This window comes from Pseudomonas sp. MYb60 (assembly GCF_002979555.1).
Taxonomy (GTDB): Bacteria; Pseudomonadota; Gammaproteobacteria; order Pseudomonadales; family Pseudomonadaceae; genus Aquipseudomonas.
In genome coordinates this window covers 1-55,301 of record NZ_PCOZ01000020.1, presented here as the reverse complement: position 1 = coordinate 55,301, position 55,301 = coordinate 1, and the positions used below count along the sequence as shown (strand labels likewise).

Sequence of the window (55,301 nt, the reverse complement as noted above, 5' to 3'; positions counted from 1 at the left end):
TGATCTCGTAGCGCACCGACAGCGCGCCCTTCTTTTCCGACAGGGCCAGGATCGTCACTTGGCCCAGTTCGCCCAAGGCTTGCACGTGGGTGCCGCCGCACGCGTAGGCGGGTAACTCGCCGAAGCCGACTGCTCGGCTGCCGTCTTCCAGGGCCAAGTGGCGTGGGTAATCGGCAGCGATCCATTGATCGATCTGCCGTTGAATCGCCTCGGCCTCCATGGCTTGTGCCGCTTCACCACGGATAAAAGTGATCTTGCCTTCGCCCGGCCAGTGGTGGGCCTTGATCGGCATCCAGCCCAGGGTTTCGCCGACATTGCCGATCAAGTGCCCGGCTGAATGCAAGCGGCTATTCAGGGTGCGCCGCTGTTCATCAATCTGTGCGATCACCGGGCCAGTTGCCACCGGTTGGTCGACGTAATGCACTACACAACCAGCTTCTTGCGTCACGCGCAGTACCTGGCTTTTTCCTAGCCAACCGGTGTCACACGGCTGCCCGCCGCCCTGGGGGTGGAAGATCGTGGATTGCAGGGTCACGGCGAATTGCGCTTCATGGGGTGTGCACGTGAGCACTTCCAGCTCAGCCGTCAGGTGGTCGTGGGTAAAAAACAGGCGCTCGGTCATCAGGCACATCCGCATCAGGGGTCTGCGGGCAGTATAAATAGTGCGTGAGTGGGTGATAATCCGTTCAACTATCAATGGACTTGTGCGTCATGAGCATCAATCTTCCCTTGCCGCTGCTGGGTGAAATGGCGATTTTCGTCAAGGTGGTGGAAACCGGCAGTTTCTCCGAGGCCGCTCGGCAGATGGGCGCTTCGCCGTCATCGGTGAGCCGCAGCATCTCGCGCCTGGAAAAGGCCCTGGCTACTCGTCTGCTGCAACGCACTACGCGCAAGTTGCGCTTGAGTGAAGGCGGCGAAGAAGTGTTCAAGCGTTGCCAGGAGATGGTCAACGCGGCGCGCTCGGTCATGGAGATCAGCGGCCAGTACACCCATGAAGCAGAAGGCCTGGTGCGGGTCAGCGTGCCCAAGGCGGTGGGGCGGTTCGTGGTGCACCCCCATATGCCGGCATTTTTGCGCCGTTATCCCAAGGTGGATGTGCAGTTGATCCTGGAAGACCGGCCGGTGGACCTGATCGATGACAACCTGGACCTGATCCTGCGCATCTCCGAAAGTCCCCCTCCCGGGCTGGTGGGGCGGCCGTTGTTTCCCATCGAGCATTTGTTGTGCGCCACGCCTGAGTACCTGGCCGAACACGGAACGCCCCAACATCCCCATGACCTGCTGGGACACAGCTGCATTTACCTGGGCGAGACCCCGGCGGACGCGCGCTGGAAATTCCGCCAGGCCGGCAAGACGGTGACGGTGGGCGTGCGTGGGCGTTATGCGGCGAACCATACCGGCGTGCGCCTGGATGCCGTGTTGCAGCATGTCGGGATTGGCAGCTTGCCGTATTTCACGGCGCGCCATGCGCTGGAGGCGGGGACGGTGGTGCAGGTGCTGGCGCAGTGGGATTTCATTGCGTCGTACCACGGCGAAGTGTGGCTGCTGCACTCGCCTACACGCTACTTGCCGCCGAAGTTGCGGGTGTTTATTGATTACTTGGTGGAGTGCATGGTCAAGGAGCCAACACTGCGCCAGCGGTAGGAATAGGGTGAAAATGTGGGAGGGGGCAAGCCCCCTCCTACATTTAGATCCACAGTGTCCGTCAGGATCAGTGCTTGCTTTGGTCGTCGGGCATGGCCAGCAGCTGCTTTTCCTGGTTCCAGTCGAACGGCTCGTCGTTCTGTTCGGCTTCATAGCGACGTTCTTCCAGCGCCTGGTACATGTCCAGTTCTTCGTCGGGCATGAAGTGCAGGCAATCGCCACCGAAGAACCACAGCAGGTCGCGGGGTACCAGGTGGGCAATTTGTGGGTAACGCAGGATGACCTGGCTCATCAGGTCCTGGCCCAGGTACTGACTTTCGATCGGGTCGATAGGCAGCAGGGCGCGCAATTCGTCGAAACGCTCCAGGAACAGCGAATGACTTTCCTCGGGCACCTGTTCGGCTTCGCCGACGGCAACCAGGATGCTGCGCAGGTGGTCGAGCAAGACGAGATGATCGGCAACGACGTTGGACACGAGATAAGTCCTCTAAAGCAAAAACGGGCGCGAGAGTATATAGCCCTCGCGCCCGTTTTTATATGACCGACAGGATCAGCGGACTTTCCCCTCGGTGTGCATCAACTCTTCCTTGCTGAAGTCATCCACGTCGATCACCTTGCGTCGCGCCGCTTCGGCATCACGCAGCGTTTGCGCTTCGGCCGGTTGCAGCACGCCAGCTTCCAGCGCAGCATCGATGGCGTGTTCGCCGGCAGCCGGTTTGACCTGGCCGCTCTTGAGCGCGCTGTGCAGCTTTTTCTGCAGCGGGTGGCTCGCGCCCAGCAAGTCGTAGGCATGTTGCAGGGCGCCCACCGGATCTTCCGCCGACTGCGGGCGGTAGCAGCCCGCCAGCAGTTCTTCCAGGGTCGGGTCGCCTTTCGCACGACCAATGACCGCAGCCACTTCGGCATCCAGCGCATCGGACGGCCCGGTATGCCGGCGACCGAAGGGGAACACGATCACCCGCAGCAGGCAACCCAGCACCTTGTTCGGGAAATTGCTCAGCAGTTCATCCAGCGCACGTTCCGACTCGCCGAGGCTTTCTTCCATGGCCCAGGCGAACAGCGGTTCGAGGTGGTCCGGCGAGTCCAGGTCGTGATAGCGCTTGAGGGCAGCCGAACCCAGGTACATGTGGCTCAGTACATCGCCCAGTCGCGCAGACAGGCGTTCGCGGCGCTTCAACTCGCCGCCCAGCAGCATCATGCTCAGGTCGGCGAGCAGCGCGAACGCGGCAGCCTGGCGGTTCAGCGCTCGGAAGTACCCCTGGCTCAAACGGTTGCCCGGGGCTTTCTCGAAGCGACCGACGCCGAGGTTCAGCATCAGGGTGCTGGCGGCATTGCTGACGGCGAAGCCGATATGCTGCATCAGCAGACCGTCGAACTCTTTCAGCGCCTGGTCATGATCCTCACGGCCAGCCAGCGCCATTTCCTTGAGCACGAACGGGTGGCAGCGGATCGCGCCCTGGCCGAAGATCATCAGGTTGCGCGAGAGGATATTCGCGCCTTCCACGGTGATGAAGATTGGCGCCCCTTGCCAGCTGCGGCCCAGGTAGTTGTTGGGGCCCATGATGATGCCCTTGCCACCGTGAACGTCCATGGCGTGGCCGATGCACTCGCGGCCGCGCTCGGTGAGGTGGTACTTGAGGATCGCCGACAGCACCGAGGGTTTTTCCCCGAGGTCGACGGCGTTGGCGGTGAGCATGCGCGCGCTGTCCATCAGCCAGGCGTTGCCGCCGATGCGCGCCAGGGCTTCCTGGATGCCTTCGAACGCCGACAGCGGCACGTTGAATTGCTCGCGCACCTGGGCGTATTGGCCGGTCACCAGGCTGGTGTACTTGGCGGCGCCGGTGCCGACTGCCGGCAGGGAGATCGAACGCCCGACCGACAGGCAGTTCATCAGCATCATCCAGCCCTTGCCGAGCATCTCCTGCCCGCCGATCAGGAATTCCAGCGGGATGAACACATCCTTGCCGGCGTTGGGGCCGTTCATGAAGGCGGCGCCGAGGGGGAGGTGGCGACGGCCGATTTCCACGCCGGGCGTATCGGTAGGAATCAACGCCAGGCTGATGCCCAGGTCTTCTTCGTCACCCAACAGGTGGTCCGGGTCATGGGCCTTGAAGGCCAACCCCAGCAAAGTCGCGACCGGGCCCAGGGTGATGTAGCGTTTTTCCCAGTTCAAGCGCAGGCCGAGGGTTTCCTTGCCTTCCCATTCACCTTTGCACACCACACCGGTGTCGGGCATCGCGCCGGCGTCGGAACCCGCCAACGGGCCGGTCAATGCAAAGCAGGGGATGTCATCACCACGGGCGAGGCGGGGCAGGTAATGGTTGCGTTGTTCGTCGGTGCCGTAGTGCAGCAGCAGCTCGGCGGGGCCGAGGGAGTTGGGCACCATCACGGTGGACGCCAGGTCGCCGCTGCGGGTGGCGAGTTTCATCGCGACCTGGGAGTGAGCGTAGGCGGAGAAACCTTTGCCGCCGTACTCCTTGGGGATGATCAGTGCGAAGAAACCGTGGGTCTTGATGTGTTCCCAGGCGGCGGGCGGCAGGTCCATGGCCTGGCCGATTTCCCAGTCGCTGACCATCGCGCAGAGTTCTTCGGTGGGGCCGTCGATAAAGGCCTGCTCTTCTTCGGTCAGTCGGACCTTCGGATAGGCCAGCAATTTGTCCCAATCCGGGCGACCGCTGAACAGTTCGCCGTCCCACCACACGGTGCCGGCGTCGATGGCATCACGCTCGGTTTCGGACATCGGCGGCAGGACTTTCTGGAACCAGCTGAACAGCGGTTTGGTGAAGTATTGGCGGCGCAGGTCAGGCAGCAGAAGGGGCGCTGCGACGGCGGCCAGCAGCACCCAGAAGATCAGCAGCAACCAGCCCGGCGCGTGACTCCACACGCCCATCGCCAACAGGTAGACCGCCACCACGCCCAACGCGGGCAGGGGGGCGGTGCGGCGGTGTGCCAGGTAGGCAATGCCAAGCACCAGAACCAGTATCCACAACAACAGCATATTCAATCCTCCGTGAAACCAGGGGCGAAACCACCGAGAAGCTTAGTCGGCATCCGAGCAAGTGCGGCGGTGAGGGTGTAACGAGTTGTACCTCAGGCGCTTCATCGGTAGTGACCTCTCGGCGCGGGGGGAGTTCGCCTGGAAACCGGCCGGTCACCGTGCGCCGCGATTCAAGCAGTGGAGGAACCGGCGTATGCTGGCGGGCTCACCAAACAATAAGGCACGGTCATGCTGAAGATCTGGGGTCGTAAAAATTCATCGAACGTGAGGAAAGCCCTGTGGTGCGCCGAAGAACTCGGCCTGGACTACGAGGCGATTGACGCGGGCGGGGCGTTTGGGGTGGTTGATACGCCGCAATACCGGGCGCTGAATCCCAACGGCCGGGTGCCGATGATCGAGGACGGTGATTTCGTGTTGTGGGAGTCCAATACCATCGTGCGCTACCTCTGCGCCAAGCAGGCCTCGAGCTGGTATCCGACTGACCTGCAAGCGCGAGCCAACGCCGAAAAGTGGATGGACTGGACCACCTCGACCTTCGCCGATCCTTTCAAGACCGTGTTCTGGGGCGTACTGCGCACCCCGGCGGAAAAACAGAACTGGGACGCCATCCACGCCGGTCGCCAGGCATGTATCAGCGTGCTCGAGACCGTCGAACAGCAACTCGCCACCCAGCCGTACCTGTCGGGCAACGCGATCGGCATGGGCGATATTCCCCTGGGCAGCTTTATCTACGCCTGGTTCGAAATGCCCATCGAACGCCCGGCCATGCCCCATCTGGAGGCGTGGTACCAGCGCTTGAAGGCGCGTCCGGCCTACCGCAAAGCCGTCATGACCGCGTTGACCTGATAAAGACTATTAACACGCGTGACTGTACTTGTGCGGCGCGGGCAGCCACCATGGTTGTCATGCGCCGCCGTTGAACCTTGCACGGTGTGCCCTCATCTATTCTTTCTGTTCCCTTCTTTGGTGCGTATTCCGATATGAGTTCCGCTCTGTCCATCCGGCAGCTAACCAAAACCTACGGCAACGGTTTCCAGGCCCTGAGTGGTATCGATCTGGACGTTGCCGAAGGTGATTTCTTCGCCTTGCTCGGCCCCAACGGGGCCGGCAAATCCACCACCATCGGTATCCTCTCGACCCTGGTCAACAAGACCAGCGGCACCGTGAATATCTTCGGGCATGACCTGGACAAATCCCCGGCGGCGCTCAAGCGTTCCATCGGCGTGGTGCCCCAGGAATTCAACTTCAACCAGTTCGAAAAGACCTTCGACATCGTCGTGACCCAGGCCGGTTACTACGGCATTCCGGCGAAGATCGCCAAGGAACGCGCCGAGCAGTACCTGACCCAACTGGGCCTGTGGGACAAGCGCGACGTGCCGTCACGTTCGTTGTCCGGCGGCATGAAGCGTCGCTTGATGATTGCCCGCGCGCTGGTGCACGAACCGCGCCTGCTGATCCTCGATGAACCCACCGCCGGCGTGGACATCGAGCTGCGCCGTTCGATGTGGACCTTCCTCACCGAGCTGAACGAGAAGGGCATCACCATCATCCTCACCACCCATTACCTGGAAGAGGCTGAGCAGCTGTGCCGCAACATCGGCATCATCGACCACGGCACCATCGTCGAGAACACCAGCATGCGTAATCTGCTGGGCCAACTGCACGTGGAAACGTTCCTGCTCGACCTGAAGAACAACCTGTCGGCACCGCCGCAACTGCTCGGCTACCCCAGCCGCCTGGTGGACAGCCACACCCTGGAAGTGCAGGTGGACAAAGCCATGGGTATCACCGCGTTGTTCACGCAGCTGGCGACCCAGAACATCGACGTGCTGAGCCTGCGCAATAAAACCAATCGCCTGGAGGAGTTGTTCGTGTCCCTGGTGGAGAAAAACCTGGCCAAGGTGGCGTTATGAGTTCCGAACTGCAACCCAACCTCGTCGCACTGCAGACCATCGTCTACCGCGAAGTGAAGCGCTTTACCCGCATCTGGCCGCAGACCCTGCTGCCGCCGGCGATCACCATGGTCTTGTACTTCGTGATCTTCGGTAACCTGATCGGTCGGCAGATCGGCGACATGGGTGGCTTCACCTACATGGAGTACATCGTGCCGGGGCTGATCATGATGTCGGTGATCACCAACTCCTACGGCAACGTGGTGTCGAGTTTCTTCGGCAGCAAGTTCCAGCGCTCCATCGAAGAGTTGATGGTGTCGCCGGTGTCACCGCACACCATCCTGATCGGTTACACCCTGGGCGGCGTGCTGCGCGGGTTGATGGTGGGGGTGATCGTGACCCTGCTGTCGCTGTTCTTCACGCACCTGCAAGTGCATCACTTGGGCGTCACCGTCCTGGTGGTGGTGCTGACGGCGACGATCTTCTCGCTGCTCGGTTTTATCAACGCCGTGTTTGCGCGCAACTTCGATGATATTTCGATCATCCCGACGTTTGTGCTGACGCCGTTGACCTACCTGGGCGGGGTGTTCTACTCCATCACCTTGCTGCCGCCGTTCTGGCAGACCGTGTCCCTGGCCAACCCGGTGCTGCACATGGTCAACGCGTTCCGCTACGGCATCCTCGGGGTGTCGGATATCAAGATCAGCGTGGCGATCACGTTCATGATCGTAGCGACCGTGGTGCTGTACATCGGCTGCGCGCGGTTGCTGGTGAGTGGGCGCGGGATGCGTACGTAACGTACTGAATGCATGCAGGTATAAATGTGGGAGGGGGCTTGCCCCCTCCCACATTTGGTTTTATGCAAGGCTTTATTACTTCAAGGCCAATTCGATCAGATCGTGAAGCGCTTCAAGCTGTAAGGGCTCACTTGCAAACAAAATCCTGAACACTGTCGGCGCTGCCAACAGGTTTATCAGCCGGTCCACACTGGGCGGCGTGTCGTCGGGGTAGCGCTCAACAATCGTCTGCAACTGCCCCCCAATCAACGCCACGCAATACCCCGGTGTCTGGCTGCATTGCACGTCGCGCATCATGTTGCGGCCCGGCTCGGAACTCATCTCATCCAGGTACTGCTCGGCCCAGGCTTGCAGGTCGCCGCGCAGGCTGCCGGTATCGGCGGGCTCGCTGTCTGGGCGCATGCGCGCCAGGGCCACGTCGGCGAGCAGGGCGGAAAGGTCGCCCCAGCGCCGGTAGATGGTGGACGGCGTGACGCCCGCCCGTGCGGCGATCATCGGCACGGTGACGCTGGAGCGCTCATGGGCTTCCAGTAAATCGCGCACCGCCGAATGGACGGATTCTTGTACCCGGGCACTGCGGCCCCCCGGGCGGAGGCCTTCTTTTATCGCCATGTCCGCGACCTTAACACAAAGAATTTGCTTTAAGCGCAAGCCGGTAGCACACTGCACAAAAGCAAAATATTAGCTTTAGCGGAGCGTGCCCATGTCCAGCAACACTTCCCAACGTTCCAGCCTGGTGTTCCTGGCGCTCACCTTGTTGACCTTCCTCGCCGCTTCCAGCGCGCCGACGCCGTTGTATCACCTGTATCAAGAAGGCCTGCATTTTTCCGCTGGCATGCTCACGCTGATCTTTGGCGTCTACGCCATCAGCCTGCTTGCAGCGCTGTTGACGGTAGGTTCGCTGTCCGACCATCTGGGGCGCAAGCCGGTGATTTTCGCCGCGCTGGTCCTGGATATGTTGGCGATGGTGCTGTTTATCAATGAAGGCAGCGTGGCCTGGTTGATCGCCGCGCGCACCCTGCAGGGGTTTGCGACCGGCATGGCCACTGCGGTGCTCGGTGCGGCGCTGCTCGACACCGATCGCCAGCACGGCCCGCTGGTCAACAGCCTGGCGCCGTTGCTCGGCATGGCCTGCGGTGCAATGGGCAGCAGTTTGCTGGTGGAATTCGCGCCACGGCCGACGCAGTTGATCTACTGGACGTTGTTTGTGCTGATGCTGTTACAGGCCGCGTACGTGTGGCGCCTGCCGGAAACCGTCAGCCGCATCCCCGGCGCGTTGGCGTCGCTGCGCCCGACCTTGCATGTGCCGCCCCAGGCGCGCAGGGCGTTGTGGGTGTCGTTGCCGGTGGATATCGCCGTGTGGGCGATGGGCGGTTTCTACCTGTCCCTCGCACCTTCATTGGTGCGCGCGGCCACCGGCTCTACCTCGAACCTGATCGGCGGTGCGCTGGTGGCGGTGTTGACCCTGAGCGGGGCGCTGATGATCTTCAGCCTGCGTCATCGTGCGGCGGATAAAGTCTTGCGGCTGGGCGCGAGCCTGTTGGCCATCGGTGTGGCGCTGATCCTCACCGCGGTGCACAGCGCCAGTCTGCCGCTGTTCTTTATCGCCACCTTGATCGCCGGCAGCGGTTTTGGCGCGGGGTTTCTCGGCGCGTTGCGCAGCGTAGTGCCCCTGGCGTTGCCCCATGAGCGTGCCGGGTTGATGTCGGCGTTCTATGTGTTGAGCTACCTGGCGTTCTGCCTGCCGTCGTTGCTGGCGGGCAATCTGATCCGCAGCTTCGGCCTGATCGCCACCACCGACGGCTATGGCGCAGTATTGATCCTGCTGTCCCTCGGCGCATTGGCCGGCTTGATCTGGCAAGACTCCGCACGGCGTGCATATAGGTAAAACAGATAACAGTTAGAGAAATTACCCGTTATATAGATATTCGATCAGGTTCTATGATGGTTTCAACCTCATGCGAGGAAGAGGATAACCATCATGACCTGCTTGCATACCATCAGTTACAAACCCTTCAGTCACCTGGCCCGTCCACGGGAAGTGATTCGCCAGTTCACCCCCAACTGGTTCGCCGCCACCATGGGCACCGGGGTGCTGGCGCTGGCGTTGGCCCAACTGCCGCTCGATCTGCCCGGCCTGCACGCCGTTGGCGAAGGGCTGTGGTGGGTCACCATCGGCCTGTTTGTGTTGTTCAGCGTGCTGTACGCGGCGCGTTGGGTGATGTTCTTTGACGAAGCGCGGCGGATCTTCGGGCATTCCACGGTTTCAATGTTCTTCGGCACCATCCCCATGGGGCTCGCGACCATTCTCAACGGCTTGCTGCTGTTCGGCCTGCCGCGCTGGGGCAACGAAGTGATCGCCTTGGCCCAGGCACTCTGGTGGCTGGACGTGGCGATGGCCCTGGCCTGTGGCGTGTTGATCCCGTTCATGATGTTCACTCGCCAGGAACACAGCATCGACCAGATGACCGCCGTGTGGCTGTTGCCCGTCGTTGCCGCCGAAGTCGCCGCGGCCAGTGGTGGGTTGTTGGCGCCGCATCTGGCAGACGCCCACTCGCAACTGGTGATGCTGGTGACCAGCTATGTGCTGTGGGCATTTTCCCTGCCGGTGGCGTTCAGCATCCTGACCATCCTGATGTTGCGCATGGCCCTGCATAAGCTGCCCCACGCCAATATGGCGGCGTCGAGCTGGCTGGCCCTTGGGCCCATCGGCACCGGCGCACTCGGCATGTTGCTGTTGGGGGCGGACGCGCCGGCAATCTTCGCCGCCAATGGCCTGCCCGGTGTCGGTGAGATGGCCAACGGTATCGGCCTGGTCGCGGGGATCACTCTCTGGGGCTTCGGTTTGTGGTGGATGCTGATCGCGGTGCTGATCACCCTGCGTTACCTGCGCGCCGGTATCCCGTTCAACCTCGGCTGGTGGGGCTTTACCTTTCCACTGGGGGTGTACGCCCTGGCGACCTTAAAGCTGGGAAGCCTGTTGCACCTGGGTTTCTTCAAGGTGTTCGGTTGCGTGCTGGTGGTGGCGTTGGCGCTGATGTGGCTGATCGTTGCCAAGCGCACGGTGCAGGGCGCTTATAAAGGTGAGCTTTTTGTTTCTCCCTGTATTGCAGGACTAGGGAATAAGTAAGCGGGATTAGGTAAAGTCGTGGCCTGACACCTATAACAGGCCACGCAGGAACACGGACGATGAGCCACCCCTCGCAATTCACCTTGCTGCGCACACGGCGTTTCCTGCCGTTTTTCATTACCCAACTGCTGGGTGCGTTCAACGACAACATCTTCAAGCAATCGCTGATCCTCGCCATTCTCTACAAGCTCAGTATCGAGGGTGATCGCTCCATCTGGGTCAACCTGTGTGCATTGCTGTTCATCTTGCCGTTCTTCCTGTTTTCGGCGCTGGCCGGGCAGTTTGGCGAGAAATTCAACAAGGACGCGTTGATCCGTGCGATCAAGATCGGCGAGATCGTGATCATGGCCGTGGGCGCAACAGGCTTCCTGACCAACCACCTGGAAATGATGCTGCTGGCGCTGTTTGCCATGGGCACCCATTCGGCGCTGTTCGGCCCGGTGAAGTATTCGATCATGCCCCAGGCGCTGCGCGATGATGAGCTGGTGGGCGGCAACGGCCTGGTGGAAATGGGCACGTTCCTGGCGATCCTGGCCGGCACCATCGGCGCCGGGATCATGATGTCGTCCACCCATTACGCACCGGTGGTTGCGGTGGCGATTGTCGGCGTGGCGGTGCTGGGTTACCTGGCCAGCCGCAGCATCCCGCGTGCGGCGGCGTCCACCCCGGCGTTGCGCCTGAACTGGAACATCTTCAGCGAGTCCTGGGCCACGCTGCGCCTGGGCCTGGGGCAGACGCCGGCCGTGTCGCGCTCCATCGTCGGCAACTCGTGGTTCTGGTTTGTCGGAGCGATCTACCTGACGCAGATCCCGGCCTACGCCAAGGAATGGTTGTACGGCGACGAAACCGTGGTGACGCTGATCCTCACGGTGTTCTCGGTGGGCATCGCCCTGGGCTCGATGCTCTGCGAAAAGCTCTCGGGGCGTAAGGTTGAGATCGGCCTGGTACCGTTTGGCTCGTTCGGGCTGACGGTGTTCGGCCTGCTGCTGTGGTGGCATTCCGGCGGTTTCCCGCAGAACGTGCAGGCCAACGATTGGCTCGCGGTGCTCGGCTATGGCCAGGCGTGGTGGGTGTTGCTGGACATCCTCGGCCTGGGCGTGTTCGGCGGCTTTTATATCGTGCCGCTGTATGCGCTGATTCAGTCGCGCACCGCCGAGAACGAACGTGCACGGGTGATTGCCGCCAACAATATTCTCAATGCGTTGTTCATGGTGGTCTCGGCCATCGTATCGATCCTGCTGCTCAGCGTGGCCAAGCTGTCGATCCCCGAACTGTTCCTGGTGGTGTCGCTGCTCAATATTGCGGTGAACACCTACATCTTCAAAATCGTTCCTGAGTTCACCATGCGCTTCATGATCTGGCTGCTCAGCCATTCCATGTACCGCGTGGAACATCGCAACCTCGAGGCGATTCCGGACGAAGGCGCGGCGCTGCTGGTGTGCAACCACGTGTCATTTGTCGATGCGCTGTTGATTGGCGGAGCGGTTCGTCGGCCGATTCGCTTTGTCATGTACTACAAGATCTACCGTCTGCCGGTGCTGAACTTCATCTTCCGCACCGCCGGTGCGATTCCGATCGCCGGGCGAAATGAAGACATTCAGATCTACGAACAGGCCTTCACGCGCATTGCGCATTACCTGAAGGAAGGCGAGTTGGTGTGCATCTTCCCGGAAGGCAAATTGACCGCCGATGGAGAGATGAACGACTTTCGGGGTGGCGTGACGCGGATTCTGGAGGAAACGCCAGTGCCGGTGATTCCGATGGCGTTGCAGGGGTTGTGGGGGAGCTTCTTCAGTCGCGATCCGAACAAGGGGTTCTTTCATCGCATCTGGTCGCGGGTGGTGCTGGTGGCGGGGGAGTCGGTGGAGGAGCCGACGCCTGCGAGGTTGCAGGAAGTGGTAGGCGGGTTGCGGGGGAGTGTCAGATAGTTTTGGTTCTGGCTGTACCGGCCTCATCCGGGGCAAACCCCCTCCCACATTTTGACTGTGTTCACAAATCAAAGGTGGGAGGGGGCTTGCCCCCGATGAGGATAGTGGCTCAGGTGCTGATCTTGAGGCCAATCAGCCCGCAGATGATCAACGCCACACTCGCCAAGCGAAACAGCGCCATGGATTCGCCGAACAGGATAATCCCGGCAATCACCGTACCCACGGCGCCCACTCCGGTCCAGACGGCGTAGGCGGTGCCCAGCGGCAGTTCCTTCACGGCCAGCCCCAGCAGACCCAGGCTGATGGCCATGGCGACAATCGTCAGGGCGGTGGGCAGTGGCTTGCTGAAACCGTCGGTGTACTTCAGGCCGACGGCCCAGCCGACCTCAAACAATCCGGCAAAAAACAGAATGATCCAGGACATGCTGACCTTCCTTTTCGAGGTGGGGTCGTCCCCGGATTAAACGCTTGAGTGCGTCACGGGGTCGTCCCCGTGATGCTCCGTAGAGTGCCGAAAATGCCTCAGGCGATCAAGGTTGCGTGGCGTCCTGAGCGGCGCGCAGGTCGTCTTTTTCGCTCATGCGGCGGAAGTAAGTCGACAGCAAGGCCCCCGAAATATTGTGCCAGACGCTGAACAGCGCACTCGGCACCGCCGCCAGTGGCGAGAAGTGCGCGCTGGCCAGTGCAGCCCCGAGCCCGGAGTTCTGCATGCCCACTTCCAGCGCCAGCGACTTGCGCTGCGCCAGCGGCAGCTTGAACACGCGGCCGGTGAAATAGCCCAGCAGGTAGCCAAAGCTGTTGTGCAGCATTACCACGGCCATGATCAACAGGCCCGACTCGGCAATCTTCGCCTGGCTGGCGGCAACCACTGCCGCGACGATGATCACGATGCTGACCACCGACACCAGCGGCAGCACATCCACCGCATGCCGAACCTTGTCGCCCAGCACCCGTTGCGCCAGCACGCCCAGCACGATGGGCAGCAGCACCACTTGCAGGATCGACCAGAACAGCTCCATGAACGACACCGGCAACCAGGCCGAGGCCAGCAGCCAGATCAGCGCCGGCGTGAGCAGCGGGGCGAGGAGGGTGGTGACCGCAGCGATGGCTACCGACAGCGCCAGGTCGCCACGGGCCAGCCAGGTCATGACGTTGGACGAGGTGCCGCTTGGGCAGCAACCGACCAGGATCACGCCGACGGCAATTTCCGGCGGCAGGTGAAACGCCTGGCACAGCAACCAGGCCACGCCTGGCATGATCACGAAGTGCGCGACCACGCCCAGTGCCACACGCCACGGATGGCGGGCGACTTCGGCGAAGTCATCCATCTTGAGGGTCAGCCCCATGCCGAACATCACCAGGCCCAGCAGCGGCACGATGGCGCTTTTCAGACCGATGAACCAGCCAGGTTCGAGGAACGCGAGGACCGCGAAAATCAGCACCCAGTAGGCGAAGGTATTGCCGACGAAGCGGCTGAGGGCGGCGAGAGCTCGCATGGGGGTGTCCTTGTTATTAGGCTTTCGAAGTGGCAATACAATCAAGTGTGGGAGGGGGGCTTGCCCCCTCCCACATTTTGATCTTCACATGGCTTAAATACCTTGCGGGGTCTCTTCACCGCCCAGTGCTTCAACCAGCGCCGGGATAAAGTCGCCAAACGTCAGCATCATCAATGTGAAGCTCGCATCCAGTTGGCCCAACGCTTCGTCGCCGCCGTCCTGTTCGGCCTGGTCTTGCAGCAGGTCTTCGAACTTCAGGCGCTTGACGGTCATCTTGTCGTCGAGCATGAAGGACAACTTGTCCTGCCAGGCCAGGGACAGTTGGGTCACGACCTTGCCGGTGGTGAGGTGCAGCTGGATCTCTTCGCCGGTCAGGTCCTGACGCTTGCAACGCACGATGCCGCCGTCTTCGTGGGTGTCGCGCAGTTCGCATTCGTCGAGGACGAAGAAGTCATCGGCCGGTTTCTGGGTGGTGACCCAGTCGGTCATGATCGCGGTTGGCGCGGTTTTCACGGTCAGCGGGCGAACGGGCAGGGTGCCGATTACTTCACGCAGGGTGGAGAGCAAATCTTCGGCGCGTTTCGGGCTGGCCGAGTTCACCAGGATCAGGCCCTGTTTCGGCGCGATGGCGGCGAAGGTCGACGAACGACGGATAAAGGCGCGCGGCAGGAAGGCCTGGATGATCTCATCCTTGATCTGGTCGCGTTCTTTCTTGTAGACCTTGCGCATTTGCTCGGCCTCGATCTCTTCGACTTTCTCCTTAAGTGCATCACGCACCACGCTGCCCGGCAGGATGCGTTCTTCCTTGCGTGCAGCGATCAACAGGAAGTCACCGCTGACGTGGACCAGGGGAGCGTCTTCACCTTTACCGAAAGGGGCGACGAAACCGTAAGTGGTCAACTCCTGGCTGGCGCAAGGGCGCGCCAGTTTGGTGGCCATGGCCGCTTCCAACGCCTCGGCATCAACAGGCAGATCTTGGGTCAGGCGATAGATAAGCAGGTTCTTGAACCACATGGGGGGAGTCTCTCCTTTATACAAAGGGGGGCATTATTCTCTTGATAGCGCCTGAGGCCAACCCTGCCTAAGCCATTGGAAGGGCTCAAAAAAAAGATTTAAGAAAGTGCTTGCCAGACCTTGGGTCGCTCCGTAGAATGCGCGCCACACCGAGACGAAGGGTGATTAGCTCAGCTGGGAGAGCATCTGCCTTACAAGCAGAGGGTCGGCGGTTCGATCCCGTCATCACCCACCATTCGCCTCATGTGTTACGCGCAGCGGTAGTTCAGTCGGTTAGAATACCGGCCTGTCACGCCGGGGGTCGCGGGTTCGAGTCCCGTCCGCTGCGCCATATTCGGTAACCTGGAACACTGAACGCCAGGTCACCACAGAAAGCCCGCTTAATCGCGGGCTTTTCTTTGTCCGAAATATGGCAAGAAATCGCGATTCAAACTTTTTTTAAATAAATTGCATTTAAATCAAGACATTACGATTTTTTGGTGTATGATGCGCCCACACCGAAACGAAGGGTGATTAGCTCAGCTGGGAGAGCATCTGCCTTACAAGCAGAGGGTCGGCGGTTCGATCCCGTCATCACCCACCATTCGCTTCAAGTGTTACGCGCAGCGGTAGTTCAGTCGGTTAGAATACCGGCCTGTCACGCCGGGGGTCGCGGGTTCGAGTCCCGTCCGCTGCGCCATATTCGGCAACCTGGAACACTGAACGCCAGGTCGCCACAAGAAGCCCGCTCAATTGAGCGGGCTTTTTTTATGGCTGCGATTTACCCGTCGAACGCCTCGCCGTTGTGCACCTGCTGTTTATCCTCTTCAGGAGGTGACGCACTCTTCGGGTACCGCGGGCGCGTTGACCTCGCGCCCGAGGAACAGGTACACGATCAACGCCGTCACCAGTGTGAACAATGCGAGTAGCTGCAGCAGGGTATTGAAGCCTGCAAGGTAAGCGCTGCGCAGTTCAGCCAAGGGGATATGGCCGGCGAACGGCAGGTCGCCCATGACCAGGTGTTGGGCGATACGCGACAGGTCGGCGGGGGCCAGCGCGAGGCTGCTGGTGACGCTCAGGTGGTGGGCGACCAATGCACCCAGCACCGCGAGGGTGATCGCCAGCGCCACGCCTTCGCTGGCCACGCGGGTGGTGTTGAAAATTCCCGCCGCCATGCCGGCCCGCTCACGAGGCACCACGCTGATCGACAGGCCATCCATCAAGCCCCACGGCACCGCCGTGCCCAGCCCGAGCACCAGCAGGGCGGCGATGATCGGCCCATGGGCATTGGCGTCCAGCGTGCTGAGCCCATACAGGCCCGCCGCCGCAATCAAGAAGCCCAGGGCGCACAACCGGCCTGCGGACACCCAGCGGGTTAGCGACGCGGCCAGCATCGGCACCACCAGCATCGGCGCGGACAAGGCCAGCATCTTGAGCCCTGCCTGGAACGCACTATCGCCTTCCACGCCGATAAAGCGGATCGGCAGCAACACCACCAGCACGATGAAGCAGTAGCAGGTGCCAATCGGCAGGATCTGCACGCCCACGAAACGCGCGAAACGAAACAGGCGCAGCTCCAGCATCGGCTGTTGGGTGTGGGTTTCCACGTAGATGAACACGCCTGCAAGCACGGCAGCCATGCCGAACAGCGTGTGAATCAGCGTCGAGTTCCAGCCCTGTTGCGGCGCCAGGATCACCGCGCTGGTGAAGGCGATCAACAGGCCGGAAAACGTCACTGCACCCAGGACGTCCAGGCGCTGGGCATCGGGATTGCGGCTTTCACGCAGGGTCGGCGCGGCGAAGATCAGGGACAGCAGCGCCAGCGCGGCGGTGAACAGAAAGATCCCGCGCCAACCCAGCCACTCGATCAATGCCCCCGCCAACAACGGCCCGAACGCCAGGCCCACGCCAAAGGTGGTGCCCAACACACTGAACGCCCGTGTGCGGGCGTGGCCTTCGAATTCCTGGGCCAGCGCCGCGCTGCCACCGGCCAGCGCAGCGGCGGCGGCTACGCCCTGGGCGCCGCGCAGCAAGTCCAGCCACAGCACATCCGGCGCCACTGCCAACAGCAGGGAGACCAGCGCAAACAGGCCCATGCCGCCGATGAACAAACGCTTGCGCCCATAGCGATCAGCCAGGGTGCCGGCCGCCATCAGCAGGCTGCCGAAGCTGAGCAGGAAGGCATTGGTGATCCAGGCCAACTCGGTCGGCGACGCGTCAAATGCCCGGCCAATGAACGGCGTAGCCACGGCCCCACCGGTGAAACTCATGGGCAGTGCCAGAGCGGCCAGGCAAATGGCGGCGAGAATGGTGTAGCGGTGTGTGTTCATCGCGGGGAGTCCTTGCTTGTCGTGTGGGTGCGCCGTTTAATCTATGCAGGATGCAATCGTAGATAAACAGGCTTTGCTTCCAGTGATAACGGACAAAAGGGCTCTAATGGACAATCTAAGCGGTGTCATCGCCTTCGTGAAAACGGCAGAAGCCCTGAGTTTTGTCACGGCGGCGCGCGGCTTGGGCATTTCCGCGTCGGCGGTGGGCAAGAATGTTGCCAAGCTGGAAGCGTCGCTGAATGTGCGCTTGCTGCATCGCAGTACGCGCAGGGTCAGCCTGACGGCCGAGGGCCAGTTGTTTTACGAACGCTGCCGCAAAATCCTCGATGACCTGCATGACGCACGGGCCATGCTGTCGCATGTGGCCCAGGCGCCCCGTGGCAAGTTGAGAGTGAGCCTGCCCACCATCGGTTATCGCTTCCTTATGCCGCATATGCTGGCGTTCCGCAGCGCCTACCCGGAGATCGAACTGGAACTGGATTTCAACGACCTGCTGGTGGATGTGATCGAAGAGGGCATCGACGTGGCGATTCGCAGTGGCGGCCTGGCCGACTCGAAATTGATGTCGCGCCGGTTGGGCCCGTTCAGGTTTTTGCTGTGCGCCGCGCCAGCGTATTTTCAGCGTCACGGGCGGCCGCTGGCGGTGCTGGACCTGGAGCAACACCAATGCCTGCGTTACCGCTTTGCGACCACCGGCAAGATCATGGACTGGACGTTGGCCGCCAACCCGGCGTTTACCCAGCTACGCCTGCCTACCGCAATGACGCTGAACAATATGGAGGCCATGCTTACCGCCGCCATCGACGGGCATGGCATCGCTTTTGTCCCGGACTTTCTCGCCCGCGAAGCGGTGGCCCAAGGGCGCCTGGAAACGGTGCTCGACGAGCACTGCAGCGACCAGGGCCAGTTCTGGGCGTTGTGGCCATCGAGCCGGCACTTGTCGCCGAAAATCCGCGTGTTCGTGGACTTCATTGCCGAGCATCTGTTTACCTGACCCTACGGCGCGTTTCGGCTGTGGCGGTAGTCGCTGACCGCTTCGTACACCGCCTTGCGCAAGCGGTTGATGCCGCCGATGGGGCGGTGTTCCGCCACGCCGAACCAGGGGTTGAACGACTGGTTGTCGCAGGCCAGATTCTGTTCAGGCGTGTCGAAATCCTGCGCAGGGATGCGTACCTTCGCCACGCTTTCGAAAGGCGCATCGCTTTCCTTCCATCCGATGCTGGTGTCTTCGATCGGCATGAACTTCTGCGGGTTCTGCCGCTGGATCTGCAACACGAAACACGCCGGCACGCGGTCGGTGGACAGCTGTTGGTTCAAGGCGCTGCGCAGAAAGTTGGGCAGGTCCTGATTCTGTTTGGGCAGGGTGTATTCCGGGCAGCTCTGCGGGTCCGGCGCGACGCGGAACTTGGCGTTGGCCGCACCAAACTTGTAGGGCGATACGGAAAAATACGTCGTCTGCGTCGGGCTGGCGGGTGCCGGTGCCAGGGTCGCCAGGGCGATAAACAGGTGGCGTATCTGCCAGCTGCGCGGGTCCACCTTGGGGAAGAACGCCAGCACTTTCTTGCCATCCGCCTGGGCGCCGATGTTCTGCGCGTATTCCGCCACATCGCTGACAAAAAAGTTCGGGTGGCTGAACATCACAAAGTCCTGTTCTCTGCGTGCCTGCTGGTCGGCCAACAGTTGCTTGCCTGGCACATCCAGCAACTTGATCGCCATGCCCCGGGCGTCGCGGATGCTGTCGAACTGCGGATACGCATTGCCGTTGGACAGGCGCATCACGGCCTGCCAGGTCTTGCCCGGCTCGGCAAACACGCCCTGGCGCAACGCCGGGTCGAGGTCCGCCAGCACGCTGACTTCGGCCTTCACGCAGCCGTGGGCCTTGGCATGGGCATCGCGCAGGTAGCGGGTGCCTTCGCGGTGTTGGTCGACGATGCGCACCGCTGTCTGGATGATGCCCTGGGTCATGGCCGCTTCACCCGCAGGAATCTGCTCTTGCGGGGACACCGGGCCGCTGTGGTGCCAGGCGAACCAGGCCGTTGCGATCAGCCAGCCGAGCAGGCCGAGACCGACCAGCCACAGCAGGGTTTTGCCGAGGAACGCTCCGATTCGCAGCCACAGGCGGGAGAGGAGGGAAGGTCGGTCGTAAGGGGATCGAATCATCATGGCAATTGTTGCTCCAGCGGGCCGCCCAGCACTTTGAGGTATTCCAGCAATGCCCAGCGCTCCTGGGGCAGCAAGCCACGGCCGATTACGCCATTGCCCTGCTTGCCGGCACGGAATTCGTGGCCGCTGTTGTGGTTGCCGGTGATGGTGGTATCGAACAGGAAGGCATTCTTGAACGCGCCCGTTTCATACCCGAGGTGACGCGGGTCGTAATTGAACGTGCCTTTATAGAAGGTGGTACTGCGCTCGTCCTGGGGCGAGAGCAGTTGGTAGATCGTCGGCACCGAGCCGTTGTGCAGGAACGGCGGCGTGGCCCACACGCCGGCCAGCGGGCGGGCCTTGTAGGCGCGCAACTCGCGCACGCCGATGGGCAGGCCAAAACCGTCCAGGCGCGGGCGTTCGGCCGGGGTGACGCCGGCAGCGCGGTAGGCGTGCTCTTCGACGAACGCGGTGACGTAGGCCAGGCCCTTGGCCACCGAGATTTTTTTCAGGTCCAGGGGCTCGGCGGGGGTGGGGTGCAACTGCACGTTGAGCTGGGCCAATTCGGCCAGGTCCCATTGCAAGGCGCTGAGGTCATAGCGCTGGTCAGCAATGTTGTTGGCCGTACCGGGGTCGGTGCCGATGTAATCCACCGGCAGCATCTTGAGAGGGTTTACCGGGCGCCCATTCTCCTGGGAGACGCTTGGCACATGGCAGCCGGCGCAGTTCTCGCTGAACAATGCGCGGCCCTGGGCGGCGAGGACTTTGTCCACTGGGCCGAACAGGTCTTCGGGCCAGGTCGGGGGCTTGAGGCGTTGCAGGGTTTCTTCGATCAGGTTGAGGTCGCGCACCCGCACGCTGGAGGGGTAGCGTGCATCGCCCTGCAGCGGTTGGCCGGCGCTGTCGAAGAAGGACAGCGTGGCCCCGACACCGAGGGCTTCGCCGATGTTGCGCGCCATCGGCTGTTGGGCCGAACCGTTCCATTGCACCCAGTCGAAGGTCCACATATCCCACAGTTGCGGGTAGTCCACGGGGGCGTTGGCAACGCGGTAGTTTTCCGGGGAAATCGCGTCGCCGAAGCTGGCGTTGGCGATGCGGCCGAAGGCGTCGGTGCGGCCCGGGCCCTCTTCGGTAGGGTAGAGACCGCGGTGGGTGTCGTTCCAGGCGACCTTGAGGAACCGGTTCAACGATTGCTTGAAATCCTGGCGCAGTTGGCTGTGCTCGGACTCGTAACGGTCGCCCAGCACCTTGTGGGCGAAGCGTTCGAATTTCCACGGGTTGTAGTAGGTGGCGGCGAGGCTGGCGACCAGGGCCTGGCCGAAGCTGCCGCCGCGCAGGGTGGGCACACTCGAGGGCAGCACGTGCTGAGCCGAACCGCCGTCGATGCGCAGGGCCTGGCCTTTGAAATGCAGCTCGCCGGTGTGGCAGGCGGCGCAGGTGATGTCCAGGTACTCGGCGTTGTCACCGGCGTTCTGGTGACGGGCGAAACCCACCGGCAGGTTGCCGGGGTTTTGCGCGCTGGGCACCTGTTTGGGATCGACCAGGAAACCAAAGCGCGCGAGGTATTCCGGCGTGGCAAAACGCTGCTCGAAGAACGGCAGCTCCAGGGCGGTGAACCAATCGTAGTGCAGGCCTTTTACCTGGGTGCCCTGGGGCGTGAAGTAGTAGGTCTGGCGGTCGGCGGCGCTCCATTGGTCTTGGTAGTGCACCTGCTGCACAGGCACATGATCCGGGAGCCTGGGGTTAACGGTGTAGTAGAGCACCACCGCCAGGATCAGGCCCAATGCGAGCAGTATCAGGAGTAACACACGGGAAAAAATGCGCAAGATAACTATCCTTGTCTAGTCGTAGCGCTGTTATGCCACCACGCCACAGGTGCGGCAAGTGGCCATGAGGCTCGAGTGAGGTCGTTCCATCCTCCGTCGTGGGCCTTCGTGAAGAATGAAAATGCTTTTAAACACGTGAACTTATCGGAAGTTTCCTGCTCACATGCCGGTAGCCATTGGTCGTGGCCGCCTGATAAGCTCGCGACTTTATTCGAATGCCCTATTGGCGCATGAACAAGGAAATAGCATGAAACAGCATCGGTTGGCGGCGGCGGTGGCCCTGGTTAGCCTGGTACTTGCGGGTTGTGATTCGCAGACCAGCGTAGAGCTGAAAACCCCGGCGCAGAAAGCTTCCTACGGCATTGGCCTGAACATGGGCAAAAGCCTTGCCCAGGAAGGCATGGATGACCTGGATTCCAAGGCAGTCGCCCAGGGCATCGAAGATGCCGTCGGCAAGAAAGAGCAGAAGCTCAAGGACGACGAACTGGTCGAGGCGTTTGCCGCACTGCAGAAGCGTGCTGAAGAACGCATGACCAAGATGAGCGAAGAGTCGGCAACGGCCGGCAAGAAATTCCTCGAAGACAACGCCAAGAAAGACGGCGTCGTTACCACCGCTTCCGGTCTGCAGTACAAGATCACCAAGAAAGCCGACGGCGCCCAGCCCAAGCCGACTGACGTGGTGACTGTGCACTACACCGGCAAACTCACCAACGGCACCACCTTTGACAGCTCCGTGGATCGCGGCAGCCCGATTGACCTGCCGGTCAGCGGCGTGATCCCGGGTTGGGTCGAAGGCCTGCAACTGATGCACGTGGGCGAGAAGGTCGAGCTGTACATTCCTTCGGACCTGGCCTACGGCGCACAGAGCCCGAGCCCGGCGATTCCAGCCAACTCCGTGCTGGTTTTCGACCTCGAGCTGCTGGCCATCAAGGACCCAGCCAAGGCTGAAGCCCCTGAGGCGCCTGAAGCACCGGCTGCCAAGAAGTAAGCAACGCCTGAACACACAGCGCCCCGTTTCGACGGGGCGTTGTTGTTTCCGGGGTTTGCACATTTTTGAGTGCGGGAGCTGGCCTGAACAGATCCGACCGAACGTCTGCAGCAGGCAACAGTCTGATATAAGACTCGAGTACGGGTAGCCGCACATCAACGCCAAGTCAATGAAATCTTGGGTTTTTTTTCAGTGCGCAAAAAACGCCCGATCTGACTGCAAGCCTTGTAATACGTGGCTTTCAGCGCGGAAAATAGGCTCTGTTCACAAGGTTATCCACAATTTGTGTGGATAACCTTTTATGTCGCCTGGAACTGGAGTGACAAATGAAACCACCCTTCAATTTCACCCGTTTCCTGCCCATGGCCGCACGCCTTCTGGGGCGTGGACGTTTGCCGACGCTGCTGTTCGCGGTCGCAGCCAAGGGCTCCAGCCAAGGTAATCGCCTGGGTAAACTCAAGGATGACTTCAAATTGCTCCAGGCCCTGTGCCTGGCGTACTGGCGCGGTGAGTACCGCGCGATCAGCCCCAAGGCATTGATCTCGGTAGTGGCGGGGTTGATGTACTTCCTGAGCCCCATCGATGCAATCCCTGACTTTATCCCTATGTTTGGCATGCTCGACGATATCGCTGTGCTGGCATGGGTCATGAAAACCCTGGACGGCGAGCTGAGCGCTTTTCGCGCCTGGCGTGAGGCGCAACGTCCGGAGAAGCTTGCCGTGGTAGAGCGGCTGCCTGCGACGCCGGCCTTGCTGGCCAAGGAAAATCCGCAAAAAAACCCATGACGTGGACATCCCCCTGCGACCTTTAAGGCTGTTAGGATTACACTCCTAAGGAAAGAGCTTACTCAGTAAGTGCAGTTATCCTACGGGGCAGTCATGGATATTCAGATAATTTCACGCGATGGCGCACCCGAATACGCGGTGTTGCCATGGGATCAGTACCAGGCGCTGCTAAAAGCTGCCGGTCAGCAACAACCTTCATCACCCCCTGCACCCTCTGCCCAAGCCGCACCTGTCCAGGACCTGCGTCCGCTTGCAGACCTGCGTGGCTTGCGCGAAGCCAAGGGCCTGGCTATCGAGGCCCTGGCCCGTACCGTGGGCATCAGCCCTTCGTACCTGAATTTGATTGAAAGTGGTGAACGCCAACCGGATGCCGCGATCCGTCGCAGCCTGGCTTGGGAATTGGGCGTTGCAGGTTGGAGGGATGAATCTTGAGCCTACGTATCAGCCGTCAACACTGGGATGGGTTGCTCAACGAGCTGGATCAGGCCCGTCGCCAGCGCCACCTGCTGACGTACCGCGCGTTGCTGGAGCGTCTGCAGTTCCCCACACCCGCCATGCAAACCCTGGCTGCCGCCCTGGAACACCTCGCTGCGATGGACGCCAAGGCCGAGCAGCCATTGCGCAGCTCGTTGGTGATCAGCCAGGGAGCCAGCCGTTTGCCGCGCACCGGCTTCTTTGAATGCGCCGAGCGCCTGGGCCGCTTCAGTGGACCTTCCGACGGCGTGGCCGCCGCGTCGTGGCACGCGTCGGAAGTGGTGCGGGTGTTCGAGTACGAGTACCCGGAGTCTGCCGAGGCTTAAATCGCCTCGGGCTGTGTGTCCATGCTGTCGATCACATGGATGCTGTAGCCGGCCACGTTCTTGGCATGGTGCTTGGCCTGCGAGGCCAGTTCCGCCAATTGGCTGGCATCGAGTTGTCCACAGGCCTGTGGATATAAATGCACCACGCCAATGGACAGCGACAGCAGCGCAAATTCCTGGCGTACACCCTGGCGGTTCAACGCGACAAAGCAGCCGGCCTCAAGGTGTTCGGCGCGGTAGAAGCGTCGGCATTGGGTGTGGAAGTCATCCAGCAGTTGATTGAGGCGCTTGCGCCACTCCTGCGGGCCCAGCACCAGCAAAAAGTCATCGCCGCCGATATGCCCGACAAAGTCGCGGCTGGGGTCGACCCGGTCGTTCAGGCACTGCGCCAGGCACAGCAACACCTCATCCCCGCGCCCGTAGCCGTAGATATCGTTGAACGGCTTGAAGCTGTCGATATCCACGTAGCAGATCACCGATTCGCGCTGCTGCTGCAACAACCGCGTCAGGCATTGCTGGATCGGCACGTTGCCGGGCAGCAGCGTCAAGGGGTTGGCATACCGTGCCTGCTGGATTTTCAGCTCGGTGATCAACTTGAGCACATCGATCACCCGTCCCAAGCCCAGGTAATCGCCGTTCAGGGTGATGATGAAGTCTTCTTCGATGCGTTGCCGCGCGCGGCTGGTGAGCAGGCGACTCACCTGTTGCAGCGACTGGCTCAGCTCCACCGCGAGAAAGTCGGTGCTCATCAGGCGGCTGATGGGCTTGCGCGCAAACAGGTCGGTGGCAAAGGGTTTGAGCAGCGCGTCCGACAGCGAATGCCGGTGCACGATGCCGACCGGTTGGCCACGCCCATCCAGGACCGCCAGCGAGTTGAGGTTGGCCTGGCGCCGGAAGGCTTCCAGCACCTTGGCGGTGGCGGTGTCCTGGTCCATCGCCGGTTGTTCGTTGAGCAGCGCGCTGAGGTCGCTGCCTTCTTCGTTCAGGGCGACACTGGCGCTGTCGAGCTTGGGCAGCATCAGTCGTGCTTCCTGCGGCGGTTGTTCCTGCGGACGACAAAGCAGGTAGCCCTGGACCAGGTCCACGCCCATCTCCGTCAACACCGCCAACTCCTCGGGCAATTCGATGCCCTCGGCGATGACCTGGGCGCGTGAGGCTTTGGCGATTTGCAGGATCGAACCGACAAATTCGCGCTTGAGCGCATCCTGGTGAATGCCATCGATAAAGTGCCGGTCGATCTTCACGTAGTCCGGGCGCAGCTCCGACCACAAACGCAGGCTGGAATACCCGGCGCCGAGGTCATCCAGGGCAATCGAAAAGCCCATGTCGCGGTAGTGGTGCAGCGCGGTTTGCAGCAGATCGAAATCGTCGGTAGGGGTTTGCTCGGTGAGTTCGATCACCACCTGGCTCGGCGGAATGCCGTAGTCATGCAGCAATTGCAGGGTGCGGCCTGGCTGGTGCGCGGTGTCCATCAAGGACTCCGGCGAAACGTTGAGGAACAGCATGCCGGGCAGCTTCTGTTCGCTGAAGCGCCGGCATGCGCTTTCGCGGCAGGCCATCTCGAGTTCGCTCAGGCGCCCGGCCTGGCCGGCCACGGCGAACAGGGAGATGGGAGAGTGCAGCGGGCTGTTGGACGGGCCGCGACTCAACGCCTCATAGCCGAGGATGCGCCGCTCGGAGAGGCTGATGATCGGTTGGAACAGGCTGTGCAAATTGCCTTGAGCCAGGATTGAGCCCAGTGCATTCAGCTGTTCGGTCATGGTCATGGCGATCTCGATCGAAAAAAAAGGACCGCTGGCTTGAATCCAGCGGTCCTTCATTTCACGACAGAATGATGTCTATATGATGACACTCCGAGGAGCGATCACATTAATTTGCCATCATTTACTGCTTGGCCACCTGCTTGGTGATCTTCAGGTAGTCCAGCAGGATCCGGCCCGTCTCGGCCAGGTAGGCGTCGTCTTCCGGCTTGGTTTTCTCTGCCTCGGTTGGCAGCGCATCTTCATCTTCTTTCTTCAGCTCCTTGAGTGGATCTTCACCCTTGGCCTTGCGGCGGATGTTTTCCAGGGCAAGTTGCTTGTTCTCGATGTCGGTGTGCTGCGCGCGACGGTCCACTTCGTTGAGGCTGACGGTTTTTTCTTCCATCAGCTTCTTGGCCAGGGCCAGCTTGTCGCGGATGAACACGAACTCGGCATCCTTGGCGGAGCGGGTGTCGTGGTCAGCCTTGAGCTGGGCCAGGAACGGTTTGAACGGGTCCGACGCGGGTTTGATCGCAGGGCGGATGGTGTCCCACGGCATGGCTTCCGGCAGGGCGCTTTCGCCGATTTCCTTGGTGTCGATGATCGACGGGAAATCAATGTCCGGCAGCACGCCCTGATGCTGGGTGCTCTGCCCGGAAACCCGGTAGAACTTGGCCAGGGTCAGTTTCAGCTCGCCATGGTTCAGCGGCTGGATGGTCTGCACGGTGCCTTTGCCGAAGGTCTGGCCGCCGATGATCAGCGCGCGGTGGTAGTCCTGCATGGCGCCGGCGAAAATCTCCGAAGCCGAGGCCGAGAGGCGGTTGACCAGCAACGCCATCGGGCCTTTGTAGAAGGCGCCCGGGTTCTCGTCTTCCAGCACGTCGACACGGCCGTCAGCATTGCGTACCAACACGGTCGGGCCCTTGTCGATAAACAGGCTGGTCAGCTCGGTCGCTTCCTGCAGGGAACCGCCGCCGTTGTTGCGCAGGTCGATGACCACGCCGTCGACTTTTTCCTTTTGCAGCTCGGTGAGGATTTTCTTCACGTCGCGGGTCGTGGACTTGTAGTCCGGATCACCGGCACGGAAGGCCTTGAAGTCCAAGTAGAACGCCGGAATCTCGATCACGCCCAGCTTGTAGTCCTTGCCATCCTGCTTGAGGTTGAGGACTTTCTTCTGCACGGCCTGGTCTTCGAGCTTCACCGCTTCACGGGTGATGGACACGATCTTGCTGGTCTGGTCATTCGGTGCGTTGGTGTGCGGAATCACTTCCAGGCGCACCACACTGCCTTTTGGCCCACGGATCAGCTTGACCACTTCGTCCAGGCGCCAGCCGACCACGTCGACCATCTCTTTGTCGGCCTGGGCCACACCGATGATCTTGTCTGCCGGGGCGACCTGCTTGGTCTTGTCGGCAGGACCTGCGGGTACCAGGCGTACAATCTTGACCTGGTCATTGTCGCTTTGCAGGACGGCACCGATGCCTTCCAGCGACAGACTCATGTTGATATCAAAATTTTCCGCGTTATCTGGCGACAGATAATTGGTGTGCGGGTCGTAGGACATCGCGAAGGTGTTGATGTAGGCCTGGAAGATATCTTCCGCACGGGTCTGGTCCAGACGCGCCAGCTGATTCTTGTAGCGCTTGGTCAACAGTTCCTGGATGGCCTTGGGTTCTTTGCCGGCGATCTTCAGCCGCAGCACTTCATCCTTGACGCGTTTGCGCCACAGGTCATCCAGTTCGGCAGTGCTCTTGAGCCACGGCGCGTCCTTGCGATCCACCAGGAGGGTTTCCTTCTGGGTGAAATCGAGCTTGTCCGTGCCTTTGTTCAGCTCGGCCAGGGCAAAGTCCAGGCGTGCCTTGACGCGGTCCAGGTAGCGCTTGTAGATGGTGAAGCCGGGCTGCAGGTCGCCGCTCTTGAGGAGGTCGTCGAACTGGGTTTTCCACTTGTCGAACTCAGCGATATCGCTGGCCAGGAAGTAGCTGCGCGACGGGTCCAGCAGCTTGAGGTAGCTGTCGTAGATGATCACCGAGCGCGCGTCGTCCAGCGGCGGCTTGCTGTAGTGATGGCGCTTGAGCAGCTCGACGACGTTGAGGCTGGCAATCACCTCGTCGCGATCCGGCTGAAGGTTGTCCCAGCTGTTGGCTGCGAACGTATTGGTCGACATCGACGCGAAGCCGAGACCAATGAAAAGTGCGAGGGCGGTACTGGGGAACAAATGCTTCATGCTGATTCGACGCGGGGGCAATTGATAACGCATATTAGGCCGTCTTTGAGGGAGCCGGTTCCATATGGTCCGGTCGCATAATGCAAAAAGCCCGGCGCTACTGCTACGGGCTCAGTCCAGACTCACTATGGAGGCACTGTGAAAGCATTGCAAGGCGTTGACGGTCACGTGGAGTGGTTGGAAGAACCCAGTCCTACATGCGATGTAGGCCAAGTTCGCATTCGCGTGGCGGCTTCAGGCCTGAATCGCGCCGATTTATTGCAGCGTGCTGGGCTTTACCCGCCACCACCGGGTGCCAGCGCGGTGCTGGGCCTGGAGTGTTCCGGGGTGATCAGCGAAGTCGGCGCGGGCTCGTCCTGGCAGGTCGGTGACCGCGTCTGCGCGCTGCTGGCCGGCGGCGGCATGGCCGAAGAAGTGGTGGTGGATGCGCGCCATGTGCTGCCGGTGCCGGAAGGGCTGTCGCTGATCGAGGCGGCGGCATTGCCTGAAGTGTATGCCACGGCGTGGCTAAACCTGTTCCAGTTGGCCGGGCTCAAGCCCGGTGAAAAAGTCTTGTTGCACGCCGGCGCCAGTGGTGTGGGCTCGGCAGCCATCCAGCTGTGCAAGGCGTTTGGTAGCCCGTGCTGGGTCAGCGTCGGCTCGCCTGAGCGCTTGGCCTACTGTGAGGCGCTGGGAGCCCAGGGCGGCGTGGTTCGTACCGACGGCATTGAGGCGTTGCGGGACTTTGGGCCCTTCGACGTGATTCTCGACCCGGTCGGCGGCGACTATGCGGCGCTGGACCTCAAGCTGCTGGCGTTGGATGGTCGTTGGGTATTGATTGGTTTGATGGGTGGCCGGGAGGCAAAACTGGATCTGGCGCAAGTGCTTGGCAAGCGCATTCAGCTGTTGGGCTCGACCCTGCGCAGCCGCAGTGATCAGTTCAAGGCTGACTTGTTCAGCGATTTGAGCCAGCACGTTTGGCCGTTGTTTGTTGAAGGGCGACTGAGCCCGCAACTGGCCAAGACCTTCCCGATCAAGGATGCCGAGTCGGCGTTTGCCGAGCTGGCGACCAATCAGGTTTCCGGGAAGCTGGTGTTGGTGATCGACGAAAGCCTCAACTGATCTCAAATTGGAATGGGGTCAAGGTGGGAGGGGGCAAGCCCCCTCCCACATTTGGATCTAGGTTGAATCAGGTCCAATGGTGAATCGGCCAGCCGGCTTGTTCAGCATGGGCACGCAGTGCGGGATCCGGGTTTACCACCTGCGGATGATCCACCTTCAACAGCAACGGCAAATCATTGCGCGAATCCGAATAGAAATACGCGCCCTCCAATGTCTCGCCTTCCTGCTCCAACCATTCCAGCAACCGCGTGATCTTGCCTTCGCGATAGGTCAGTACACCGACCGTACGCCCGCTGTACACGCCATGGCTGACCTCAAGTTCGATCCCTAGCACTTCATCGATACCGATTCGCGCCGCAATCGGTTTGACCAGATGAGCACCGGACGCGGAAATCACCAGGATCCGGTCGCCATTGGCCCGGTGGCGGGCGACGGTCTTGGTGGCGTCGCTGTAGATCAGCGGCTCGATGATGTCCTCCACCCACGGCTCGACAAGGTGCTCGATTTCTTCCGGGGTGCGGCCAATCATCGGTTCCAGGCTGAAGTCCATGAAGTCTTCCATCTTCAGCTTGCCCTGGCTGTAGGCGTCCATCAGCTCGAGGTTCCTGCGCATGAACGACGCGGGGTCGACCCAGCCCAGGCGGCCCATCTGCTCACTCCACAGGGTGGCGCAGTCGCCGTGGATCAGGGTGTCGTCCAGATCAAAAATTGCCAGTGCCATCGGTCGTGCTCTCTCGGGAAATCGTGGCGTCAGGCTACTTCACACAACGCACTCGGGTCGATGGAAAGTGCCAGGCGTTGGCCGTCAGGATGCAGGTCATCGGCCGAGCGGTTGAGTACATCCACCACCAATTCCACGCCTCGCGCTTCGACGCGGTAGCGGATCACGTTGCCCAGCAGGCTGTGGCTGCGTACCAAGGCATCGAGTTCACCGTTGCGGCTCAGCGCGATGGCTTCCGGGCGAATCGCGATGCGGCTGTTGATCGGGCGTTGCAGCAGCTGGCTGGCCTTGTCCGCGTCCAGCAGATTGTAGTTGCCGATGAACCCGGCGGCGAACACATCCACCGGCGCGGTGTAGAGGGTCTCGGCATCGCCGCTCTGCACGATCTTGCCCTGGTTCATCAGGAAGATGCGGTCGGACATGGTCAGGGCTTCTTCCTGGTCATGGGTGACGAAAATCGTGGTCAGGCCCAGTTCGCGCTGGATCTGGCGGATCTGCTCGCGCAAGTGTTTGCGGATGCGTGCGTCCAGCGCCGACAGCGGCTCGTCCAGCAGCAACAGGCGCGGGCGCGTTACCAGGGAGCGGGCGAGGGCCACGCGCTGGCACTGGCCGCCGGACATCTGGTGCGGATAGCGGCCGGCGAGGTCCTTGAGTTCCACCAGTTGCAGCACGTCCTGCACACGCTTGTGGCTGTCGTCGGCGTTGACCTTTTGCATGCGCAGGCCGAAGGCGACGTTCTGCTCCACGGTCATGTTGGGGAACAGTGCGTAGCTCTGGAACACCATGCCAATGTTGCGTTTCTGCGGGCTCAGCGGAACGATGTCCTGGCCATCCAGCAGGATTTTGCCACTGTCCACCGCGGTCAGGCCGGCGATGCAGCGCAGCAGCGTGGACTTGCCACAACCGGACGGGCCGAGCAGGGTGACGAATTCACCCTGGGCGATTTCGCAGTTGATATCACTGAACACCGGGGTCCCGGCGTAGCCTTTTTGCAGGTGTTGGACGCTGACGAAGCTCATTGGCTTTTGTCCTTGTTCAAGATGTTGGCGGCCCAGGTCAGCACCAGCACAAAGAAGAAGTAGGAAATCACGACGGCACTGGTGAAGTGACCGCTGCTGTTGCGCATGTTGTTGAGGTACACCTGCAGGGTCTCGTAACGAGTGCCGACGAGGATGTTGGCAAACACGAACTCACCAAACAGGAACGAGAACGACAGCAGCAGCGCCACCATCAGGCCCTTGCGCAGGTTGGGCAGCACCACCAGGATCGCCGCCTGCCAGGTGCTGGCGCCGAGCAGTTGGGACGCGTCCATCAGGTCGCGCAGGTTGATGGCCTGCAGGTTGTTGGTGATCGCCCGGTACATGAACGGCAGGGCCACGGTGAAGTAGCAGCCGATCAGGATCCACGGCGTGCCCACCATCGCCAGCGGCCCGGAACCGTAGAGTTGCAGCAGGCCCACCGAGGACACCACCGGCGGTACCGCGAAGGGCAGCAGGATCAGGATGTTCATCAATGCGTCGAGCCTGGGGAAGTGGTAATGCACCACGAACAGCAGCGGCAGGATCAGCACGACCGACAGGATCAGCGCGCCCACGCACACCAGCAATGACTGCCCGAAGGCCATCAGGAAGCGCGGGTCGCTCCACAGCTGCACGTACCACTTCACGGTAAAGCCCGCCGGCAGGATGGTCGCCGACCAACTGCTGGCAATCGAATAGACGAAGGTGCCGATCAGCGGCAACACCAGGATCGCAAACAATAACCACACCACCACGCGGTGGTAGAGGGAGGCCGGGCCGGCTTCAGCGCGAGACATGGTAGCTCCTCTTGAGCAGCAGTTGATGGGCCACCGTGACCACTGTCATCAGGGCCACCAGCACCACGGCCAGGGCGCTGGCCATGTTCGGGTCGAGGGATACGTCGCCGGAAACCAGCCCCGCGATGCGGATCGGCAGCACGTTGAAATTACCGGTGGTCAGTGCGTACACCGTCGCGTAGGCCCCGAGGGCGTTGGCCAGCAGGATCACGAAGGTGCCCAGCAATGCCGGCGTCAGTACCGGCAAGCCGATGTGCCGCCAGAATTGCCAGCCGTTCGCGCCGAGCAGGGCGGCCGACTCGCGCCAATCTTCGCGCAGGGCGTCAAAGGCCGGGTACAGCAGCAACACGCCCAGAGGAATCTGGAAGTAGGTGTAGAGGATGATCAGCCCCGTTTTCGAATACAGGTTGAAATCCTGGATGATCCCGGCCTGTTTGAGCATGAGGGTGATGCTGCCGTTGAAGCCCAGCAGGATGATGAACGCGAAGGCCAAGGGCACGCCGGCGAAGTTGCTGGTCATGTTGGCGAAGGCGGTGACGAAGTTGCGCAGTGGCGAATCCACCCGGCGCAACGAGTAACTGCCCAGCGTGGCAATGACGATGCCGAATACACTCGAGTAGAAACTGATCTCGAGGCTGAGCTGGATCGCTTGGCGGTAGAACTTCGAGCTGAAGATGCGGATGAAATTGTCCACGCCCCAGCCGGCCTCTTCGGTTTGCAGGCTGTTGATCAGCACCCACACCAGCGGCGCGATTTCAAAGACGATAAAAAACAGTGCGAACGGCACCAGACACAGCAGCGCCAGCCATTTACCACGGATCATTTCAACAGCTCCCGGCACACAGGTTTGTCGTGAGGCACGCCCAGCAGTTCGCAGAGGGTGCCGCACAGCTCGGTCTGTTTCGGCGCGGCGTTGGCGTCGAGGCTGAAGGCATCACCGAGCACGAACAGCGGCACTTCCCGTTCTTCCGGCAGCAGGCCGTTGTGGGAGCGGTCGTTGTTCATGCCGTGGTCGGCGGTCACCAGTACCTGGTAGCCGGCGTCGAGCCAGGTGTGCAGGTAGTCGGCGAGGATGATGTCGGCCGAGCGCGCACTGTTGCGGTACTGCGGCGTGTCGAGGCCGTGCTTGTGGCCGGCGTCGTCGATGTTCATCGGGTGCACCACCAAAAGGTCGGGCGCGTGCTTGAGGCGCAGGCTTTCGGCGTCGGCGAACAGATGGGAATCGGGGTAGTGGTCATTCCAGTAGAAATGGCCGTGCTGGATGGCCAGGGACGCGTCGTCGGTATGACGATCGCGCGCGGCCTCAAAGGGCGAGCGGTTATATAACTCGCTGACCCAGTGGTAAGCCGCCGCTGCGGTAACAAGGCCCGCGTCGGTGGCGTAATGGAAAATACTGCGCTGGTTGGACAGGCGCGAAACGTGGTTGTGCACGATACCGCTCTGGATCGGCGGCACGCCGGTGAGGATGCATTCATACAGCGGGCGGGACAGGGCGGGCAATTCGCATTCCAGTTTGTAGAGCGCTGCGCGTCCTGCGCCGACATAGGCCTGCAAGTGCCCCATGGCGTGCCGGGCAACCTCGAAGTTGAGGCCGTCGAGCACGACGAGGATGACAGTGTGCTTCATGGGGGGAGGGCGCTCCGCAACGGATGGACTTGAATCTCTTTATCTGCAGAAACAGGGATCAAGTGTGGGAGGGGGCAAGCCCCCTCCCACATTGGATTTCCAGTGGATTTCCAATGTGGGCGACAGCCTTACTGCATCTCTACGATCACCTGCTCGTTCCACAGCTGCGGCAGTTTCTTGGACGTCGCTTCCCAGGCATCGGCATCCTTGATCGGCTGCGGGTTGGCCTTGGTGTACTGCTCGCCCGGGATCAGGTTTTTGGCAATGTCGGCCGGCAGTTTCAGGTCGGTTTCCGCGCGGATCGGACGTGCATTGCCCTTCGCCAGGTTGAGTTGGCCGGCATCGCTGAAGATGTATTCGCGGGTCAGCTTGGCGGCGTTCGGGTGCTTGGCGTATTTGTTGATGATGGTGGTGTAGCCGGACTTCACCGAGCCGTCCGACGGGATCAGTACCACGTAGTCATCCGGGTTGGCCATCTTGGCCTTGTAGCTCAGGCCGTTGAAGTCCCAGACGATGCCCACTTCGACTTCGCCTTTTTCCATGGTGGCGATGGTCGGGTTGGACAGCGACAGGCGACCTTGCTGGGCGATCTTGGTGAAAAACTGCAGGCCCGGGGCGATGTTCTTTTCGTCGCCTTTGTTGGCGATGGCAGCGGCCAGAACGCCATTGGCTGCCTGGGCTGCGGTGCTGACGTCACCGATGGAAACCTTGTATTTTCCGCCTTGCAGGTCTTTCCAGCTGGTCGGCACTTCGGAACCGTGCAGCAGCTTCTTGTTGACGATAAACGCGATGGTGCCGGTGTAGGCCAGCGCCCAGTGACCGTCCTTGTCCTTCGCCCAATCCGGTACGTGCGCCCACGTGGAAGGCTTGTACGGCTGGGTCACTTCCTGCTTCACGGCAATCGGGCCAAAGGCCGCGCCCACGTCGCCGATGTCAGCGCTGGCATTGTCTTTTTCGGCTTTGAACTTGGCAATTTCCTGGGCCGAGCTCATGTCGGTGTCGATGTGCTTGAGGCCATAGGTCTTGGCCAGGTCTTCCCAGGTGCCTTTCCAGTTGGCCCAGTCATCCGGCATGCCGACGCTGTTCACGGCGCCTTCTGCCTTGGCGGCGGCTTCCAGGGTTTTTAGATCGGTATCAGCGGCCATGGCGGCGGTGCACATGGCAATGGTCGAGCCTAACAGTGATGCCAGGAAAAGCTGTTTCATCCGAAGCTCCTATGGGCGTTTTCAACGCTGCGTTTTTATCGACGTTTGCGATGGTGTTGGTCTAGGTCAGAGCAATACCTGAGCCAATCTAGGCTCGATGGATGACAGTTTCGTGTCGATGTCGTTTTTATCGTGCGGATGTCGCTCTGCGCAGACTGAGCGTAGACCATGGGAAAATCCCCGTCTGGCTTGGACTTGGCCGATGTATTGCAGCGTGTTCTGCGACGCTCGGACAGCCGCTGTCATCTGTCGGTCATCTGCAATGCCTAGGCTGGCACCCAACGGCAGAGGCCCGAATTCAGCGCGGTTTGTGCACCTGAACGGTGCTGGTCTAGTCCAGATAGGTAACGTTGATGCGTGATGAGGCAATCAAGGCGGTGACCTCCATTGGCCTGGCGCTGCAGGAGCAGATTGACCACGGCTTGCTGGCACCTGGCAGCAAACTGCCCGCCGAACGCAAGCTCAGCGAGTTGTTTGGTACCACCCGGATTACGGTGCGGGAAGCCTTGTTACAACTGGAGGCTCAGGGGCAGATCTATCGCGAGGAGCGGCGCGGCTGGTTTGTGTCGCCGCCACGGCTGGCCTACAACTTGATGCAGCGCAGTCATTTTCACGCGATGGTCGGCGATCAGGGGCGGGTGGCGTCCACCGAGGTGATTTCTGCACGGCTGAAACCGGCCTCGGCGGCGGTGTGTGCCTGGTTGCAACTGCCGGCATTGTCGAGCGTGATTCAGATCTGTCGGAGCCGGCGCATCGATGGGCGCCTGGTGTTGTACGTGGAGCACTACCTGAACCCGCACTATTTTCCGGGGATCCTGGCGTGTGACTTGAATCAGTCGATGACCGAGTTGTATGCGCGCAACTACGACGTGCACTATGGGCGGGTACGCTTTGAAATTGTGCCGACATCACTGCCGGTGGAAGCTGCCGCCGCATTGCGTGTGTCGGTGGGCAGCCCGGGCTTGCGTATCGCCCGGGTCAACTATGACCAGCATCAGCGGTTGATCGACTGCGACCTGGAATTCTGGCGGCATGATGCCATCCATGTGGGTGTGGATGTCACGGGCTCAGCGCCTTGATCACCTGGTCCACATTGGTTTCCAGTTCAGCTACCGGGTCGGCACCGTCCACATTCATTACCAGCAACTGCGAACCGCCGGCCGTCACGGCGGCCTTCACCGCCTCACTCGGCTGGCGATGATGCAGCACCACGGCCACGTCGTTGTCCTTCAACTCGGCGCTGAGCTTGTGCAACGCCTCGGGCGTCCAGTCGGCATCCGGCCGCGCATCCGTGCTGACCACGTCCAGGTTCAAGCCGCTGACCAGATAGGCAAAGTGATCACTCAGGCTGACCACACTCAAGTTATCCGCCTTGGCCAGCCGCGCTTCGCTGTCGGCGGTGAGCTTGAGCAGGCGCTGCTTGAGGCCGGCGAGGTTGGCGTCGATCTTCGGCTTGGCGCTCGGCGCCAGGCGGCCTAGGTCTGCGGCCAGTACATCGGCCATGCGCCCCAGGTTGTTGCTGGATTGCCAGGGTTGGCTGTTCAGCCCGTCACTGACGCCCGGCTGTACGGCAATGCCGGGCAGGCCGCCGTCCACCGGGCGCGCGGCGTCGACTTCAACGATGCGGATATTGCTGCGCCGCGCCACCGGGTACAGCGGGTCATCGGCCCACAGCGAGCGCAGGCCAATGGCGGCGTCGGCGTCCTGGGCCAGCTTGCCCAGCGCCGGCGCGCCACGGCCGGTGAAGTAGGACACTTGCCGCGAACCGGGCAGGTTGGCCGGCGCGGCGCGTTCAAGCTGCACGGCCGTGCCGTTGAGCAGTACTTCAGCCAAGCCATAGGTGATGGGCAGCGAGGCCAGCACTTTGACCGGTTTTGCCGCGTGGGCAGCCGGCTTGGCTGCCTCAGCCGCCATCAACGGTGGGGTGAACAGACAGGCGATGGCCAGGGCCAGGGGATGAAGAACAGAGCGCATTATCCAAGATTCCCTTTCAGGCTGGGCACGATGCCGCGCGCGATGGCGGCGAGGGCGAAGGCGATACCGGCCATCAGGATGATCGCGGCACCGGACGGGATGGGCAGGTCGAAGATGATCGGCAGGAGGATGCCGCACAGGGTGCTCACCGTAGCGATCACCACCGAGACCCAGAAAAAGCCCTTGAGCGACTGGCTCAGCAGGCGCGCGGCCGCGGCCGGAATCACCAGCAGTGCGCCCACCAGAATGGCGCCGATGACCTTGACCGCCGCCACGGTGATCAGCGTCACCAGGATCACGAACAGATAATCCAGGGTCTTCACCGCCACCCCGCGCACCGCCGCCAGTTGCGGGTTGAAACTGGCGAGCATAATGCGGTTGTACAGCGGCAACGCCAAGGCCATCACCAACGAACCGACAATCGCCAGCACCAGCAGGTCGTTGCCGTTGACCGTCAACACCGAGCCGAACAATACGTTTTCGAGGATGTGCACGTTGATCTTGCCCGCCAGAATCAACAGCAGGCTCGCGCCCAGCGCCAGGGATACCGAGAGGAATACGCCGATCAAGGTGTCCGGCGCCAGGCCGGTGCGGTTGCGCAGGTAGTTGAGCAGGATGCCGAACAGCAGGCAGTACCCGAACAGCGCGCCATACGGCCCGGTGTAGGGTTCGCCGAGCAGGATGCCGACGGCCACGCCGGTCAGTGCCGCATGGCCGACGGCCTCGGAGAAAAAGGCAAAGCGCTTGACCACCACCAAGGTGCCCAGGCCGCCCAGCACCGGGCCGATCAGCAAGCCGGCGAGCAGGGCGTTGACCACAAACCCGTAGGCGAGCGCTTCTGGCAGGTACCCGGAAGAGGCCCAGCCCTGGACCATCAAGCGAAAGGCTTCATAACTCATTGCGCCGTGCTCCGAGGGTGGGTGGAGAACAGGGTCAGCAGGCGATCCGGTGTGAGCGCCTCCTGGGGCGTGGCGTCGAACAGCACGCGGCGGTTGAGCCCGGTGACGCGGTCGGCCAGGCGACCCACGGCGTCCAGGTCATGCTCGATCCACAGCACGGTGATCCCGGCCAGGCGCCAGTCATTGAGCAGGCGTTCGAACACCTGGATACCGGCCTCGTCGAGGGCCGACATCGGTTCATCCAGCACTAGCAGTTGTGGCGCCGGGATCAGGCCTTGGGCCAGCAGCACGCGCTGGCGTTCGCCACCGGACAGTGCGCCCATCCGGCGCTTGCGTTTGTCCTGCATGCCGACGCGTTCCAGCGCATCGCCAATCGCCCCGGCGTAATGCCGGGACAGGCCGAGGAATGCCGGACGGCGCTGGCACATTGCGGCCATGAAATCATCCACGGTCATCGGCAGGCCGCGGTCGAATTCCAGCGCCTGCGGCACATAGCCGATGGTGCCCACCGTGGTCGGCCATTGCAGGCGCAGTTGCCCCTGGTGCGGGGTTTGCCCCAGCAGCGTCTTGATCAGCGAGCTTTTGCCGCCGCCGTTGGGGCCGACCAGCGCATGGATGCTGCCCGGCTGCACCTGGAAACTCACTTCCGCCAGGATCGGGGTGCGGCCCAGCGTCAGTGAAACCTTGTCGAACTCGATCGTCGGGCCAACACTGGCAACCTTCAATTGCTCTGCCGCCGTCATGCCCCCGACTCCTGGATCGCGCGGACCACTGTGTCGAGGTTGCCGGTCATTTCCACTTCGTATTTCTCGGGGCTGTATTCGCCGTAGGAAATATGCGACAGCGGGTACAGCTTGACCCCGGATTCACGCTGGATGGTCTCGACGTAGGTGGACGGGAAGTCCATCTCCGAGAAGATCACTTTCACGTCGAGGGCGCGCAGTTCATCAATGGTCTTCTTCAGCTGGCTCGGGCTGGGCTCGATGCCGTGGGCTGGCTCGACCACGGCGGTGACTTCCAGGCCGAATTCGCGCAGCAGGTAGTCGTAGGCGGCGTGCACGGTGGCCACGCGCAGGTCCGGGTTAGGGGCGCTGGTCAACTTGGCCAGCGCATCGGCGCGCATCTGGCGCAGGCGCTTGCCGTAGGCGCGGGCGTTCTGGGTGTAGGTTTTGGCGTTGTCCGGGTCGAGCTTGCCCAGCTCGCGGGCGATGTTGTTGACCTGGGCAATCGACGCACTGATCGACAGGAACGTGTGTGGGTTGACCACCTTGCCCGCACCGCGCGCGGCGTTGCCGGTGGCGGCCAGCAGGGGCACATTGGCGTTGGCTTCGATCACCGGGATATCGGGGCGCTCGCTGGTGGCGATCATCCGGTCGGCGAAGTCGTCGTGTCCGACGCCGTTGAGCACGATCACGTCCAGGCTGCCGATGCGCTTGATGTCGTCGGCCCGAGGCTCGTAGGCGTGGGGGTTGAAACCGGCGGGAATCAGCGGCACCACCTCGGCCTTGTCGCCGACGATGTTGCTTACATAGCTGTAATAAGGGTGCAGGGTGATGCCGATACGCAGGCGCTTGGCCGCCTCGGCACTGGCCAGCGGGGCGAACATCAGGCTGAGCAGGCTGACCAGCAACAGGCGCAACAGGGGCGATGACTTAGACATGGGCAATCGGTCTTCTCGTTCAGTGACGGTGCTGGCGGGTGACGCCGGCATCGAATTGCGCAACCACCTGCTGCCAGCCGGCCGCGATCAGCGCCTGGTCAGAGAGGTCGGAGGGGGCGGCCAGGTTGGCGCTGCGGTTGAGCCAGATATCCGGCTCGGCACCGTGCACGCGCATCAGCAGCGAGCCGGCGGTACGGGGAGCCTGGCTCAAGCCGAGGTAGGCAGCAGGCGCCTGGAGTTGCCAGCGGTGGTCGCCACGGCTGACCGAGCTGGCGTCCTGGGCGAAGGGCGCGAAGCCCTCTTCAGCCAATTGTGCCGGCGTCGGCAGCTCGCTGTGTTCCTGTTGCAACAGCTGGATTTCATCCAGGGTCACCCGCAGGTCGGCGTAGATGCCTTGCTCGGCGGCGCTCAAGTCGCGGCGGGCGTCCAGTTGATGGCTCGGCACGGCCGCAACTTCCTGGGTTTCGCCGTGCAGGGCAATCACCGAACCGGCTACCGCGAGGATGATCAGGCACAGCAGCAGCACGTAGAGGGTTTCATGACCCGCCCCGGCGGGGCGGACGACCTGTGTGGTACTCATTGCGGCTGGATATCCGCTTGGTCGATCTCAACCACATGGCCGGGGCCCGCGTCGAACAGCACGTAGAACTCGGCGGAGGGTTTCTTGAAGGTCAGCTTGGAGTCCTCGCCCAGCTTGCCGGGCACCAGGATGGTCTCGTCGTAGCCGATCACGTCCAGGGTCACCCCTGGAGCGCCGCTGCCGTCGGAGAAACCGCCGGTGCACTGGATCTGCTCACCGGGGATTTCCTTGCATTCGCACATCGGGTTGTGGGCCAGGGCAACGGTACTGAAACCGGCACCGATCAGCAGTGCAGCGCAGGCGTGAGTCAGGCGCTTGAATGTCATGGTTTAACTCCTTGCTTGTTCAGCCAGGCAATGGTGGCAGGCGAGGCCTGGCTCAGCGGGATGGAACCCTGGTGCATGGTGCCGTCCCAGCCTTCCATGGTGACCCACAGCTCGGCATCCGCCGGCGTGCGTTCCGGCACCGGCAGGCCAGCGCCCATGCGGTACGGCGTGCCAAAGAAGATCACCCCGGCGGCGCGCAGGCTGCGGGGCTTGCCGATGCGCAGGTAGGTGGCCTTGACCTGGTCGGCGCAGGCGGCGCACAGGGCAGCATTGAAAAACTTCATCGGGCCGGCCGGGTTGGGGCGCGGGCCCTCGTTGCGGAATTCGGCTAGCGTGAGGCTCCAGGGGCCGACCTGCACGTCGCCGGCGACCCGTTCACCAATCCCCGTATCCCCGCGGAACAGCGCGGCGTCGGCGAAGTATTTGGGCATGAAACCCAAGGGCACCAGCAGCAACAGCACATTGATATGAAAGCGCCATTTGAGCCAAAAGGCGCGAAGCGGCGACGGGGTTGCAACAGCGACCTTGCTCATCGGCTGGCCTCCGGGGTTTCAGCCTGCATGGCGGGGACGGCAGCCGGTGTGCGCTGGGTCTTGGCTTCACGTTTCAGGGCATTGAGGGTGGCCAGCGCGGTGCGCTTGGTCCAGATCAGCAGCCCGCTGAGCACCATCATGCTCATGATCAGGCCGAAGAATGCCCAGATCAGCTTGATCCACAGGCCACCAAAGTCGCCGGTGTGCAGGGGGCGCATGGATTCGGTGACGAACTCCAGCTTCGAGCGGTCGGAAAGCAGGTGCGCCGCAGCCACTTCACCGTCATAGGGGTTGATCTGTGCGGTCTGGTACATCAGCGGGTACCAGCCCCGCCCGCCAATCTGCAAATGGCTGTAGGCATTGAGCGGCAGGCTGATGAAGCTGGCCTCCAGGCCGGGGATGCGCTGGGTGGCGACCTTGATGGCCTCGTCCACGGGAATCATGGGCGCCGGTACGCCAGGGGCCGACATCGGCACCTTGTCGCGGGCAATCACCGGGACGACCTGTTCGGTGGAAATCGAAATCTGGTTATCCCCCAGGATCGCCCGGATCAGGAACCAGATACCGGTCACGGCGATCACCAGAATGAACCAGATCGACCAGATACCGCTCAGGCGGTGGAAGTCACCCCAGAAGATACGCGCGCCGTGGCGCACACGCAGGGTAGGGCGCAGGAAGCCCTTCCAGAATTTCTTGTACACCACAAGCCCGGTCACCAGCGACGCCAGCAGCGGTATGCCGAGCGCCGACACCAGGTACCAGCCCCAGCTGTAGCCATTGGTGAACGGCACCAGCCACCAGCCGTGCAGCGCGCGGGTAAACGCCTGGAAGTCGAAAGACGGGCTGATGCCCTGGATGGCCCCGGTGTAGGGGTTGACGTACACCTCGACGGAGCGCCCGTCCGGGTAGCTGAGGTCGACGCTCAGGGCGAAATGCGATTCGTCCGGACGGCTGATGGACTGGACGAAGACCTTGGGTTCATCGCGCTTGATGGCGGCGATGACCTGGTCGTAACTCAGCGGCTCTGCATCATCGGAGGGCTTGCTGGCGCGGATATCCGGGTTGGCCAGCCAGACGAGTTCCTGGCTGACCACTGCCAGCGTGCCAGTGACGCAGACGATCAGTACAAAGAACCAGATGGGCAATGCCAACCAGCTATGTACGAGAAACCAGAGTTTGGAGCGTGACTTCTTCGACATGTGAATGAGGGTCTTGATCGGAGGGGGGCGATGGAGGCCCGGGAAAGGCCGGTCGTAGCTTTTGCTTACGCGACAGGCTGTATCTAGATTAAGACGGATGAGAATGAGAAATCCCTAATGCGGAAATGAAAGCAAATGTTTCAGGTTCCCATTCAGGGTGCTTTCAATGCATCGAGGACCGCTGCGACGAGCGGCCAGTCCTTCTTTATAGACACCGGCAGAGGGCCGCCGCCGAAATGTTCGCCAGGCAACAGTGAATGGGCAGATTGCTGCGCCAAAGGTACGTCTGGATCACTTTTTTGCCGGCAAACCGCCTGTTTCAGCGCTCGGCACAGAAGCTGCACTGGCTCTGGCAAACCATTCGCCCGAGAGCGTTGTATATCTGTACTGCCTGTATCTGCCGATTACCCGATCCATACCCCCGATGCCGAACGGATCCGCGACGAAGCCGAGGCGATTGCGGTGGCACACCGCGTTGCCGCTGTCCTGCTGGAGCAAGACGCCGAGCGTGATCGCACCCGCCAGGTGCCCGCCGAGGTGGTCGACCTGTATTCCAACAGCGGCCTGTGGGGCATCAGCGTGCCGCGCGAGTTTGGCGGTGCGCAGGTTTCCTATGCGGTGCTGGCCCAGGTGATTGCGATTATCTCGGCAGCAGATCCGTCCCTGGGGCAGATTCCGCAGAACCACTATTGCCTGCTGGAGGACATCCGCTTGCAGGGCACTCCCGAGCAACAGGCGCACTTCTTCGGCCTGGCGTTGCAGGGCCATCGATTTGCCAATGCATTGTCGGAGACCGGCGGCAAGAACGTGCAGGACATTCAGGCAACCCTGCGCCGTGACGGCGATGGCTATGTGATCGAAGGGCGCAAGGGCTACTGCACGGGTTCGTTGTACGCCCATTGGCTGGCGGTGCTGGCGCTGGACGAACAGCAGAATGCCCAGTTGGCCTTTGTGCCGCGCGGCACTCCCGGGCTGGTGGTGATTGATGATTGGGACAGCATGGGCCAGCGCACCACATCCAGCGGAACCGTGCTGGCACAGGGGTTGCGGGTGCCGGCGTTCAATCTGTTTCCCACACATAAATCCTATGACTCGCCGACCCTGGCCGGACCTTTCGCACAGCTGACCACGGCCGCCATCGACGCCGGCATCGCGCGCGCGGCGCTGCGTGACACGGTAGCGTTCGTCCAGCAGTTCGCCCGCCCGTGGATCGATGCCGGGGTGGAAAAAGCCAGCGAGGACCCGCTGACCATCATCCAGGTCGGGGCGCTGGATATCCGTCTCGAAGCCGCTGAAGCGCTCCTGGATCGCGCCGGTTTGGCACTCGACGCCGCCCGCCCGGCGCCAAATGAAGAGAATGTCGCACACGCCTCCCTGGCCGTTGCACGGGCCAAGGTCCTCACCACCGAAATCGCCATCGAAGCCAGCAACAAACTGTTCGAGTTGGGCGGCACGCGCTCGACGCTGAAGAAGCACAACTTCGACCGCCACTGGCGCAACGCGCGGGTGCATACCCTGCATGACCCGGTGCGCTGGAAATATCACGTGGTGGGCAACTGGTTGCTCAACGGCGCCAAGCCACCCCGCCACGACTGGTCGTGATGCATGGCCGAATTGTTCAAGAACATCTATTGGGCCGACATCGGCCAAGCCTGCCTGGAAACCCTGAGCATGCTCGCGGCTGCGCTGGGCTTTACCGTGTTGCTGGGATTGCCGCTGGGTGTGCTGCTGTTTCTCACTGGCAAGCGCCAGTTGCATGAAGCGTTGATGGTGTATCGGGTGTTGTCGGTGGTCGTCAACGTGTTGCGCTCGTTGCCGTTCATCATCCTGCTGATCGTGCTGATCCCACTGACCACCTTACTGGTGGGCACGTCCCTCGGCGTGCCCGGCACCATCCCGCCGTTGGTGGTGGGCTGTACGCCGTTTTTTGCGCGGCTGGTGGAAACCGCGCTGCGCGAGGTGGACCGCGGCGTCGTCGAGGCCACCCAGTCCATGGGCGCCAGCACCTGGCAGGTGATCCGCCACACGTTGCTGCCGGAGGCCCGGGGCGGGCTGCTGGCAGCGGTGACCGTGACGGCGATTGTGCTGGTGGACTACACCGCCATGGCGGGTGTGATCGGTGGCGGAGGCTTGGGTGACCTGGCCATTCGCTACGGCTACCAGCGGTTCCAGACCGACGTGATGGTCGTCACCGTGCTGCTGCTGTTAGTGCTGGTGCAAGCGCTGCAAATGACCGGTGACCGTTTGGTGGCGCGTTACAGCCGCCGTTGATTCCCACAATAACTGCCTTCGGAGCACGTATGAAAAAATCCCTGGCCATTCTGGCCGCTGTCCTGTCCCTGAATGCCTTTGCCAACGAAAAGCTGGTGGTCGGCGCTACGCCTGTGCCCCACGCGGAAATCCTCGAGTTCGTCAAACCGGCGCTGGCCAAGGAGGGCGTGGACTTGCAGATCAAGGTCTTCACCGACTTCATCCAGCCGAACCAGCAATTGGCGTTGAAGAATATCGATGCCAACTATTACCAGTACCGTCCTTTCCTCGATGACTACAACAAGACCCGTCACACTGACCTGGTGCCGGTGGTCGGGGTGCATATCGAACCGTTTGGTGCGTATTCGACCCGGATCAAGAACCTGTCGGAACTCAAGGACGGCGCCACCGTGGCGATCCCCAACGACCCGGTCAACACCGGCCGCGCCCTGGTGCTGCTGCATGAAGCCGGCCTGATCAAGCTCAAGGACCCGAGCAATACCCTGAGCACCCCGCGCGATATCGCGGATAACCCCAAGCACCTGAAAATCCGTGAGTTGGAAGGCGCCTTGCTGGCCCGTTCGGTGAGCCAGGTGGACCTGGCGTTTGTGTTCGCCAACTACGCCCTGGAGGCGGGCATCGACACCAACAGTGCGTTGATTGTGGAGAAGGGCAAGTCCTTGTACGTCGAGTACTTGGTGGCGCGGCCGGATAACATCAACGACCCGCGCGTTCAGAAACTGGCCAAGGCGCTGAACTCCGAAGAGGTGCGCCAGTTCATCCTGACCCGTTACAAAGGCCAGATCGCTCCTGGTTTCTAAGTTCTGCACGCATCAAGTGTGGGAGGGGGCTTGCTCCCACCGACACTTGTTGAGTTTTCACTTCAGGATCTCAAGTGGGCTCCAGCAGTTGGGCTCCCGGGCCACGTTCGCCAAGTTGATCATCCCTGTTACGCAACGGACACGCCTCCATCGACAAACAGCCACACCCGATACAGCCACTGAGCTTGTCCCGCAGCAACATCAGTTTGTTGATGCGTTCGTCCAGCTCTTCCCGCCAATGTGCTGACAAGTCCTCCCAATCCTTGGCGTTGGGCGTGCGTCCATCCGGCAGCGCCTGCAACGCCTCGCCAATCGTCGCCAGCGGAATGCCCAAACGCTGGGCGATTTTGATCACCACGACACGCCGCAACACATCCCGTGGATAACGGCGCTGGTTGCCGGCGTTGCGATTGCTCTTGATCAGCCCCTTGGCTTCATAGAAATGCAGGGCCGTGACCGCGACGCCGCTGCGGGCGGCGAGTTGGCCAACGGTGAGCTCTTTGTTGAGCATGACAAAACTCCCAAACAGCGCTTGACCTTGACTTAACTAGAGGTTTTACCCTGCGTGGCATCGAATCGCAAGATTCTGCCTACAGAGTAAGGGAAGTGTTCATGCCGGTATCAGAGAAAAGTCGCAGCTTCACTCAACTGATTGAGTTTCAGATCGAACCCCGGCAACAGCGGGCCCTGGTGGCGGCCTTGACCACCCAGAGCGAGCGCCTGGCCCAGGGGCATGGCGGTTTTATCAATGCGAGTGTGCAAGTCAGCGAGGACGGTCGGCGGGTGCTCAATTACCTGCAATGGCGCTCGCGCGAAGAGGGCGAGGCGGCCTTCAAATGTTTTGAACAGGGCGAGGAAGATTTCTGGACGCTGATTCGCGCCCACCAGGCCACGGCCGTGACCTTCGGTTCGTTCCAGGTGCTACGCAGTTTCGAGCGCAGCCATGACAATGCGTTGCACTGCCGGCTAGATGGATAGGTGCAGCATGCGCTCGCCCTGCACGTTTTCGCCGGGACGTCGTTTGTTGACGGCCAGCTCGCCAATCTTGATCAGCCGGGTACGCGTAACGTTGCGACTCAGGCCCAGCAGGTTGGCGGTGTGCACCTGGTTGTAATGGCTGAAACGGTAGGCGGCGCGCAGCAAGGCGTCCTCGACTTTTTCGTGCAGGGCGCCGGCCTGTTCTTCGAACAACTTCTCGAAGGCACGCGCCAGCAGGGCTTCTGCGCTGTTGTCGGTTCCGTGCTGGCTGTCGTCCTGACGCTCGATGCGCATGTTCGACAGGCGCAGGTCGTCCCGTTCGATCACGCCGTTGCGGCAGATCAGCAAGGTGTGGTGAATCACGTTTTCCAGCTCGCGAATGTTGCCCGGCCAGCTGTAGCTCTTGAGTTTGTGCTCGGCCTCGCGGCTGATGGTGATCGGGCCGTAGCCCAGGCGCTGACTGTAGGCTTCGATGAAATGCCGCGTCAGGGGCAGGATGTCGCCGGGGCGATCGCGCAGCGGGCTGAGTTCCAGGCTGACGACGTCGAGGCGGTAGTAGAGGTCTTCGCGGAAATGCCCGGCGTTGATGGCTTTCTCCAATTGCACATTGGTTGCCGCCAATACACGCACGTCAATCGGAATACTCTTGCGCGAGCCAAGGCGCACGACTTCGCGTTCCTGTAGGACGCGCAGCAATTTGACCTGGATCGCCATCGGCAGGTCGCCGATCTCATCAAGGAACAAGGTGCCGCCGTCGGCCTCTTCGAACCAGCCAGCCTTGGCGCTGAGGGCGCCGGTAAAGGCGCCTTTCTCATGGCCGAACAGTTCGGCTTCCACCAGCGATTCGGAAAACGCCCCGCAGTTCACCGCCACGAAGGGCCGGTTACGCCGCGCGCTGAGGTTGTGGATGTGCCGCGCGACCAGTTCTTTACCGGTTCCGGTCTCACCGATGATCAACACGCTGGCTTCGCTGGGCGCCACTTGCTGGATGTGGTCAAGGAGCGCCTGTGATTTTGGATCCTCGAAGACCTGAGCGGTGGCGCGAATCGACGTCGCGAGGGCGGGTGATGGCGGTAGGGTCAAAAGCTGCATGGGCACCTCTCTTAGGAGTAGAACGTCGGGATCGGCAGGGACTGGTTCAACGCCCAGTCCCCCAGTTCGTGGAGTTTGTAGTCCACCGGGTCATGCAGGGTCTGGGTGCGCAGGTTGCGCCAGTGGCGGTCCAGACGCAGCGATGCGTGAGTGGAACGCGCGCCGGTGACTTCGAACAGGCGGCTGCACAGGTCCAAGCCTTGGCGGGTGGCGGCGACTTTGGCCGTGGCGATGGCGATAGCCAGTTGGCCACGCTCATGCTCGCTGAGGTTGGGACCCTTGGCCCAGGCCTGGTCCAGCAACTGCGTTGCACGGTCCACCAGCAGGCGCACGCCTTCCAGTGCTACCCAAAATTCGCCGTAGTGGTGCAGCACGTAGGGGTCCTGACGCACATCGTCGGCGGCAGACTTATGCCAGGAACGGGTTTCGGTCAGCGTGTAGTTGCGTGCCTCTTCGAAGGCGCCTTCGGCAATGCCGAGAAACATGTGGGTAAAGGTCAACTGGGCGATCAGCGGGCGCAGGCAGGCGAAGGGTGTGCTGAGCGGGCCGGGATCCAGCAGCAACTCGGACTCCTCGACGCGCACGCGCTCGAAGCTGGCGCTGCCGCTGTCGGTCTGGCGCTGGCCGATGTTGTTCCAGTCATTGTGCAAGGTAATGCCGCTGCGGCCGCTGGGGATCGCGGCGATCACCAGCTTGCCGCCGGCAGTTTCATCCACCGCCGAGGCAATCAGCATCTCCGAGTCGCTGGCACCCGAGCAAAAACTCTTTTTGCCGGAAAACTCGCGCCAGCCGCCGAAAGCCTTGACCACGGTGCGCGTGTCCAGCGGGTTGAGTGCGTTGCCCCAGAACCAGTTCTTGCGCGCGGTCTGTTCAAACCAGGGCTGCCATTGATCCGGGCGCGAAAACAGGCGCACGGTGGCGAGCATCAGGTGGTGAAAACCGAAGACATGGGCGATGGAGCTGTCGACTTTGGCGAACTCGCGGACGATCCCCAGGGTGTCGCTCCAGCGCGCGCCGAGTCCGCCGTATTGGGTGGGAATACTCAGGGCCAGCAGGCCGCTCTGGCGCAAGGCGTCACGCTCGGCCTTGGGGGTGCCGCCACGTTCATCGCGCTCGACTGCGGTGAGGGCAAATTCGGCGGCCAGCAATTTGGCAGTCTGCAAGGGGGAAGGCAGGAGGCTGTGGGGGGTGGCGGTCACACGGTGTTCCTCAATGTCTATGGGGGCAGTCGAGGCCAAAGGTGGGAGTTGGCTTGCCTGCGATAGCATCACCTCGCTATGCCTGACACGCCGAGGTGCCTGCATCGCGGGCAAGCCCGGCTCCCACATAAAGCCGATTCCGGCGTTCCTAGGCCTTGGCTGGCAATACATCGTTGGCAATCATTTCGCCGAACGGGCCCGTGAGGTTGGTCACACCGCGCCCCGCGAGGCTCGCGTAGGGTTCCGGCAGCAACGGGAACACCAACTCGGCAAAGCGATACGCCTCTTCCAGGTGGGGGTAGCCCGAGAAGATGAAGCTTTCTATCCCCAGATCGGCGTATTCCTTGATGCGCTCGGCGACTTGGTGCGGGTTGCCTACCAGTGCCGTGCCGGCGCCGCCGCGCACCAGGCCGACGCCGGCCCACAGGTTGGGTGCGATTTCCAGGTTGTCGCGGCGCCCGTCGTGCAGGGCGGCCATGCGGCGCTGGCCTTCGGAGTCAAAGCGCGAGAACGACTTCTGCGCAGCGGCGATGGTGTCGTCGCTGATGTGTTCGATCAATTTGTCGGCGGCCTTCCAGGCGTCCTCTTCGGTTTCGCGCACAATCACGTGCAGGCGGATGCCGAATTTCACGGTGCGTCCCCGGCGGGCGGCGCGTTCACGCACATCCGCGAGTTTTTCCGCGACAGCGGCGGGCGGCTCGCCCCAGGTCAGGTACACGTCCACCTGTTCAGCGGCAAGGTCATGAGCAGCGTCGGAAGAACCGCCAAAGTACAGGGGTGGATAAGGCTTTTGCACGGGCGGGTACAGCGCCTTGGCGTTCTGTACGCGCAGGTGCTTGCCCTCAAAGTCCACGGATTCGCCCTGCAATACGCGGCGCCAGATCTGTAGGAACTCATCAGAGACTTCGTAACGCTCACTGTGGTCGAGGAAGCTGCCGTCGCCGCGGTTCTCATCCGGGTCGCCGCCGGTGACCACGTTGATCAGCAGCCGCCCGTTGGACAAACGGTCCAGTGTGGCGGCCATGCGCGCCGATACAGTGGGTGAAATGATGCCCGGGCGAATCGCCACCAGGTAACGCAGGCGCTCGGTCAGCGGCACCAGGGCCGAAGCAATTACCCAGGAGTCTTCGCACGAGCGTCCGGTCGGAATCAGCACGCCGTGGTAGCCGAGGTTGTCAGCTGCCTGGGCGACTTGTTTGAGGTAGTTAAGGGTGACCGGGCGAGCGCCCTGGGTGGTGCCCAGGTAATGACCGTCGCCGTGGGTCGGCAGAAACCAGAAAACATCCATGACAAATCCTTATGCGATTTTCAGCAGAGAGGGGGAGTGCGCTGCAAACAATGGCGCTGCGCGTTCGGCCGCCAGTTGAATGCGGGCTTTGAGCAACTCGCTGGTGATCTGGTAGTCGGTGAAGTCGGCTTCGGTGGCGTACACGCCGATCGGCAGGGTCAATGCCTGGAAGAAGCTGAACAGCGGGCGCAGTTGGTGATCGAGGACCAGTGCGTGGCGTTCGCTGCCGCCGGTGGCAGCGAGCAGTACTGGCGTATTCACCAAGGCATTCAGGCCCACCAGGTCGAACAGATGCTTGAGCAGGCCAGGGTAGGAGCCTCGGTAGACCGGCGCGGCGACGATCAGCAGGTCGGCCTGTTCAATGGCCAACAGTTGTGATTCGACGTCAGCGGGCAATTCATCGCGGGACAGCGCCCCACCCAATGGCCGAGCGATATCGCCCAGCTCGATCACGGTGGCCTGGATCGGCAACAGTGTCGCCAACTCAGCCAGCACGGCCTGGGTCAGCACCAGGGTACGAGACGGACGCCAGGTTCCGCCGGAGAGGGCAACGACATTCAGGGGACGGGTCATGAACAGTTCCTTTTTCAACAGTGGTTCTGGGCAGGTGTGTGAGCTGTTGAGCAAGAGCTGTACCAATGGCCTTAAGCGTTGATTGGCGTGGCCTGCGCACTCCCTGCTGAAAAATGCTGCTGTTGTCTGTCTCTTGATTTGTTGAATGACTGTTGCCAGAGCAACAGTTGCGTGGTGAACAGTTCGGTTCGGTGTGCGGTTATTTATAGAGGGTCTCGGTTATTCCGTAAACGAACGTATTTCCATATTTATAGATTGGAAAAGAATATGCGGATGACGCTATCGAAGGTGCCTTGGCGGTTGATAGCAACTATCACGGGAGGTGATTTTTCACTGGGTAGGGCGGGGAGTAGCCTGTGTTCATTGACTCGACACCTACTTCCCAGGGCTACCACCATGAACCGATTTCTTGCCATATCCTTGATGCTTGTCACCGCTGTCCTCGCCGGTTGTGCGAATCATCCCTCGCCGGAACTGCGTCCCTACACAGCAGAAGAAACCAGACAGTTGGCCCTGGAGGCGCTGGGCCGTCGCGGCCTGTCGTTTGATGACTATCAACAGCAACGCGCTGCCTTGATGGGCCAGCCGCAACCGTCCTACGGCTTTGATAGCCAGGGTGAAATGAACGCCGAGCGCAGTGTGGCGTTGCATGGCCGTCCCAGTTGAGCTCGCGTTCAGCGGCAAAAAGCCCGAGGTTTCCCTTAAGGAATCTCGGGCTTTTGTTTTCCATAGGACTACATCAGCCTGTTAAGCTGAATTTTGGGAGCGTTCCTACGCACATTTACTTAAAGTTGGCCTTCTTTAACGGCATCCAATCGGTTAAACCTGACGACCTCTGTCCCGGTCGATGCCCCTGAGACGCTGATCTCGGGAACCTGCTCTGCGAGTCTTTAACGTCATGAATAAACGTCCGCTGTATTTCGACTACGCCGCCACAACCCCGGTGGATGAGCGAGTCATTCAGGTGATGGTCGAGTGTCTGGGCTATAACGCCAACTTCGGTAACCCTGCATCCAGTTCCCACGCGTTTGGCCAGGAGGCCCGGCAAACGGTTGAACAGGCACGTCGCCAGGTGGCCGAGTTGGTGGGGGCACAGGCTGAGCAAATCGTCTGGACGTCCGGTGCCACCGAGTCCAACAACCTTGCGATCAAGGGCGTCGCCCAGGCGCGCGGTGTGGCGGGTGGGCATATCATCACCAGCCAGATCGAACACAAGGCCACGCTGGATACTGCGCGGCAACTGCAGGAGGCCGGCGTGGCCGTGACCTACCTGGTGCCGGACGCTGAAGGTTTGATCAGCGCCGATGCGGTCAGCGAAGCGCTGCGCGAAGACACCTTCCTGGTGTCGCTTATGCTGGTCAACAACGAGCTGGGCACGCTCAACGACATCCAGGCCATTGGCGCGCGGGTGCGTGATCACGGCGCGTTGTTGCATGTGGATGCGGCGCAGGGCGCGGGCAAGGTCGTGATCGACCTGGCTGAATGGCCGGTGGACTTGATGTCGCTTTCGGCCCACAAGCTGTATGGCCCCAAGGGCATCGGCGCGTTGTACGTAGGGCCGCGGGCGCAGCAAAAAGTGCTGGCCCAGATTCACGGCGGTGGGCATGAGGGCGGCCTGCGCTCGGGCACCCTGGCAACCCATCAGATTGCTGGCATGGGCACAGCGTTTGCGCTGGCGGCAGCGTCTTTCATTGAAGAGAAGGCAGTCATCGAGGCTTTGCGCCAGCGCCTGCTTGACCAGTTGGCGTCGGTGGCTGGCGTGCGTTTGAACGGTAGCGCCACGCAACGCATTCCTCACACGCTCAGCCTGACCTTTGGAGAAGGCGAATTCAATTCCGCGGCCTTGAGTGCGGGCATCGCCTTTTCCGCGACTTCGGCGTGCAATTCCGCGAGCAATGCGCCTTCCCACGTGCTGCTTGCGCTGGGCCATGATGCGCGCAGCGCCGGGCGCACGATTCGCTTGAGCCTGGGTCGGTTTACCACCGAGCAGGACATCGACCAGGCCGTGCAGTTGATCAAGGCTTCCCTTGCCAGTGCACCGGCGTTCTGGGCGGTCTGAGTGACTTTTCTCAACACATAATAATTATTCGTGGTTAGCAGGAGACACAATGAGTACGCAGCCTTTGACCCATGGACCGGTACCGGAGCGCCTGGCGCAGACCCGTGAACTGATGCGCCGCGAAGGCATCCACGCCTTGCTGGTACCGTCGGCCGACCCGCACTTGTCGGAATACCTGCCGGGCTACTGGCAGGGCCGGCAATGGTTGTCGGGCTTTCATGGGTCGGTCGGTACGTTGATTGTTACTGCCAATTTCGCCGGTGTGTGGGCCGATAGCCGTTACTGGGAACAGGCCACCAAGGAACTCAAGGGCAGCGGCATCGACCTGGTGAAACTGCAACCGGGCCAGCCCGGCCCGCTGGAGTGGTTGGCCGAGCAGACGCCTGAAGGTGCAGTGGTGGCGGTGGACGGTGCGGTGATGGCCGTGGCCTCGGCGCGCACGTTGGGCGGCAAGTTGGCTGAGCGCGGTGCGCGCCTGCGCACTGACCTCGACGTGCTGGATGGGGTCTGGCGCGATCGACCCGGCCTGCCGAACCAGCCGATTTATCAGCACCTGCCGCCGCAAGCCACGGTCAGTCGTGGGGATAAGCTCACCGCGCTGCGTGCCAATCTTAAAGAGAAGGGTGCCGACTGGCATTTCATCGCGACCCTGGATGACATCGCCTGGCTGTTCAACCTGCGCGGTGGTGATGTTTCGTTCAACCCGGTGTTTGTGTCCTTTGCCTTGGTCAATCAACAGCAGGCGACATTGTTTGTGGCGCTGAGCAAAGTCGATGCCGAATTGAAGACCGTATTGGAGCGCGATGGCGTCACGTTGCGTGACTACAGCGAAGTGGCGGATGCGCTGCGCTCAGTACCGGCGGGTGCCAGTCTGCAGGTTGATCCGGCCCGAGTCACGGCAGGCCTGCTGGAAAACCTCGATGCGGGCGTCAAGCTGGTCGAGGGGCTGAACCCGACCACGCTGGCCAAGTCGCGCAAGAGCCTGGCGGATGCCGAGCATATTCGTCAGGCGATGGAGCAGGACGGTGCCGCCCTGTGCGAATTTTTTACCTGGCTTGAGAGTGCCTGGGGGCGTGAGCGCATCACCGAGTTGAGCATTGATGAGCACCTGACGGCTGCGCGTACCCGTCGTCCGGGATATGTGTCGCTGAGCTTCAACACCATTGCGGCCTTCAACGCCAATGGCGCGATGCCGCATTACCACGCCACCGAAGCGGAGCATGCGCTGATCGAAGGTGACGGTTTGCTGTTGATCGATTCGGGCGGGCAATACCTGGGCGGCACTACTGATATCACACGAATGGTGCCGGTGGGTACGCCGAGCGAGGAGCAGAAACGCGACTGCACGCGGGTGTTGAAGGGGGTGATTGCCTTGTCCCGCGCGCATTTCCCGAAAGGCATCCTGTCGCCCTTGCTGGACTCTATCGCGCGCGCGCCGATCTGGGCCGAAGGTGTGGACTACGGCCACGGCACCGGGCACGGTGTTGGTTACTTTCTCAATGTGCATGAAGGGCCGCAGGTGATCGCCTACCAGGCTGCGCCTGCGCCCCAGACGGCCATGCAGCCAGGCATGATCACTTCCATTGAACCGGGCACTTATCGTCCGGGGCGCTGGGGCGTGCGTATCGAGAACCTGGTGTTGAATCGCGAGGCGGGCAAGACCGAGTTTGGCGAGTTTCTCAAGTTTGAAACCCTGACACTGTGCCCGATCGACACGCGTTGCCTGGAGCCTTCGCTGTTGACGGCGGATGAGCGCGAGTGGTTCAACGCCTACCACGCTGAGGTGCGTGAGCGCTTGAGCCCACTGCTCAGTGGTGCAAGTCTGGAGTGGTTGCAGGTTCGCACTGCAGCAATCTGATGAAGTGCGGCCGGCGTCTCTTCCCTGTTGCCTGGGGAGACGTCGGCCTGCTGCTTATTTGCAGATGACGATCATGCTGCGGCTGGTGTAGCCGGCGGGGTTGAGGCCGAAGGGGTAGTCCCCTGGTTCCTCGGAATTGTCACCGGATTTGGCGATGACGCGATAGCCCTTTGCGCCGCAGGAGTTGGTGGCGCTGGTGTAGCACTGGTCCCATGAGGAAGACAGGCCAGAGCAGTTGATGTGCAGCCCTTTTTTGCCCCGCTTTACTTCGGTTCTCGTGGTGGCAGCACAGCCAGCAATGGCTAAGACCATCAGCAGTATCAAGATTCGCTTCATTCCTATCCTTAATAGCCGCTTCACAACAATGCTTGAAGCAGGCTCTACTCGCTCTCGAGTGTAGCGTTCGCGCTGTCCCTGTCGAAATTCTCCATGAATGACATTCGTTTACCGGCTAAACATGGCCTAAATGAGCAGCAAATGCCAGAGCTACATTCAAACATCCTTCAATCCGACGGAACCAGCGGTTTTGACTCCTTGCTCAGGGTCAGCGTGGCGCCTATGGAGGCAGTAATGATGCAGGTGATGGCCAGCCATTGCGCCAGGGACAAGTGCTCTTGGAGGAACAACAGGCCGGAGAGTGCGCCGAACACCGGCTCGACGCTCATCAAGGTGCTGAAGGTGCGGGCGGGCAGTCGTGTCAGTGCGACCATCTCAAGGGTATAGGGCAGGGCAGTGGACAGAATGGCGACGCCAAGGGCGACCGGGATAAGCGCGGGGGTGAGCAGCGCGGCGCCGGCGTGGGCGATGCCGATAGGCGCGACGAACAACGCGGCGATCATCACACCCAGAGCTGCGGTCTGGACGCCGTTGTCATTGCCAGCTTTTTGCCCGAACAGGATATAGAGCGCCCAGCACACACCGGCGCCCAGCGCGTAGGCCGCGCCCAGCAAGTCGATGCCGGTATTGGCTTCGCCGATGGGAATCAGGAGCAGCAAGCCGATGATTGCGAGGGCGATCCATAAAAAGTCCACGGCCCTGCGGGATGAGTAGATCGCGACCGCAAGAGGCCCCGTGAACTCAAGCGCTACGGCGATGCCAAGGGGAACGCTGCGCAGCGACATATAGAAGAGCAGGTTCATGCCGCCCAGTGCCAGCCCATAGACCACCACGGTGCGCAGGGATTTGGCCGTCAGCTTGGCGCGCCAGGGGCGCAATAGAAGCAGCATGATCACACTGGCAAAGATCAGGCGCAGGGCTGTGGTGCCTTGTGCGCCGACAACGGGAAACATTGTCTTTGCAAGGGAAGCGCCGGATTGGACGGAGGCCATGGCGATCAGCAGCAGGCCGATAGGGAACAGGGCAGGCGCCAGGCTGCGGGGGGTGGTGGTCATTGAGGGGGCTGTCCGAGAATGTAGTAAGTAGAAGCATCCGGCGCCATGATGCTTAAGTGTGCAGAAATGAGCAATATAGTGCTCAATGCTTTATGGTTACCTCTGTATTTGGCAAAGGAGTGCTGGTTTTCAGCCTTGTTGATAGAAATACAAAATTAAAGGTTGACGGCGAATTATATCTGTCTATAATTCGCCCCACTTCCGGAGCAGTCGAAACGGAAAACTCCTTGTTAAACAATGAGTTATGTAGGTTTCGGCAGTAGGTTGCTTCAGTTCATCGAAGTGATCAGGAAGTTGAAAAAGAGGTGTTGACAGCAGCGTGTAACGCTGTAGAATTCGCCTCCCGCTAACGAGTGATCGGAAGCGCAAGTGGTTGAAGTTGTTGAAGAATTCTTCGAAAACTTCTGAAAATAATCACTTGACAGCAAATGAGGCTG

The 55,301-nt window shown here is 61.5% G+C and carries 54 protein-coding genes and 4 tRNA genes (1 of these 58 running past the window's edge); 25 read left to right on the top strand and 33 right to left on the bottom strand.

Translation table 11 applies throughout. From position 1 onward, the window contains the following. A protein-coding gene (locus CQ041_RS23075) for a hypothetical protein (protein ID WP_105524676.1) crosses the window boundary here: on the bottom strand, window positions 1-622 show its 5' portion. Its footprint begins 5 nt before the window's first position; only the first 622 of its 627 coding nucleotides appear in the window; the start codon lies at window positions 620-622; its stop codon lies beyond the left edge, outside the window. Between the two features lie 89 nt (window positions 623-711). On the opposite strand from CQ041_RS23075, the gene CQ041_RS23070 reads away from it, so the two are divergent. Beyond that, the gene (locus CQ041_RS23070) at window positions 712-1,644 is read left to right on the top strand and encodes a LysR family transcriptional regulator (RefSeq protein ID WP_105524657.1); all 933 of its coding nucleotides are present in this window, start codon (window positions 712-714) and stop codon (window positions 1,642-1,644) included. A 67-nt stretch (window positions 1,645-1,711) separates the two neighbouring features. On the opposite strand, the gene CQ041_RS23065 is transcribed toward CQ041_RS23070, so the two are convergent. Together CQ041_RS23065 and CQ041_RS23060 are read right to left on the bottom strand one after the other, a co-directional pair. After that, window positions 1,712-2,119 (bottom strand): PA2817 family protein, encoded by a 408-nt coding sequence (locus CQ041_RS23065; RefSeq protein WP_105524656.1) that lies wholly within the window; start codon window positions 2,117-2,119, stop codon window positions 1,712-1,714. Window positions 2,120-2,194: 75 nt separating this feature from the next. After that, window positions 2,195-4,642 (bottom strand): acyl-CoA dehydrogenase, encoded by a 2,448-nt coding sequence (locus CQ041_RS23060; RefSeq protein WP_105524654.1) that lies wholly within the window; start codon window positions 4,640-4,642, stop codon window positions 2,195-2,197. 228 nt (window positions 4,643-4,870) lie between these two features. Between CQ041_RS23060 and CQ041_RS23055 the strand changes: the two genes are divergently transcribed. The 3 genes from CQ041_RS23055 (at window position 4,871) to CQ041_RS23045 (ending at window position 7,331) form a co-directional block, all read left to right on the top strand. Then, window positions 4,871-5,488, top strand: coding sequence for a glutathione S-transferase family protein (locus CQ041_RS23055; RefSeq protein ID WP_105524652.1), 618 nt, complete (start codon window positions 4,871-4,873; stop codon window positions 5,486-5,488). Window positions 5,489-5,622: 134 nt separating this feature from the next. After that, entirely contained in the window at window positions 5,623-6,555 is a 933-nt protein-coding gene (locus tag CQ041_RS23050) for an ABC transporter ATP-binding protein (protein ID WP_105524650.1), read from the top strand. Further along, window positions 6,552-7,331: an ABC transporter permease gene (locus CQ041_RS23045; protein WP_105524648.1), complete on the top strand. Its 780-nt coding sequence runs from the start codon at window positions 6,552-6,554 to the stop codon at window positions 7,329-7,331. Before CQ041_RS23050 ends, CQ041_RS23045 begins: the two co-directional genes overlap by 4 nt. 75 nt (window positions 7,332-7,406) lie before the next feature. On the opposite strand, the gene CQ041_RS23040 is transcribed toward CQ041_RS23045, so the two are convergent. Then, entirely contained in the window at window positions 7,407-7,943 is a 537-nt protein-coding gene (locus CQ041_RS23040; RefSeq protein WP_105524646.1) for a TetR/AcrR family transcriptional regulator, read from the bottom strand. Window positions 7,944-8,034: 91 nt separating this feature from the next. On the opposite strand from CQ041_RS23040, the gene CQ041_RS23035 reads away from it, so the two are divergent. From CQ041_RS23035 to CQ041_RS23025, 3 genes are all read left to right on the top strand, one after another. Then, window positions 8,035-9,219, top strand: coding sequence for an MFS transporter (locus CQ041_RS23035; RefSeq protein WP_105524644.1), 1,185 nt, complete (start codon window positions 8,035-8,037; stop codon window positions 9,217-9,219). Window positions 9,220-9,312: 93 nt separating this feature from the next. Further along, window positions 9,313-10,461 carry a TDT family transporter gene (locus CQ041_RS23030; RefSeq protein ID WP_105524642.1) on the top strand — a complete coding sequence of 383 codons (1,149 nt, stop codon included), beginning with the start codon at window positions 9,313-9,315 and terminating at the stop codon, window positions 10,459-10,461. Between the two features lie 59 nt (window positions 10,462-10,520). After that, the gene (locus tag CQ041_RS23025) at window positions 10,521-12,389 is read left to right on the top strand and encodes an MFS transporter (RefSeq protein WP_105524640.1); all 1,869 of its coding nucleotides are present in this window, start codon (window positions 10,521-10,523) and stop codon (window positions 12,387-12,389) included. Window positions 12,390-12,498: 109 nt separating this feature from the next. Here CQ041_RS23025 and sugE read toward each other — a convergent pair whose 3' ends face one another. The 3 genes from sugE to rdgC all read right to left on the bottom strand — a co-directional run bounded on the left by sugE (window position 12,499) and on the right by rdgC (window position 14,899). Continuing rightward, window positions 12,499-12,813 carry a quaternary ammonium compound efflux SMR transporter SugE gene (gene sugE / locus CQ041_RS23020; RefSeq protein ID WP_105524638.1) on the bottom strand — a complete coding sequence of 105 codons (315 nt, stop codon included), beginning with the start codon at window positions 12,811-12,813 and terminating at the stop codon, window positions 12,499-12,501. A gap of 106 nt (window positions 12,814-12,919) precedes the next feature. Continuing rightward, window positions 12,920-13,885, bottom strand: a complete 966-nt coding sequence (locus tag CQ041_RS23015) for a bile acid:sodium symporter family protein (RefSeq protein WP_105524636.1) — start codon at window positions 13,883-13,885, stop codon at window positions 12,920-12,922. Window positions 13,886-13,978: 93 nt separating this feature from the next. Further along, window positions 13,979-14,899 carry a recombination-associated protein RdgC gene (gene rdgC / locus CQ041_RS23010; protein ID WP_010211632.1) on the bottom strand — a complete coding sequence of 307 codons (921 nt, stop codon included), beginning with the start codon at window positions 14,897-14,899 and terminating at the stop codon, window positions 13,979-13,981. A gap of 159 nt (window positions 14,900-15,058) precedes the next feature. Between rdgC and CQ041_RS23005 the strand changes: the two genes are divergently transcribed. The 4 genes from CQ041_RS23005 (at window position 15,059) to CQ041_RS22990 (ending at window position 15,578) form a co-directional block, all read left to right on the top strand. Further along, a tRNA-Val gene (locus CQ041_RS23005) sits at window positions 15,059-15,134 on the top strand. Window positions 15,135-15,153: 19 nt separating this feature from the next. Then, a tRNA-Asp gene (locus CQ041_RS23000) sits at window positions 15,154-15,230 on the top strand. Window positions 15,231-15,406: 176 nt separating this feature from the next. After that, window positions 15,407-15,482: transfer RNA gene (locus CQ041_RS22995), tRNA-Val, on the top strand. Window positions 15,483-15,501: 19 nt separating this feature from the next. Then, window positions 15,502-15,578: transfer RNA gene (locus CQ041_RS22990), tRNA-Asp, on the top strand. Window positions 15,579-15,705: 127 nt separating this feature from the next. Here CQ041_RS22990 and CQ041_RS22985 read toward each other — a convergent pair. After that, window positions 15,706-17,208 carry an MFS transporter gene (locus CQ041_RS22985; RefSeq protein WP_105524634.1) on the bottom strand — a complete coding sequence of 501 codons (1,503 nt, stop codon included), beginning with the start codon at window positions 17,206-17,208 and terminating at the stop codon, window positions 15,706-15,708. A gap of 106 nt (window positions 17,209-17,314) precedes the next feature. On the opposite strand from CQ041_RS22985, the gene CQ041_RS22980 reads away from it, so the two are divergent. After that, entirely contained in the window at window positions 17,315-18,202 is an 888-nt protein-coding gene (locus CQ041_RS22980; RefSeq protein ID WP_105524632.1) for a LysR family transcriptional regulator, read from the top strand. A 2-nt stretch (window positions 18,203-18,204) separates the two neighbouring features. On the opposite strand, the gene CQ041_RS22975 is transcribed toward CQ041_RS22980, so the two are convergent. Further along, on the bottom strand, window positions 18,205-19,371 hold the full coding sequence (locus tag CQ041_RS22975) for a catalase family protein (protein ID WP_105524630.1): 1,167 nt from the start codon (window positions 19,369-19,371) through the stop codon (window positions 18,205-18,207). Further along, window positions 19,368-21,176: a di-heme-cytochrome C peroxidase gene (locus CQ041_RS22970; RefSeq protein WP_105524628.1), complete on the bottom strand. Its 1,809-nt coding sequence runs from the start codon at window positions 21,174-21,176 to the stop codon at window positions 19,368-19,370. The genes CQ041_RS22975 and CQ041_RS22970 overlap by 4 nt, the downstream gene beginning before the upstream one ends. Before the next feature lie 247 nt (window positions 21,177-21,423). Here CQ041_RS22970 and CQ041_RS22965 point away from each other — a divergent pair, with 247 nt between their 5' ends. The 4 genes from CQ041_RS22965 (at window position 21,424) to CQ041_RS22950 (ending at window position 23,749) form a co-directional block, all read left to right on the top strand. Then, window positions 21,424-22,164 (top strand): FKBP-type peptidyl-prolyl cis-trans isomerase, encoded by a 741-nt coding sequence (locus CQ041_RS22965; RefSeq protein ID WP_105524626.1) that lies wholly within the window; start codon window positions 21,424-21,426, stop codon window positions 22,162-22,164. 326 nt (window positions 22,165-22,490) lie between these two features. Beyond that, window positions 22,491-22,949 (top strand): YkvA family protein, encoded by a 459-nt coding sequence (locus CQ041_RS22960; protein ID WP_105524624.1) that lies wholly within the window; start codon window positions 22,491-22,493, stop codon window positions 22,947-22,949. A 93-nt stretch (window positions 22,950-23,042) separates the two neighbouring features. Next, the gene (locus CQ041_RS22955; protein ID WP_105524622.1) at window positions 23,043-23,381 is read left to right on the top strand and encodes a helix-turn-helix transcriptional regulator; all 339 of its coding nucleotides are present in this window, start codon (window positions 23,043-23,045) and stop codon (window positions 23,379-23,381) included. Then, window positions 23,378-23,749 (top strand): hypothetical protein, encoded by a 372-nt coding sequence (locus CQ041_RS22950; RefSeq protein ID WP_105524621.1) that lies wholly within the window; start codon window positions 23,378-23,380, stop codon window positions 23,747-23,749. The genes CQ041_RS22955 and CQ041_RS22950 overlap by 4 nt, the downstream gene beginning before the upstream one ends. On the opposite strand, the gene CQ041_RS22945 is transcribed toward CQ041_RS22950, so the two are convergent. Together CQ041_RS22945 and CQ041_RS22940 are read right to left on the bottom strand one after the other, a co-directional pair. After that, window positions 23,746-25,515, bottom strand: a complete 1,770-nt coding sequence (locus tag CQ041_RS22945; RefSeq protein WP_105524674.1) for a bifunctional diguanylate cyclase/phosphodiesterase — start codon at window positions 25,513-25,515, stop codon at window positions 23,746-23,748. The genes CQ041_RS22950 and CQ041_RS22945 overlap by 4 nt on opposite strands. Before the next feature lie 118 nt (window positions 25,516-25,633). After that, window positions 25,634-27,715: a carboxy terminal-processing peptidase gene (locus CQ041_RS22940; RefSeq protein ID WP_177429416.1), complete on the bottom strand. Its 2,082-nt coding sequence runs from the start codon at window positions 27,713-27,715 to the stop codon at window positions 25,634-25,636. A 138-nt stretch (window positions 27,716-27,853) separates the two neighbouring features. On the opposite strand from CQ041_RS22940, the gene CQ041_RS22935 reads away from it, so the two are divergent. Then, on the top strand, window positions 27,854-28,816 hold the full coding sequence (locus CQ041_RS22935; RefSeq protein ID WP_105524617.1) for a zinc-binding dehydrogenase: 963 nt from the start codon (window positions 27,854-27,856) through the stop codon (window positions 28,814-28,816). A 67-nt stretch (window positions 28,817-28,883) separates the two neighbouring features. Here CQ041_RS22935 and CQ041_RS22930 read toward each other — a convergent pair whose 3' ends face one another. From CQ041_RS22930 to CQ041_RS22905, 6 genes are all read right to left on the bottom strand, one after another. Beyond that, a complete protein-coding gene (locus tag CQ041_RS22930; protein WP_105524615.1) occupies window positions 28,884-29,537 on the bottom strand; it encodes an HAD family phosphatase in 654 nt (217 codons plus the stop codon). A gap of 29 nt (window positions 29,538-29,566) precedes the next feature. Further along, a complete protein-coding gene (locus CQ041_RS22925) occupies window positions 29,567-30,556 on the bottom strand; it encodes an ABC transporter ATP-binding protein (RefSeq protein ID WP_105524613.1) in 990 nt (329 codons plus the stop codon). Continuing rightward, window positions 30,553-31,353: an ABC transporter permease gene (locus CQ041_RS22920; protein WP_105524611.1), complete on the bottom strand. Its 801-nt coding sequence runs from the start codon at window positions 31,351-31,353 to the stop codon at window positions 30,553-30,555. Before CQ041_RS22920 ends, CQ041_RS22925 begins: the two co-directional genes overlap by 4 nt. Next, window positions 31,340-32,176 (bottom strand): ABC transporter permease subunit, encoded by an 837-nt coding sequence (locus tag CQ041_RS22915; RefSeq protein WP_105524609.1) that lies wholly within the window; start codon window positions 32,174-32,176, stop codon window positions 31,340-31,342. The genes CQ041_RS22920 and CQ041_RS22915 overlap by 14 nt, the downstream gene beginning before the upstream one ends. Beyond that, window positions 32,173-32,979, bottom strand: coding sequence for an alkaline phosphatase family protein (locus CQ041_RS22910; protein WP_105524607.1), 807 nt, complete (start codon window positions 32,977-32,979; stop codon window positions 32,173-32,175). The genes CQ041_RS22915 and CQ041_RS22910 overlap by 4 nt, the downstream gene beginning before the upstream one ends. A gap of 128 nt (window positions 32,980-33,107) precedes the next feature. Continuing rightward, the gene (locus tag CQ041_RS22905) at window positions 33,108-34,184 is read right to left on the bottom strand and encodes an ABC transporter substrate-binding protein (RefSeq protein ID WP_105524605.1); all 1,077 of its coding nucleotides are present in this window, start codon (window positions 34,182-34,184) and stop codon (window positions 33,108-33,110) included. Between the two features lie 353 nt (window positions 34,185-34,537). On the opposite strand from CQ041_RS22905, the gene CQ041_RS22900 reads away from it, so the two are divergent. Then, window positions 34,538-35,263 carry a UTRA domain-containing protein gene (locus CQ041_RS22900; RefSeq protein ID WP_105524603.1) on the top strand — a complete coding sequence of 242 codons (726 nt, stop codon included), beginning with the start codon at window positions 34,538-34,540 and terminating at the stop codon, window positions 35,261-35,263. Here the strand turns inward: CQ041_RS22900 and CQ041_RS22895 are convergent. From CQ041_RS22895 to CQ041_RS22860, 8 genes are read right to left on the bottom strand one after another with little or no spacing between them, the layout of a single operon-like run. Beyond that, window positions 35,244-36,158 carry a metal ABC transporter solute-binding protein, Zn/Mn family gene (locus CQ041_RS22895; protein ID WP_105524602.1) on the bottom strand — a complete coding sequence of 305 codons (915 nt, stop codon included), beginning with the start codon at window positions 36,156-36,158 and terminating at the stop codon, window positions 35,244-35,246. The genes CQ041_RS22900 and CQ041_RS22895 overlap by 20 nt on opposite strands. Then, the gene (locus CQ041_RS22890) at window positions 36,158-37,057 is read right to left on the bottom strand and encodes a metal ABC transporter permease (protein WP_105524600.1); all 900 of its coding nucleotides are present in this window, start codon (window positions 37,055-37,057) and stop codon (window positions 36,158-36,160) included. Before CQ041_RS22890 ends, CQ041_RS22895 begins: the two co-directional genes overlap by 1 nt. Beyond that, the gene (locus CQ041_RS22885) at window positions 37,054-37,800 is read right to left on the bottom strand and encodes a metal ABC transporter ATP-binding protein (protein ID WP_105524598.1); all 747 of its coding nucleotides are present in this window, start codon (window positions 37,798-37,800) and stop codon (window positions 37,054-37,056) included. The genes CQ041_RS22890 and CQ041_RS22885 overlap by 4 nt, the downstream gene beginning before the upstream one ends. After that, complete coding sequence (locus CQ041_RS22880) at window positions 37,797-38,717, bottom strand: metal ABC transporter substrate-binding protein (protein ID WP_105524596.1); 921 nt, start codon at window positions 38,715-38,717, stop codon at window positions 37,797-37,799. Before CQ041_RS22880 ends, CQ041_RS22885 begins: the two co-directional genes overlap by 4 nt. Before the next feature lie 19 nt (window positions 38,718-38,736). Further along, a complete protein-coding gene (locus CQ041_RS22875; protein WP_105524594.1) occupies window positions 38,737-39,297 on the bottom strand; it encodes a DUF6162 family protein in 561 nt (186 codons plus the stop codon). After that, window positions 39,294-39,623 (bottom strand): hypothetical protein, encoded by a 330-nt coding sequence (locus CQ041_RS22870; protein WP_105524591.1) that lies wholly within the window; start codon window positions 39,621-39,623, stop codon window positions 39,294-39,296. Before CQ041_RS22870 ends, CQ041_RS22875 begins: the two co-directional genes overlap by 4 nt. Continuing rightward, window positions 39,620-40,156 carry a thiamine pyrophosphate-binding protein gene (locus CQ041_RS22865; protein WP_105524589.1) on the bottom strand — a complete coding sequence of 179 codons (537 nt, stop codon included), beginning with the start codon at window positions 40,154-40,156 and terminating at the stop codon, window positions 39,620-39,622. The genes CQ041_RS22870 and CQ041_RS22865 overlap by 4 nt, the downstream gene beginning before the upstream one ends. Next, window positions 40,153-41,355: a PepSY domain-containing protein gene (locus CQ041_RS22860; protein ID WP_105524587.1), complete on the bottom strand. Its 1,203-nt coding sequence runs from the start codon at window positions 41,353-41,355 to the stop codon at window positions 40,153-40,155. Before CQ041_RS22860 ends, CQ041_RS22865 begins: the two co-directional genes overlap by 4 nt. A gap of 378 nt (window positions 41,356-41,733) precedes the next feature. On the opposite strand from CQ041_RS22860, the gene CQ041_RS22855 reads away from it, so the two are divergent. From CQ041_RS22855 to CQ041_RS22845, 3 genes are read left to right on the top strand one after another with little or no spacing between them, the layout of a single operon-like run. Further along, window positions 41,734-42,957, top strand: a complete 1,224-nt coding sequence (locus CQ041_RS22855; protein WP_105524672.1) for an SfnB family sulfur acquisition oxidoreductase — start codon at window positions 41,734-41,736, stop codon at window positions 42,955-42,957. A gap of 3 nt (window positions 42,958-42,960) precedes the next feature. Continuing rightward, window positions 42,961-43,626: a methionine ABC transporter permease gene (locus tag CQ041_RS22850; protein ID WP_105524585.1), complete on the top strand. Its 666-nt coding sequence runs from the start codon at window positions 42,961-42,963 to the stop codon at window positions 43,624-43,626. A gap of 29 nt (window positions 43,627-43,655) precedes the next feature. Then, window positions 43,656-44,426 (top strand): MetQ/NlpA family ABC transporter substrate-binding protein, encoded by a 771-nt coding sequence (locus CQ041_RS22845; RefSeq protein ID WP_105524583.1) that lies wholly within the window; start codon window positions 43,656-43,658, stop codon window positions 44,424-44,426. Between the two features lie 70 nt (window positions 44,427-44,496). Here the strand turns inward: CQ041_RS22845 and soxR are convergent, their stop codons facing one another. Continuing rightward, window positions 44,497-44,937, bottom strand: coding sequence for a redox-sensitive transcriptional activator SoxR (gene soxR / locus CQ041_RS22840; protein ID WP_105524581.1), 441 nt, complete (start codon window positions 44,935-44,937; stop codon window positions 44,497-44,499). 101 nt (window positions 44,938-45,038) lie between these two features. Between soxR and CQ041_RS22835 the strand changes: the two genes are divergently transcribed. Next, window positions 45,039-45,404: an antibiotic biosynthesis monooxygenase gene (locus CQ041_RS22835; RefSeq protein WP_105524579.1), complete on the top strand. Its 366-nt coding sequence runs from the start codon at window positions 45,039-45,041 to the stop codon at window positions 45,402-45,404. On the opposite strand, the gene CQ041_RS22830 is transcribed toward CQ041_RS22835, so the two are convergent. The 4 genes from CQ041_RS22830 to msuE form a co-directional block, all read right to left on the bottom strand. Then, window positions 45,393-46,496: a sigma-54-dependent Fis family transcriptional regulator gene (locus tag CQ041_RS22830; RefSeq protein ID WP_105524577.1), complete on the bottom strand. Its 1,104-nt coding sequence runs from the start codon at window positions 46,494-46,496 to the stop codon at window positions 45,393-45,395. The two genes, CQ041_RS22835 and CQ041_RS22830, sit on opposite strands and share 12 nt — an antisense overlap. A gap of 11 nt (window positions 46,497-46,507) precedes the next feature. Next, window positions 46,508-47,695 (bottom strand): acyl-CoA dehydrogenase family protein, encoded by a 1,188-nt coding sequence (locus CQ041_RS22825; RefSeq protein WP_105524575.1) that lies wholly within the window; start codon window positions 47,693-47,695, stop codon window positions 46,508-46,510. A gap of 148 nt (window positions 47,696-47,843) precedes the next feature. Next, window positions 47,844-48,983, bottom strand: a complete 1,140-nt coding sequence (ssuD, locus tag CQ041_RS22820; protein WP_105524573.1) for an FMNH2-dependent alkanesulfonate monooxygenase — start codon at window positions 48,981-48,983, stop codon at window positions 47,844-47,846. Between the two features lie 9 nt (window positions 48,984-48,992). Beyond that, complete coding sequence (msuE, locus tag CQ041_RS22815) at window positions 48,993-49,556, bottom strand: FMN reductase (protein WP_105524571.1); 564 nt, start codon at window positions 49,554-49,556, stop codon at window positions 48,993-48,995. Between the two features lie 396 nt (window positions 49,557-49,952). On the opposite strand from msuE, the gene CQ041_RS22810 reads away from it, so the two are divergent. The 3 genes from CQ041_RS22810 (at window position 49,953) to CQ041_RS22800 (ending at window position 53,473) form a co-directional block, all read left to right on the top strand. Continuing rightward, entirely contained in the window at window positions 49,953-50,222 is a 270-nt protein-coding gene (locus tag CQ041_RS22810) for a hypothetical protein (protein ID WP_105524569.1), read from the top strand. A gap of 232 nt (window positions 50,223-50,454) precedes the next feature. Continuing rightward, window positions 50,455-51,615, top strand: coding sequence for a cysteine desulfurase family protein (locus CQ041_RS22805; protein ID WP_105524568.1), 1,161 nt, complete (start codon window positions 50,455-50,457; stop codon window positions 51,613-51,615). A gap of 49 nt (window positions 51,616-51,664) precedes the next feature. Further along, the gene (locus CQ041_RS22800; RefSeq protein ID WP_105524566.1) at window positions 51,665-53,473 is read left to right on the top strand and encodes an aminopeptidase P family protein; all 1,809 of its coding nucleotides are present in this window, start codon (window positions 51,665-51,667) and stop codon (window positions 53,471-53,473) included. 54 nt (window positions 53,474-53,527) lie between these two features. On the opposite strand, the gene CQ041_RS22795 is transcribed toward CQ041_RS22800, so the two are convergent. Then, window positions 53,528-53,809, bottom strand: coding sequence for a hypothetical protein (locus CQ041_RS22795; RefSeq protein WP_101268314.1), 282 nt, complete (start codon window positions 53,807-53,809; stop codon window positions 53,528-53,530). Window positions 53,810-53,976: 167 nt separating this feature from the next. Further along, complete coding sequence (gene rhtA / locus CQ041_RS22790) at window positions 53,977-54,864, bottom strand: threonine/homoserine exporter RhtA (protein ID WP_105524564.1); 888 nt, start codon at window positions 54,862-54,864, stop codon at window positions 53,977-53,979. Between the last annotated feature and the right edge of the window lie 437 nt (window positions 54,865-55,301).

Coding starts and splice junctions, on each gene's coding strand:
- CQ041_RS23070 (WP_105524657.1), top strand. CDS start 712: ATGAGCATCAATCTTCCCTTGCCGCTGCTGGGTGAAATGGCGATTTTC.
- CQ041_RS23060 (WP_105524654.1), bottom strand. CDS start 4,642: ATGCTGTTGTTGTGGATACTGGTTCTGGTGCTTGGCATTGCCTACCTG.
- CQ041_RS23055 (WP_105524652.1), top strand. CDS start 4,871: ATGCTGAAGATCTGGGGTCGTAAAAATTCATCGAACGTGAGGAAAGCC.
- CQ041_RS23050 (WP_105524650.1), top strand. CDS start 5,623: ATGAGTTCCGCTCTGTCCATCCGGCAGCTAACCAAAACCTACGGCAAC.
- CQ041_RS23045 (WP_105524648.1), top strand. CDS start 6,552: ATGAGTTCCGAACTGCAACCCAACCTCGTCGCACTGCAGACCATCGTC.
- CQ041_RS23040 (WP_105524646.1), bottom strand. CDS start 7,943: ATGGCGATAAAAGAAGGCCTCCGCCCGGGGGGCCGCAGTGCCCGGGTA.
- CQ041_RS23035 (WP_105524644.1), top strand. CDS start 8,035: ATGTCCAGCAACACTTCCCAACGTTCCAGCCTGGTGTTCCTGGCGCTC.
- CQ041_RS23030 (WP_105524642.1), top strand. CDS start 9,313: ATGACCTGCTTGCATACCATCAGTTACAAACCCTTCAGTCACCTGGCC.
- CQ041_RS23025 (WP_105524640.1), top strand. CDS start 10,521: ATGAGCCACCCCTCGCAATTCACCTTGCTGCGCACACGGCGTTTCCTG.
- sugE (WP_105524638.1), bottom strand. CDS start 12,813: ATGTCCTGGATCATTCTGTTTTTTGCCGGATTGTTTGAGGTCGGCTGG.
- CQ041_RS23015 (WP_105524636.1), bottom strand. CDS start 13,885: ATGCGAGCTCTCGCCGCCCTCAGCCGCTTCGTCGGCAATACCTTCGCC.
- rdgC (WP_010211632.1), bottom strand. CDS start 14,899: ATGTGGTTCAAGAACCTGCTTATCTATCGCCTGACCCAAGATCTGCCT.
- CQ041_RS22985 (WP_105524634.1), bottom strand. CDS start 17,208: ATGAACACACACCGCTACACCATTCTCGCCGCCATTTGCCTGGCCGCT.
- CQ041_RS22980 (WP_105524632.1), top strand. CDS start 17,315: ATGGACAATCTAAGCGGTGTCATCGCCTTCGTGAAAACGGCAGAAGCC.
- CQ041_RS22975 (WP_105524630.1), bottom strand. CDS start 19,371: ATGATGATTCGATCCCCTTACGACCGACCTTCCCTCCTCTCCCGCCTG.
- CQ041_RS22965 (WP_105524626.1), top strand. CDS start 21,424: ATGAAACAGCATCGGTTGGCGGCGGCGGTGGCCCTGGTTAGCCTGGTA.
- CQ041_RS22960 (WP_105524624.1), top strand. CDS start 22,491: ATGAAACCACCCTTCAATTTCACCCGTTTCCTGCCCATGGCCGCACGC.
- CQ041_RS22955 (WP_105524622.1), top strand. CDS start 23,043: ATGGATATTCAGATAATTTCACGCGATGGCGCACCCGAATACGCGGTG.
- CQ041_RS22945 (WP_105524674.1), bottom strand. CDS start 25,515: ATGACCATGACCGAACAGCTGAATGCACTGGGCTCAATCCTGGCTCAA.
- CQ041_RS22940 (WP_177429416.1), bottom strand. CDS start 27,715: ATGAAGCATTTGTTCCCCAGTACCGCCCTCGCACTTTTCATTGGTCTC.
- CQ041_RS22930 (WP_105524615.1), bottom strand. CDS start 29,537: ATGGCACTGGCAATTTTTGATCTGGACGACACCCTGATCCACGGCGAC.
- CQ041_RS22925 (WP_105524613.1), bottom strand. CDS start 30,556: ATGAGCTTCGTCAGCGTCCAACACCTGCAAAAAGGCTACGCCGGGACC.
- CQ041_RS22920 (WP_105524611.1), bottom strand. CDS start 31,353: ATGTCTCGCGCTGAAGCCGGCCCGGCCTCCCTCTACCACCGCGTGGTG.
- CQ041_RS22915 (WP_105524609.1), bottom strand. CDS start 32,176: ATGATCCGTGGTAAATGGCTGGCGCTGCTGTGTCTGGTGCCGTTCGCA.
- CQ041_RS22910 (WP_105524607.1), bottom strand. CDS start 32,979: ATGAAGCACACTGTCATCCTCGTCGTGCTCGACGGCCTCAACTTCGAG.
- CQ041_RS22905 (WP_105524605.1), bottom strand. CDS start 34,184: ATGAAACAGCTTTTCCTGGCATCACTGTTAGGCTCGACCATTGCCATG.
- CQ041_RS22900 (WP_105524603.1), top strand. CDS start 34,538: ATGCGTGATGAGGCAATCAAGGCGGTGACCTCCATTGGCCTGGCGCTG.
- CQ041_RS22895 (WP_105524602.1), bottom strand. CDS start 36,158: ATGCGCTCTGTTCTTCATCCCCTGGCCCTGGCCATCGCCTGTCTGTTC.
- CQ041_RS22890 (WP_105524600.1), bottom strand. CDS start 37,057: ATGAGTTATGAAGCCTTTCGCTTGATGGTCCAGGGCTGGGCCTCTTCC.
- CQ041_RS22885 (WP_105524598.1), bottom strand. CDS start 37,800: ATGACGGCGGCAGAGCAATTGAAGGTTGCCAGTGTTGGCCCGACGATC.
- CQ041_RS22880 (WP_105524596.1), bottom strand. CDS start 38,717: ATGTCTAAGTCATCGCCCCTGTTGCGCCTGTTGCTGGTCAGCCTGCTC.
- CQ041_RS22875 (WP_105524594.1), bottom strand. CDS start 39,297: ATGAGTACCACACAGGTCGTCCGCCCCGCCGGGGCGGGTCATGAAACC.
- CQ041_RS22870 (WP_105524591.1), bottom strand. CDS start 39,623: ATGACATTCAAGCGCCTGACTCACGCCTGCGCTGCACTGCTGATCGGT.
- CQ041_RS22865 (WP_105524589.1), bottom strand. CDS start 40,156: ATGAGCAAGGTCGCTGTTGCAACCCCGTCGCCGCTTCGCGCCTTTTGG.
- CQ041_RS22860 (WP_105524587.1), bottom strand. CDS start 41,355: ATGTCGAAGAAGTCACGCTCCAAACTCTGGTTTCTCGTACATAGCTGG.
- CQ041_RS22850 (WP_105524585.1), top strand. CDS start 42,961: ATGGCCGAATTGTTCAAGAACATCTATTGGGCCGACATCGGCCAAGCC.
- CQ041_RS22845 (WP_105524583.1), top strand. CDS start 43,656: ATGAAAAAATCCCTGGCCATTCTGGCCGCTGTCCTGTCCCTGAATGCC.
- soxR (WP_105524581.1), bottom strand. CDS start 44,937: ATGCTCAACAAAGAGCTCACCGTTGGCCAACTCGCCGCCCGCAGCGGC.
- CQ041_RS22835 (WP_105524579.1), top strand. CDS start 45,039: ATGCCGGTATCAGAGAAAAGTCGCAGCTTCACTCAACTGATTGAGTTT.
- CQ041_RS22830 (WP_105524577.1), bottom strand. CDS start 46,496: ATGCAGCTTTTGACCCTACCGCCATCACCCGCCCTCGCGACGTCGATT.
- ssuD (WP_105524573.1), bottom strand. CDS start 48,983: ATGGATGTTTTCTGGTTTCTGCCGACCCACGGCGACGGTCATTACCTG.
- msuE (WP_105524571.1), bottom strand. CDS start 49,556: ATGACCCGTCCCCTGAATGTCGTTGCCCTCTCCGGCGGAACCTGGCGT.
- CQ041_RS22810 (WP_105524569.1), top strand. CDS start 49,953: ATGAACCGATTTCTTGCCATATCCTTGATGCTTGTCACCGCTGTCCTC.
- CQ041_RS22805 (WP_105524568.1), top strand. CDS start 50,455: ATGAATAAACGTCCGCTGTATTTCGACTACGCCGCCACAACCCCGGTG.
- CQ041_RS22800 (WP_105524566.1), top strand. CDS start 51,665: ATGAGTACGCAGCCTTTGACCCATGGACCGGTACCGGAGCGCCTGGCG.
- CQ041_RS22795 (WP_101268314.1), bottom strand. CDS start 53,809: ATGAAGCGAATCTTGATACTGCTGATGGTCTTAGCCATTGCTGGCTGT.
- rhtA (WP_105524564.1), bottom strand. CDS start 54,864: ATGACCACCACCCCCCGCAGCCTGGCGCCTGCCCTGTTCCCTATCGGC.